Source organism: Enterococcus sp. 5H, from assembly GCF_028128615.1.
Lineage (GTDB): Bacteria > Bacillota > Bacilli > Lactobacillales > Enterococcaceae > Enterococcus_L.
The window spans coordinates 519,045-576,715 of record NZ_AMDP01000002.1; the positions used below are offsets into that span (position 1 = coordinate 519,045).

Below are 57,671 nucleotides of genomic sequence, written 5' to 3' on the forward strand. Positions count from 1 at the left end.
TATCGCAAAAAAGTCGGCGAGTGCTGTAGACTTATGATGATTGTAAGTTCTAGCTCCATTTGCTTGCTCTAATTATCAAAGGAGGAAATTTAGCATGACAGTAAAAGTAGGTATTAATGGTTTTGGACGAATTGGACGTTTAGCATTCCGTCGTATTAAAGAAGTTTCCGATGATATTGAAGTTGTAGCAATCAATGATTTGACAAGCCCAACAATGTTAGCACAATTACTTCAGTTTGACTCCACTCACGGAACCTATCCGGGAAAAATAACTGCAACAGAAGATGGGATTCTTGTAGACGGACAAGAAACAAAAGTATACGCAGAAGCTGATGCAAGTAAGTTGCCTTGGGTAGCAGATAATGGTGTGAACATCGTGTTAGAATGCACTGGTTTTTATACATCAGAAGCCAAAGCCCAAGCACATCTGGATGCAGGAGTTAAGCGTGTTGTTATTTCTGCTCCAGCAGGTGACATGAAAACAATCGTTTATAACGTAAATGACGACACGTTAACCCCAGAAGATAAAATTATTTCAGCTGGCTCTTGTACAACAAACTGTTTAGCTCCCATGGCTTATTTCTTAAATAATGAATTTGGCATCGAAGTTGGGACAATGACAACAGTTCACGCCTATACTTCCACTCAAATGCTCTTAGACGGTCCTGTCAAAGGTGGTAATTTACGTGCAGCTCGTTCAGCAGCAGATAATACAATTCCGCATTCAACTGGTGCAGCTAAAGCAATTGGCTTAGTTATTCCGGAATTAAATGGGAAACTACAAGGTCACGCTCAACGGGTTCCAGTAGTTGATGGCTCTCTAACAGAGCTTGTAGCTATTTTGAAAACAAAAGTGACAGCAGATCAAGTGAATGAAGCAATGAAAAAACATACAGTTGATAATCCTTCTTTTGGTTATGATGACCGTGAAATTGTTTCTGGGGATGTTATCGGCACTACTGAGGGTTCAATTTTTGATCCTACTCAAACAGAAATTACAACTTCTGGAGATTTTCAATTGGTCAAAACCGTTGCCTGGTACGATAACGAATATGGTTTTACTTGCCAAATGATTCGCTTACTAGAAAAATTTGCTAACTTATAGGATCTATACTGCTTAATAACTTGTAAAAAATAAAGTGTGAAGCAAAACTGTTATTTTAGTTTTGCTTCACACTTTAAGTTTAGATAAACAACAGATTTTTTACTAGCTATTTTCAGCAATATACTCAACTAATCTTTCAGTTTCTGTCCAGCCTAGGCAAGGATCTGTAATGGACTTCCCAAAAATCTTACCATCTGCTTCTTGACGACCATTTTCTAAGAAGCTTTCAATCATAAATCCTCGAACCCATTCTTTCATATCTTGATTCCAAGAACGATTAATCAGTGTTTCTTTAACAATTCTAACTTGTTCATTATATTGTTTCCCTGAATTATCGTGATTTGTATCTATCATAATAAATGGATTTTGATAATTTCCTGATTTATACAGATTAACCACTTTTAATAAATCTTCATAGTGATAATTTGGAATATTTTCACCATATTCGTTTAACCCACCTCTAAGTACAACATGGGCTAGTGGATTAGAACTGGATTCTACTTCCAGTCCATTAAAGATAAATTCTTGTTTTTGCTGAGCCGCATATAAAGAGTTAAACAGAACGTTTAAATTGCCGCTAGTAGGATTTTTCATACCCGTCGGCTGATCAATTCCACTTGCCACAAAACGATGCTGCTGATCCTCTACCGAACGTGCACCCACAGCAATGTAACTAACTAAATCTTGGACAAATTCCAAATTTTCAGGATATAACATTTCATCTGCTGTAGTTAAACCTGTTTCACAAATAACTCGATTATGCAGCTGACGAACTGCAGCAATCCCTTGAATTAAATTACTTTCTCCTTCAGGATTTTGCTGATGTAATAAACCTTTGTAGCCATCACCATTTGTTCGTGGTTTATTCGTGTAAACACGCGGAACCATAAAAATCTTATCTTGAACTTTTTCTTGCAATTTTGCTAATCGCGTGACGTATTCCATAACAGCATCTTCATTATGAGCAGAACAAGGTCCGATTACTAATAATATCTTTTGACTTTTTCCTTCAATAATATTTTTAAGTTCTTGATCGCGTACATTTTTCTTTTGAGCTTGTGCTTCATTTAACTTTGATAAAGATTTAACTTGTTCAAAATTAATCGGTTGACTTAATGCTTTAAAACTCATACGATAACTTCCCTTCATTTTTTCCTTATAATCAAACAATAAAATAAATCGTAAAACTAGTAAAATAAAAAAGCCCCGTCCTTTCATTTCTGAAAAGGACGAGACCGAAAAGATCCGTGTTACCACCTTTGTTTACAATAAGCTTTCACTTAATGACTTAACAGGTACAAAAACACTTATACCCTGGCACAATAACGGGTGCGCAAAACCGTCACAGCCTACTTCATTCGGTGTGAAGTTCAAAGAGGAATTCAGATACTTCGGGATTGTGCGCCTCTCAACAACCGGCTGCTTTCTGTAGACCTTCATTATCTTACTAGTTCTTGTCAATACTTTTATTGTTTATTGAAGCTATTGTATGAGATTCTACTCGGATTGTCAATCTCTTTTTAAAAATGATATAGAAATAAATCAACAATCGATTGAATCTACTTATTCAGCTGATTGTTTCTTTTTTTTCTGTTGGCATTCTTGACAAATACCGTGAAAAGTCAAACGGTGATCTTTCACCATAAAATGATAGCGTTGCTCAATGACTTGCTCCACATCTCCAAGTAAATCTTCTTCCACTTCTTCAATATTCCCACATTCCAAACATAAAAGATGATGGTGAAAATGTTTTGCGCCTTCTTTTCGTAAATCATAACGAGCTAATCCATCATTAAAACTTACCTTGTCTACAACTTTTAAGTCAGTTAAAATTTCTAATGTTCGATAAACAGTTGCTAAACCAATCTCTGGGCTTTTTTGTTTAACTAAGAAATAAATTTCTTCAGCCGACATATGGTCTTTCTCATTCTCTAGTAAGACTAAAACTGTTGCTTCACGTTGCGGCGTCAGTTTGAAACCAGATTCATGCAATTGTTGTTTCGTTTTCTTTAAAGCAGCAGTAGAATCCATAAATGCAGCCCCTTAATTATAATAATTTTAATCTGGAAAGTTTTTTCCAGCAACAAATTATAATAAGTATAAAATAATCAGTTATCTTTTGCAAGTGATTCTCAATTAGAAATATAAAACATCATTTTTGACTATCTTCATTTTTCTCTTCAATTAAAATTGTATAGCCATCTTCTTGCGTAATTCTCCCTTGTTTCAGTAAGTTGCCGATTGCCCGTTTAAATTGAGCTTTACTAATCCCAAAGGTTTGCTTAATTTCATCTGGATTTGATTTATCTGTAAAAGGAATTTTGTGGTCAGCTGCACGCTCCAAGAAAGTCAACAACATAGCTGCATCATCACTTATCACTTCATAGCCGCGTGGTTTTAAGGAAAGATTTAATGTTCCATCCGGGCGAACACCAATTACTCTCCCATCAACTTTTTCACCCAAATGAGGTTCTTGATAGCGTTCAGCTGGATGAATAAAACCGATATGAAAATCATCCGTTAAAATAAAGGTTCCCACCATTTTTAAACGATAAACAATACCACTAATATTTTTATTTTTCAATTCTTCAGTACCTGGTTGTGCCATGGCTTTAAAGATTTTTTCATCTGCCAATTCACCCCAAATACGATCTTTTTCATCTACTCTTAGGGAAACCATTAATTGATCGCCTTTTTTAGGCCACAATTCACGCATTAACGGTAATTCATCCAATGAAACAACAACATCCTTATCCTTAAGACCGATATCAACAAAGGCACCTAAATCTTTGCGAGTCCCTGTAACTGTTCCAAATGCATATTGACCTATTTTAGCAGTTGGGATTACTGTGGTCATTGCTGGTTCTTGTTTTTGATTAAGATAACCAAAACCTTCTACAGCCTCACCAATTTCGTGTTCCCCTTCTTCTTTAGACAATCTCAAAGTAATACCGTTCTTTTGTAAAAAGTAGTAATTTTCGTTTTCATCGATCACTAGTGCTGTAAATATTTTTGCTAATAACTCGTTCATTTTGTTCTCCTTCTGGCACTTAGCCTAAAAAAATACGTAAAATTGCAATCGTTACAATTCCTACTATGACCGTTTTCATTAAGTCTTTCGTACGAATAGCAACAAGCAACGTTGGAATACAACTAATCGCTTCTAATGTCTTTAACTCTGGAAAACCAGTCGTTTGAACTTCTAAAATACTTTGAAATAAAAGTGCAGTTAAAATACAAATCGGTATATAAGATAAAAAACGGGTAAACCATTCTGGAAAATCAATTTTTTTTGAAAGTAAAAATGGCATAATTCTTGGAATCCATGTTACTAATGAACAACCTAAAATTGTTAATAATACGTAATGACTAGTTACCATGATTCACCACCCCAACTGTACAACCTAATAAAGTAGCCAACATTACAGAAATCTCAGGCGTAAAAAAGCCCATAAATAAATATAGGGATAGACAAACTGTGCCAATCACAATTAATGTTTCTTTCGTTTTCTTCCTAAGTGGATAATCTACTTGCAGAATAAATAAACCTGCAAACATTGCAACTAATGCAAAGTCTAACCCTAACATATGCGGATCAGGTATCCAATTACCTAATAATCCACCAACTACTGTTGATAAAATCCAAGTTATATACGCCGTGATATTCAACCCATGTGTCCAGGCTGAGGTCACAGGACGCTCATTACTCAAAGCTGTCATAAGTACACCATATGACTCATCAGTTAAAAGGGTTCCGATACCAACACTTGTGATGAGGGGTTCTTTTTTAAAGTAAGGTGCAACAGACATACTCATCAAGAAATGTCGTAAATTAACTAAAAATGTTGTAAAAATAATTGCAGAAATTGGTGAGTGTAACGCCAGCATACCGCAAATAATAAATTGCGCACTGCCAGCATAAACTAAAATTGACATTAAAGCAATTTCTAATATAGAAAGTCCCACGCTTTTACCAACTACACCTGCCGCAATCCCGATTCCGACATAACCTAAAATAGTTGGCACACAAGCATTTACACCTTCTTTAAATGTTGCATAATTTTTTACTTCCATACTTTTCTCCTTGTAATTCAATCAATCGTCATTGATCTTTTTATGGACGTATCAAAATAAAACAAAAACAGAAGCAACTTCTTTGAGGATAAGCCGGAAGTTGCAAAAATAATTCTGCAAAATTCTCAATACTGGACTATACTCTCAAAAATCACAGTACTCGCTTGGTTCCTGAAGTTAATCGCTCCTGTTTCAGCCTCATTTAAAATGTAATATAACTATCTTTTATCTTCCAGCATTTCTTGAAGCATTTCCTTTAAACCAACCTGTTTTTGCATTAATAGTCACCAGATATTGACCATCTGACCCGTATAAATTATAGTAACCTTCGCCGTTAATAATTCTAGCTGGTTGTAAAGTATAGCCTCCTGCTACAATATAGCCACGTTCAATACATGTAGCAATAACTTTTTCTTGAACACCCGGTGCCCATGTCCAAGCTGGATTACTCATGTCAGCTACATCGCTTGGATTCACAGAATAAACAGGATCAGTATAAACGCCATCAGCATTCGCTGCAGAAAATGTATTCGCATCTGGTTGCTGACCATTAGTAGTAACTGCCTGAGCAGCACTTGTTGAATCATTAGCAGCTTGACTTGTTTCATTATTTTGCGCTGCCGCTTGAACGGCTGCTTGCTGTTGTGCAGCCGCTGTAGTTTCCGCATTTGTTAAAGCTGTATTGGCTTTTACTAAAACTTCATTTAAAGGATTACGTAATGTCTCACTTTTTACTTTATCAACTTCTGTTTTAGCGGCTGTATATGTGTCTCTTGTTAAAGCTGCTGTCAATTCATTGTTTTTATAGAAAACATCAATTGCAGCCTTCGCTTTTTGTAATTGATCGTATTGCTCTGTCGCTTGTGCAATCGCTTGATTGATTAACTTATCAAAATCATCTTTTTCTTCGCGTTTGACCATATCAATTTTTTTGTCAGCTTTAAGACTTGCATCAGCTAATTTGGCGCCATCAATAATAGGTTCAATGAATAAATCATTGACCTGAGTGATCGCCGCTTGTTTTTCTGTTACTTTTTTATAAAGTGCTTCTAACTCTTTATATTGAGCATCGTCTTTTAATTTGTCTAAATTTCCCTTGATCGAATCGGGACTGACACTGACCATTTCCGGTTTAATGAAAAGTTGCTTATCATCTGTAAAGTAACCATTTAGCTCTTTCTCAGTTTGTTCAGCTAATTTTTTTTGCGTTTCTGACACTTGAGTTTCAGCTGTATCTGTTTTTTGTGTTTGACTGTAAGCAAACCAAGTTCCGCCTGCTAAAACAACAACAGCAGCTAAAACAATTGACATTTTTTTGTAGTTTTTCTTCACTGGTTTATTCTCTTGATCTGGTGAAGTGCTTTTTTGCACAGTATTTTTTGAAGCTGGTTTGTCAAACTGACTTTTGTTTTTTTGAATTTTCGGATCTTCACCGTCTTTAAAGAAAATCGGGGCAGCGTCCATCTCAATTTCTTCTGGTTTTTTACTTTTAGAAGGAATCTCAGGTGATTTGGCTGGTAATGCTTTAGGACCCATCACTTGCTTGTTTTCAGATTTTTCAGTTGGCGGTGTAAATTTATCAATTGCATTCTTTTGCTTTGAGTCAGAGGACTGCTTGATTTCTTCTTTTTTAGTCGTAGCTTCTTGCTCATCCTTCTTAACTTCAACTTGTTTTTCTTCAGTTGTATCAAACGAGTCAGTTGAAATATTTGTTTGCTCTTCTGTGTCAGTCTCAAGTTCTGTTTCTGAAATTTTTTCTGAGTCATTATCACTTGTTTCTGACGTATGCTCTTGCTTTTCGTTTTTATGTTCGTTAATATACTGATCTAACATGATTTTATCAGCTTTTTCTTCAGTAATTTCACTATCTGATTCAGATTTTTTTTCAGCTTCAACAGCAGCAGAATCTAATTTACTTTCAGAAGCAGTTTCATTATCTACTTGTTCTTGCTCTTCTTTAGGTTTTTCAGGTTCTTGTTCATTAAACATCGTCATTACATGGCCAATACTCATATCTTTTAATTCAGACCATTCGATATTTTCATTTTGCTCTTTATTTAGGAAACTGGAAGTGTCTTCCTCTTTTTTTGGTTGATTATCATCATTATTTTTTTGCGAAGAAGTTTTATCTGCCTGCTTGTCGTTAAAAGTAAATCCACAATTTGGACAGACTTCTTCTTGCTTGTCTATTTCGGTTCCACAATTTGGACATTGTTTCGTCATTTATTCAGCCTCACATTCTACTCAATTCAGGTAAGTCTAATCTACCACAAAATCGCTTTTCTTCCAATATGTACTATCTAACTTTTTCATTACGATTGTTTAAAAGGGAGTGGAGCAAAACGTAAAATTAGTTTTGCCTCACTCCCTAGTAATAAGAAAACCGTAAACTAATCACATTTGATTAATTCAGTTTATACATTCTATTCTAGAAAATCTTTTAATTGTTTAGAACGAGATGGATGGCGCAATTTGCGTAAAGCTTTTGCTTCGATTTGACGAATCCGTTCCCGAGTAACACCAAATACTTTCCCAACTTCTTCCAAAGTACGTGTGCGTCCATCATCTAAACCAAAACGTAAACGCAGCACATTTTCTTCGCGGTCAGTCAATGTATCTAATACATCTTCTAATTGTTCTTTTAAAAGTTCATAAGCTGCATGTTCAGCTGGGCTGGTAGCGTCCTGATCTTCAATAAAATCGCCTAAGTGAGAATCATCTTCTTCACCAATTGGTGTTTCTAAAGAAACAGGCTCTTGAGCAATTTTTAGAATCTCACGAACTTTTTCGGTTGGCAAATCCATTTCAGCACCGATTTCTTCTGGTGTAGGTTCCCGACCTAAATCTTGTAATAATTGACGCTGAATACGGATTAATTTGTTAATTGTTTCCACCATATGCACTGGAATCCGAATCGTTCTAGCTTGGTCAGCAATGGCACGAGTAATCGCTTGACGAATCCACCAAGTTGCATAGGTTGAAAATTTAAATCCTTTACGGTAATCAAATTTTTCTACGGCTTTCATTAGCCCCATATTTCCTTCTTGGATCAGATCAAGAAATTGCATTCCACGACCAACATAACGTTTTGCAATCGATACAACTAAACGCAAGTTAGCTTCTGCTAAACGTTGTTTTGCTTCTTGATCGCCTTCTTCAATTTTTAAAGCTAATTCAACTTCTTCAGCCGCTGTTAATAATTGAACACGTCCAATTTCTTTTAAGTACATACGAACAGGATCATTAATCTTAACACCAGTTGGGGCAGATAAATCTTCCATTTGGGCTTTTTCAGCAACTTTTTCGTCTTTTTTAAGACTGTGTTCACTTGGGTCACCATTTTCGTCAACAACGCTTATTCCTGCATCTTCAACTTTTTGGATCAACTTTTCCATTTCGTCAGCATTCAACGTATATGGCGTTGCTAAAGTATTTGTTAAATCATCATAAAAAACATTACCTTTAGGCTTGTTTTCTTTGATAAAGGCTGCCACTGCAGCTGCATATTTTTTTTCTGTTTCTTTTTCCATGAAAGAAGGCCCCCTTCATTTTTCCATTCGGCTAAATCTATAAAATAGTCTAAGTACATCGTCTAAAAATTTCTAGAGTGCTGTACGACTTTTTTGCAATTGTTGTACTAAGCTGACGACTTCAATAGCTAACTCATCTACAAGTTGACGATTACCTAGCCGTTCTGCTTCTTTTTTCTGCAGTTGCTTTTGAGAAATTTGATCCTCTAAGCTTGAATTTTCAATCACTTTTAGAACATCGGCAATCTCACGATCAGAACTTTCCTCAGAGATTGTTTGATACGAGATATCAATCGCCAATTTTTTTGTTGACTCTTCTTTTATGAAATCTAAAAAGTCAGCTAACAAAAACTGATCATGAATACTCATATAACTATCCAACAATAAGTATAATTCTTGATAAGAATCGTGGGCAAAACTAAAATTCTCTTGTTGCTGCACCAAATTTCTCACACCTTGTTCGTTCATTAAGCGAAACAATAAAGTTCGTTCTGCCTTTTCGACTCGGGTAAGTGGTAGTTTGTTTTGTCCTGTGGCTTTTTCAGGATGCGCATGCTCCATCATATCTGGTGGTTCTTGCATGCCGTCCATTTCAAAATACTGAGGTGGCTCGGGTTCAGATTGTCGTTCCCGTCTTTTAGCTGAACGCTGTGCTGTTTCAAGCTGTTTCAGTTGATCTTCCAAACTTTGAAATGATAGTTGAAACTCTTGTGCAAGCTGATTTAAATACCGATCACGTTCTAATGGCGATTGAACAAGCATTAATTCTTGTAGCAATTCATTCACATAATCTAATTGTTCTTTTTCGTTATTCATGTTTTTATTTAAGCGATGATACTGCATTTTAAAACTGAAAACAGTCTCTCGACCATGAAGAGCAATTTCGCGAAATGATTCGCTTCCGTACTTTCTCAAGTATTCATCAGGGTCCAATTTTTCAGGGATACTGACGATACTTAATTGAAAACGGCTATGCTCACTTAACAATGAAATTGCACGATTTGTTGCTTCTACACCGGCAGAATCTCCATCATAACAAACAACTAATTCCTTGGCGACTCTCTCAAGCTTTCGGATTTGTTCATTGGTTAAACTCGTTCCCATCGAAGCAACTCCGCTTGAAATTCCAGCCTGCCAAGCTGCAATTACGTCCATAAATCCTTCGAATAAGAAAACCGTATTTTCTTTACGAATTTCTTTACGAGCCTTATCAAAATTAAATAAAGTGTCCCGCTTGTTAAAAAGTAACGTCTCCGGACTATTTAAATATTTCGGCATATCTTTACCTGAAAAATCATCAGTCTTAAGCAATCTACCAGAAAAGGCAATGACTTTACCGCGATCATCATTAATTGGGAACATTACCCGCTGATAAAAACGGTCTAAAAAATCCCCGCTATCTCTTTGAATAAATAATCCTGATTCCTTTAATAGTTCCTCAGCTACTTGATCGTTTTGAAATACTTGTGTCAAAAAATCACGTTTTTGAGGTGCAAAGCCAATTTTGAATGTTTCAATCAATTCCTTAGTCAAACCACGCTCCAACAAATAATTTAATGCTGGTTCACCGATTTCTGTATTCATCAATACATGATGGTACAGATCCGCAGCTTTTTGATGTAGTTCGATTAATTTTCGATTTTGCATGCTTTCAGCTGAATCAGAGTCAACAGAGTTAGCCCAATCAACATTCACAGGAATTTGTTCTAATTCAGCAACTCGGCGAACAGATTCAGGAAAACTAATTCCTTCTATTTCCTGCAGAAAATTAAAAACAGTTCCGCCTTTTCCGCAGCCAAAACAATGAAAAATTTGTTTATCTTCTGCTACTGAAAATGAAGGGGAACGTTCTTCGTGAAACGGACATAGACCCATATAATTCTTGCCGGATTTTTTTAGTTGAACATATTGTCCAACGACATCAACAATATTCGTACGTTGTCTTACTTCCTCGATCACTTCTTGAGGAATTCTTTGTGCCACTGTTCTCACCTCCAAAAAATAGCTATTCGCTAATTCATGTGATCAGTCAGTAAAAAAGCACTGAAAAGTTCAGCGCGAATTTAAAAAGACACAATTACACATGTTTTATTGTATCATAAACAACATAATTTTCAAGTAAATTGCATCAATCTTTTCATATTATTTTCTTTATATAAAAAGAGAATGATCTACTACTGTCACGCCCTTCAAATTGTTCATTTGAAAGAAGTAATGTGCGACCATTCTCTTTGTTTATTCTAAAGATCCTTAATTGTCTTACCAGTTTTTTTCAACTGAAGCAATCCTATAATTACACGAATAATAATGTTAATGACCATCATCACTGCAAAAATCGGTAAAGTTTGTGACGTTAAGAAACCAACTTCTAAAATGCGATGGAACAACATTGCAGCAACATATATCCCGCCAATTGTCGTTACAGATAGGAAAATTCGCAACGGGTTAAACGGCAAACATGCTCGAACAACTGCCATACAGCTAATCCCAATCAATAAATAATACATTAATGTTGTCGTGTCCATTTGAGAAAAGCCTCTATTTTGAGCAAGTAAATACACAGCAACAATATTAAACACAACTAAAACCGCATTGACTGAAGCATTTCTTAAGGCTGTAGGTAAAAACTTCCCAACGACTTTTCTTTTATCACCTTCAAATGACAAGAAGAATGCCGGATAACCTTCAATTGCTAAGTCAATTAAGGTAATTTGAATCGGAATAAACGGAAAAGCAACAGCCGTGAATATACAAATCATCGATAATATAAATGAATAGATTGTTTTAATAAAGAAAATACTTGCTACTTTAGTAACATTATTGACAACACGTCGCCCTTCAAATAAAACATCAGGCAACGTAGTAAAATCAGAATCCAATAAAACTAAATTTGAGATTTGTCTTGTAGCACCATCGCCTTCTGCCATCGCAATACTACAATCAGCTTCTCTTAAAGCAAGAACATCATTTACGCCGTCACCTGTCATAGCAACAACATGGTCATTATCTTTTAGTTCTCGCACAATCGTTCGTTTTTGCTGCGGCGTCACTCGACCGAAAACAGTGTACTCATGAACAGCTTGACGTACTTCAGCTTCTGTTTCCATCGTTGATAAATCAATATAAGATTCATAACCAAACAATCCAGCGCGACGAGCAATATTTGAAACAGTTACAGGATTATCACCTGAGATAACTTTTAAATCAATACCTTCTTCACGTAAATAGGCCAACGTTTCATTAGCATTTTCACGAATCGGATCATCGATTTCTATAACAGCTAATGGTTCCAAATAAGGCATCTTTTCTTCATCCAATGGTGTATTCTCGGCGATCCCTAACATCAGGACACGGAAACCATTTTCTTGTGCTTCTAATACTTCTTTAGGTAATCGATCTTCTGAAACTAATTTTTCAGGAGCTCCTAGAAAAACTGTACCTAACTCATTAAATTCAATTGCACCCCATTTTCGCTCAGAAGAAAATGGAGATGTTTTAACTGCACCATAACGATTGGATAATTCAAAATGATCCCGAATCGCTTGCATAGTAATATTGTTATCAGTACTCTCCGCTAGATAACTACCAATAATCTGCGGAAAATTTTCATGATAATTCGCATGAAGGACTTCGACTTTTTGAACCTTCATTTTACCTTCGGTGATTGTTCCTGTTTTATCTAGACATAAAGTATCAACATGAGCCAACGTTTCAATCGAATACATATCTTGAACTAAGATTCGTTTTTTGGCCAATTTAATAACACCAGTCGTCAATGCAATACTAATCAACAATACTAAGCCTTTTGGCAACATTCCTAATAATGCAGCCGCAGATGCAATTACTGAAGCTTTCATTCCAGAATCGCGAATCATTAAACCTTCTAAAAATAAGATAATCCCGATAGGAATAATTACTAAGCTAGTAAATTTTGATACTTTTCTAATTGAGTTAACTAATTCAGATTGAATTGGTTTGTGAACTTTGGCTTCAGCAGTTATTTTAACAGCATAGTTTTCAGCACCCACATGAATCACTTTCGCATAAACTTGCCCGCTTGCTAGAAAACTACCCGATAAAAGAACGGCTCCTTCAGTTTTCTCAATTAAATCAGATTCACCAGTTAACAATGCTTCATTAGCTTCGGCTTTCCCTGATAAAACTTCCATATCAGATGGAACTTGCTCGCCAGCAGCGATCACGACAACATCATCCATAACCAATTCTTTAGTGTCGATTTCCTGTTCTTGACCATCACGTATCACATGTACACTTTCTTTAGCAACAATAGATAGTTTTTGAACGAGGTTTCTTGCATGAATTTCTTGATAAATCCCCATTCCCATATTTACTAAAATTATTGCTAAAAAGGCTAAGTTGGAATACGCGCCAACAAATAATAAACAAAGCGCGATACCAAAATTCAAAAAATTAAATAGCGTCATTACGTTATCATAGATAATATCTTTATTTGACTTTGCTACATTTTCTTCATAATTATTTTGTAATCCTTGGCGCTTTCGCTCAGCCACTTCGGATTCAGTTAAACCCTTTTTTATGTCAAACCTATCGATCATAAATTCAATTCCCTACTTTCCCCTTGATAAAATACATCTTCCTTAGTTTACTTGTAAATCAATAGAACTTCAAGAAATTCCTTAAAATCTAACTTTTTTTTGCTGTTTTACCACAAAAAAATAATGAGACAGAAGCTTTCATGCTGAATATATCAGCGTTAGACTCCTGTCTCGATTTTCTTAAGGTTTTATGAAAAAATAACAATATCGTTAGCTTAACCATTTAATAAACTGTAAATTCATTTTCACTAAATCAGCATAAAACATATTGCCGCCATTGTTATAAAGATAGCCACCATTATACAGAACAGCTTGTGGGCGGTAATAACGATAGGTTTTTTCAGTATCATTTCCCAAAAGCGGTGATAATATCTCTTTTGAATATTCTTCAGCCAATTTTATAGAGTTTTTACCTCCACGATCTTGGACGAAATTGATATAATCCAGACCAAAATTATATGCTTGAACGGCTGTCCAAATATCAACATCTGCTTCTCGCGCTTTCGTAATCGCTTGTGCTAAAAAAGCTACACCGATCTCAATGCTTTCCTCTGGCGTATCAATCATTTGCTGTTTTCCATAGGCGCTTTCACTACTTTGCATCAAATCGTTTGAACGACCTTTTGATTCTGTATAAATAATTGCTAAAACTATATTTTTATAATCAGCAATATTATTACTGTCTACTGCTGCTTCTACTTGCGATTCATAGGTCATTACTTGTTGGACGTTTTCTCTAATTTTAAAAACAGAATATCCCAAACCAATCAATAGTAACAACAAAAAAAAGACTACGATTCTCTTTATGATTCTCATTCACTGACCATCCAAACTATTTATAAGTAGTTATCATCATACGTTATTATAGAAAAAAAAGCGAAAAAAAGAAATAGTCTTTACGATTATTTAATAAAAACAAAGATCAATTTTATACACATTTCAGTTTTAAATAAAACACAAAACAGCTATACTAACTATGATGGGTGGTAATCATAATGGACAAACAAAAAAAATTACTTTTAACCACAGATAATAGTTTAATTTATTATGAAATAACCGGTCAAGGATCACCGCTATTTTTACTTCATGGAAATGGTGGCAGCGGTAAATATTTTGAAAAACAGGTTCCTGAATTTAGCCGGTACTTTACGGTATATACAGTTGATAGTCGTGGACACGGACGCTCAACTAATCGAAGTGACTCACTTTACTTCGAGCAAATGGCAAATGATCTTTACGCGATTATGAAACAGGAAAACATTTCAAAAGCAGATATCCTTGGTTTTAGCGATGGAGCCAATTTGGCTATGGTTTTTACAAAGAAGTATCCTACCATGGTCCATCGTTTAGTTTTGAATGCTGGCAATACAAAAGTTGATGGTATTTTTTGGCCATTTCGCGTTTTAACAAAAATTGAACACACTTGTTTAAGTTTTGCAGCTTTTTTTAGTAAAAAAGTAAAAAAACGTCAATTAATTGTTCAATTAATGTTAAAAGATATTGGCGTATCTACTGTAGATTTAAGACAAATTTCTGCTAAAACACTAGTTATTGTCGGAAAATATGATCTGATTAAACGCTCTCATACACTTTACATTGCAAAAGAAATTCCTAATGCTTCTTTTGTTTCAGTACCTAAACAAGGACATTCATTTGCGAAAAAAGTTCCTAAATTATTTAATAAAGAAGTTTTAACATTTTTAAAAGAAAAGAAGGTGTATTAGATGAAAAGTATATTTCAATGGTTCAAAGATCGAGCAAGTTATTTCAAAATGATTTTTATTTTTTCTGTTGTGATTATCGTAATTCAAGAACTTATTTCTATTAGTAAAACTATTTCAGCTCAACAGCTTGGTGACATTTTTGGAGATATCTCTGCTTGGAAAATCGTTCTTATGTTTTTGATAGGCTTAATCGCTGTTCTACCGATGGTTGGCTACGACTTGATTCTGAATAACATTTTAAAGCAAAAACCTAATAAGCTTTATTTGTTAGAAACGAGTTGGATGATTAATACAATTAACAACATCGCTGGTTTCGGTGGTTTGATTAGTATTGGTTTACGCTCAGAGTTTTATGGCAAAGAAAAAAACGGTAAATTAGTTGTTAGAGCACTTTCAAAAATATTAATTTTTTTGATGTCGGGGCTTTCAATTTATAGCTTAATTTCCTTTTTCCTAGTAATGTTTGGACATCCTAATGATTATTTACAACAATATTGGATCTGGCTAATTGGTGGCGGTCTATATTTCCCCATTATTTTAATCGTTAGTTTAGTAAAAAAAGATGAATACATTGGTGATACAGATAATGCGACGCGGATTGGTCTGATACTAACATCATTTTTAGAATGGACAGGCGTTTTAGGTAGCTTCTTACTAATCGGTCTTTTAATGGATATCCAGTTTAATCCGCTTCAGATCATGCCTCTTTTCATTGCTGCTTCAGTTATCGGGATTGTTTCTATGATTCCTGGCGAACTTGGTAGTTTTGATATTATGATGATTATTGGTTTGTCTGCCTTAGGGATTGATCGGGAAACTGTAGTCGCCTGGATTTTATTGTATCGTTTATTTTATTACATTGTTCCCTTTATTATTGGCGCTACATTCTTTGTGAAAAACTTGAGCCATACCTTAAATAGCCGTTATTCCGGCATACCTAGAGAAATTTCTACGGCGTTAGCGCATAAATTTGTTGTTTTCTTAATGTACTTTTCCGGGATTATGATGGTCTTGTCTGCAACTATTCCGGAAGCATTCTCAAAATACACTTGGTTAAGCCATTTAAACCCGCTTTCGTTCCATCTTATAACACAATTGCCTGCTATTTTACTAGGTTTCTTGTTGTTAATTATGGGTCGGGGAATCGCAGCTAGAGTAAAACGAGCATATCTGCCGACAATCGGATTAATCGCTCTTACATTAGTCTATACCTTCGCTAAAGACTTTAATTGGGGAATTATTCTTTTTCTACTAATTTTATTAATCATTGTTATATTTTCTAAACAAGAATTATTTAGAGAACAGTTGGTATACTCTTGGGAAATGGTAACAATTGATGGAATTATTTTCTTAACATTAACCATTTTTTATATTGTTATTGGTGTCTATAATTTACCTACCTTTCCACATCATAGGCATCATTTTATTGAATTCTTTTTATTCCCATCAGAAAAAATTTGGTTTTCAGGCTTAATCGGGCTTTTATTAGTCGTCTTATTTAGTTACTTGTTTATCCGTTATCTAGAAGGCTCTCGTCGTAAAATGGGGGCACCATTAGATGAAGAGCGTGTATTAGGACTTTTAAATACGTATGGCGGTAATACTGACAGCCAGCTAATTTTTCTAGATGACAAAGATATGTATTTGTATGCTGATGCCGAAGGAAATGAAACAGTATTACTACAATTTAAAACTTTAAATAATAAATGCATAATCATGGGTGATCCTTCTGGTAAAAAAGAAGATTTTCCTGCTGCAATTGAACAATTTCTCAATGAAAGTGACACTTGGGGTTACTTACCTGTTTTTTACGAAGCCTCAGAAGACATCGTAATGTTTTTACATGAGTATGGTTACGACTTTATTAAAATGGGCGAAGAAGCACATGTTGATTTACCAAACTTTACATTATCTGGTAAAAAAATGAAAAGTGAGCGAGCTGTAATGAATCGCTTTGCAAAAGCAAACTATCAGTTCGAAGTTTTAAAACCACCTTTTTCACCAGAATTAATGCAAGAACTAAAATCTGTTTCAGATGAATGGCTAGGCAGTCGTAAGGAAAAAGGTTTTTCACTCGGTTTCTTCTCAGAAAATTACTTACAACGAAGTAAAATTGCTGTTGCTAAAAATGAAAACAATCAGATCGTTGCTTTTGCAAATATTATGCCAACCTATAATAGCGAAGAAGGAACTATCGATTTGATGCGATATAGTCACGAAGCGCCTTCTGGTGTTATGGATTTTCTATTTATTTCTTTATTTGGCTACATGAAAGATGAAGGTCTTAGTTACTTCAACCTTGGGATGGCCCCTTTATCTAATGTTGGAACATCTAAAAAGAGTTTCATTCAAGAACGGGCTGCTTATTTAGTTTATGAATTTGGTTCACGTTTTTATTCATTTAGAGGCTTACGAGACTACAAAGAAAAATACGCCGCGGAATGGATTCCACGCTATACATTGTATTCCAGAACAAGTTTTATTGTTTATGTAATGATTGCTTTACTAATTATTGACAATGCTCCTATTGAAAAACAAAAACAAGTACATGGTATTCGTCGAATTCTTAGAAATAGATATCAACGGTAAAAAATTGCTTTAGACCAAAATGTGTAACTTATAAAAATAATAAAAAATCACAAAAATTTGAAAAATAATTTTTGTGATTTTTTATTTCGAAAGCTTTGATTTAGTATGTGAATTTATTGTTTATCCGAATTTCTGTTGACTATTAGAATTAGATCCAAATCGCCCTATTCTCATATAATTTCAATATATTTATTAAAGCAAGCTTCACCAGAAATCTTAACTTCAAATTCGCCTCGAATATTTCTATTTACATGTACATTTACACAACCTTGGCTTTGAACGTGCTGACCTTGGAAAACTGTCAATTCTGCTCCATTAGCCTCTGGATATAATTGATTAAGCATGTACGCTCCCATAACACCCGAGGCTGTTCCAGTAACAGAATCTTCAATAGTCCCAGAATAAGGTGATGAAAAATGACGAGCTGTAAACTCTCCTTTTGACTCAGATAATACTGCAAAAGGATGGATCGACGCACGAGGAATTTCTTTTAAAATATCAGGGAATGTCTCAGTGCTGGGATCCATCTTAGCTAAAATACTTTTGTTAGTTACAGGAACTAGCATTGTCCATGAACCAGTATTTCCATATTGAATTGGCAGCTTCGGATGAAGATCTTCAAGGTTAATTCCTAGACTTTTACAAAGAGCTGATTTATCACCATTAAAATCAACAAATTGTGGTGTCGCTTGCCTCATGGTAATGCGCTTCAGCTGATCGTTATAATTAACTGGTAAGATCCCTGCTCCTGTTTCGATTAACAACTCTTGGTCACCTTTTCCATCATACAAAGCAAAAACAGCACCGATAGTAGCATGTCCGCAAAGCGGTGTTTCATACCCCGGTGTAAAATATCTGAGTTGAATATCTGCTTTTTCACTTGTACAAACAAAAACAGTTTCGTTAAATCCAACTTTTTTAGCAATTTCTTGCATCAATTCAGTATTAAAATCATCACCATTCAAAACAACTCCTGCTGGATTACCTTTGCCAGAAACCCGTGTAAAGGCATCTATCCTTAAAACGTTACAAACCATTATTATTCCCTCCCACATTTTTATTAGTATAACAGATCCGTTATAGAGAGACTAACTATCTTCTTGTTTTATTCTGAAAATCCTTCTTGAACTATTCTTCCAACCAATAGTATAATCAGACTTGTCAGAATTTTTGAACTGAATTTTAATTGGGAAGGACTATTCTATGAAAATACAAATAATTGGTGCAGCTGGAACGGGAAAAAGTACTTTGGGTGAGTTTATCGCCAAAAAGGAGCAAATAAAGTGGATTGATACAGATTCATACATTTGGAAAGATAACCGATTCACTGAAAGTTACGCAATAGATGAGCGTTTAACTATGTATCAATATGACCGTAAGACAAACAAAGATTTCGTTGCTTCTGGTTCTGTTTTCGCATGGAACCCAAATGGATTCACGGATCGAGATCTGCTAATTTTCCTTTATTTAGACGAAGAATTACGGTTTAAAAGATTGGAAAAAAGAGAAATTGAGCGAGGCGGTAAATCTGCATTAAATCTAGATGAACAAGGAAATCAGACCAATGATTTTTTAGAATGGTGCAAAACCTACCATACAGCGAAAAATCCTTCCGACATTGGAACTTATGCGGAACATAGTTATCAACTGGAACATTCTATTAGTCCTATTTTAAAATTAAATAGCAACCAATCGCTAGCTTCACTGTATCACACAATTATCTCCACATTAAAAAAAGAACAGAACAATCATTAGTATTAAATCTAGTAATTGTCCTGTATCTTTTTTATTCTTCTATCGTTGTCACAATTCCTGAACCAACAGTTCTTCCACCTTCACGAATAGAAAAAGTTGTTCCTTGTTCTACTGCAATTGGATGGATTAATTCAACATCTATTGTTACATTATCACCTGGCATAACCATTTCAATACCATCTGGTAGTTCCACAATACCCGTTACATCAGTTGTACGGAAATAAAATTGTGGACGATAGTTTGTAAAGAATGGCGTGTGACGACCGCCTTCTTCTTTGGTTAGAACATAAACTTCTGCAATGAATTTTGTATGTGGCGTAATTGAACCTGGTTTGGCAATAACTTGTCCACGCTCGATTTCGTCCCGAGTCACACCTCTTAACAAAATACCGACATTATCGCCAGCCTCACCATAATCCAACGTTTTACGGAACATTTCGATTCCAGTAACAACAGCTTTTTGTGTTTCAGGCTTAATGCCGACAATTTCAATTTCATCACCAACGCTAACCTTTCCACGATCAATCCGCCCAGAAGCTACTGTTCCTCGACCAGTAATTGAAAAAACATCCTCTACTGGCAACAACAAAGGTTTATCTGTATCTCTTTCTGGTGTAGGAATATAAGAATCGACCGTATCCATCAACTCTATAATAGCAGCTTCCGACACTTCATCTCCTTGCAAAGCTTTCAAGGCAGAACCTTTGATAATTGGTGTATCATCACCAGGAAAGTTATACTCGTTTAATAACTCACGAACTTCCATTTCTACCAAATCAATTAATTCTTCGTCATCAACTAAGTCAGTTTTATTTAAGAAAACCACTAGATGTTTCACACCAACTTGACGAGATAACAAAATATGTTCTCTTGTTTGAGGCATAGGTCCATCTGTAGCTGATACTACTAAAATTGCACCATCCATTTGAGCCGCACCTGTAATCATATTTTTAACATAATCTGCGTGTCCAGGTGCATCAATATGAGCATAATGTCTTGTGTCTGTTTCATATTCAACGTGTGCAGTATTAATAGTAATACCACGTTCCCGTTCTTCTGGTGCTGCATCAATACTAGCATAGTCCTGCGGGTTTGCTAGGCCTTTTTTTCCTAATACTGTAGTGATTGCAGCGGTTAATGTTGTTTTCCCATGATCGACATGTCCAATCGTACCGATATTTACATGGGGTTTACTTCTGTCATAATGTTGTTTTGCCATAATTTACAAACCTCCTATTTTGGTTTAAAGATAAAAGATGTTTTATTGACCATCTCTGACCTTTATGTTTTTATTATAACCACTTTTTTTAAAAGCACAACTTTTATGCTTACTTTTTATAAGTAAATTATTTATCTCGGCTTCTTTCTATTCTAACTTTCAGACTTTTTATTTATCGTTAATACAAAAAAACCGTCCAAAAATTGAACGGTTTACATCGTACTATTTACCATCTATGATATTCAAACGAACTTTTTTAGGTCCATCCACACGTACACTATAAACAATTGTCCGAATTGCTTTTGCAACTCGTCCTTGTTTACCGATAATACGGCCAATATCTTCTGGTGATACAGTCAAATTATATTCTAGAAAAGTATCAGACTCTTCTATCTCTAACTTGATCTGTTCAGGTTGACTGACTAATGGACGAACGATAGTTAAGACTAACTCTTTCACATCTGTCATAATCGGTCACCTTATTTCTTATTAAGCTTAGCTTCGTGGTGTTTTTTCATAACGCCTTCTTTTGAAAGGATGTTACGAACTGTATCTGAAGGTTGAGCACCTTTAGACAACCAGTCTAAAACTAAATCTTCTTTTAAAACTACTTCTGCAGGATCTTTTAAAGGATTGTAAGTTCCAACAGTTTCGATGAAACGTCCATCACGAGGAGAACGTGAATCTGCTACTACAATACGGTAAAAAGGACTCTTTTTAGAACCCATGCGTTTTAAACGAATTTTTACTGACATTTATCTATTACACCTCCATTAACTTAATCACAAATGTTAGTTTAACAGATTTCCGGCAAGCTGTAAAGAGTTTTTTCTTGACACCCTGTATTTTAAGTAAAAATAGTTGATTATAACTAATTTATGCTATACTATCTTTACCTTGGCAGGGGCAATCATCATTGCTTAACAATAGACTGAGAATTTAGAAGTTCTACTTCTTGGTTCCCAGTCTATTGTTCTGTTATTTAGTTTCACCTTCGCACAGATAGTAATCAAATAAGCTTTTTTCTTCAAAACCAATGGCTTGATATAAATGAAGAGCTGCCGCATTCGTCGACTCTACTTCTAAATAAATTTCTTTTGCTTGTTTTTCTAGCAATTGCTCGATCACTTGACTGAGAATTTTTCTACCTATCCCCTGACCTCTATAATCCGCCCTTATCACAAATCCATAAATACCATATCTGTCTTGATCACAATCGATTCTAATTGATGCAATGATTTCTTTGTTTTGCTTATAAACTAGTGTATTTTTCAGATCTTCCGGGTCAATTGGATTCTGTTCTTCAACAATTTGGGAATTCTCTAAACTTGCAATAATGCTACCATCATTCATTCCGGCTGGTTCTATGTAAAGTTCTGGCGGAATGAATTTAAATTTTTGAGCAGATAGAAACATGCCATATTCAGAAAAGCAATATTCAAAATGGTTTGTTTCGATTACATAGGATTTAGTAAAACGATCATTTCGGTCAATAATCAGCAATATTCTTTTTATTTTACGTTCTTTTGCAAAAGTAAGACATGCTTCAATTATTGATTGAATGATTGCTCGATCAGGTTCAGTTACAAGTGTAATTTCTAATTCTGTCGGCTCAAAATTGCATAACGCCCCATATCCTACCAGCTCATTGTCTTCCCAACAAAGTAAGTGATTGACTTTTCCAGTTGCTACTTTGAATAAACTCAGATCTAATTTATAAGTTATTCCTTGTTGCTCTCGTTTTTCCTTTAATGCCATGATTGCTGAAATATCCAGTTGGATTAATTGTGTTTGAATTAATAATTCCCCTGTCATTTACTCTCCTAATTCGTTTTCATTTTTATCATTATAGTATAGTTTCCCCCTCGAAACAATTGAAATTGCCTGCTTCTTGCTTGCAAAAGTAAAATGTTCGATTTATGATAAATATGTAGTGTTATTTAAGAATGGAGGAACGTTTTATGAAGAAAAAAATTGGTTTTTTTGTCGGAAGTTTAAGAAAAGGTTCTTATAGTAAAACGGTAGCAGTTGCACTTTCCAGTTTATTTCCTGAAGATTATGAACCTGTCTTTATTAATTTGCACGATTTGGCTATGTATAATCAGGATTTAGATGACGAAGGAACACCTCCTGCTTCTTGGACAACTTTTAGAGAAGAAGTGAAACCTCTAGATGGCGTCGTATTTGTTACTCCAGAATATAATCGTTCTGTTCCAGCCGTTTTAAAAAATGCGTTAGACGTTGGTTCACGTCCGTATGGACAAAGCGTTTGGGATGGTAAACCAGGTCTAGTTGTAAGTGTTTCGCCTGGTGCTATTAGTGCATTCGGTGCCAACCATCATTTACGTCAATCACTTGTCTTTTTAAATGTCCCTACATTACAACAACCAGAAGCATACATTGGCAATGTGGTTAGTTTAATCAATGAAGATGGTACAATTGCTGAAAGTACTATGGGATTCTTTAAAACAATTGTTGATTCTTATATTACTTTTTTAGAAAAAAATAGCTAATTTAATCAGTGGTCTTCTCTAAAACAAATTTTGTCTTAGAGAAGATTTTTTAGTTTACTTCATTATGACGAAAACAAGAGACGATATGATCATTGATTATTCCAACGGCTTCTAAAAATGCATAGATAATGGTGCTTCCAATAAACTTAAATCCTCTTTTCTTTAAATCAGCACTAATTCTGTCTGAAAGTTCATTGGTTGTAGGAATTTCCTCTTGGTATTGATAGTTATTGTTCATTACCTCATATTGATTGAATCCCCACAAATACTTAGAAAATGAGCCAAACTCTTGTTGGATTTCCATTACTTTTCCAGCATTATGAATAGCTGCTTCTATTTTTCTTCGATTTCGGATAATTCCCGAATTATTTACTAACTCATCTATTTTTATTTCATCATACATTGCTACTTTCTGAATATCAAAGGAATCATATGCTTCGTCAAACTGCTGTTCCTTATTTAAGATTGTCTGCCAGCTTAATCCAGCCTGATTAATATCTAAAACTAACTTTCTAAATAAACGCTGATCTTCATAGACTGGAACTCCCCACACCTTATCATGGTACTCACTCATATTCGGACTGCTTTTAGCCCAAGTACATCTTTGTTTCATCCCTTCCACCTTCCTAAATTCTGTCTCTGTTCATTCATTGTAACAAAAAAAGCAAAAAGATATTTACAAAGCAAACTGTACCATGTATACTAGTACACAACAATCACTTTACAAAAAGGAGATTCGCATGGTTTCAATTAATAAAAATAGCAGCAAACCATACTATGAACAGCTAATGTTAAGCATCAAAGAAGATATCTTAAATGGATTGCTGCAGCCCGGAGATCGTTTACCTTCTGTAAGAGAAATGGCCCGGTTGCTCTTGATGAACCCAAATACTGTAAGTAAAGCTTATAAACTTTTGGAATCGCAAGAAGTAATCGTGACTGTTAAAGGCAAAGGAACGTATGTGAAAAAAATTGACACTGAATTACGAGATGAGTTTCAGATACAAAAGATCAAAAAAGAATTCAATGATTTAGTCATTGAAGCGAATTATCTAAATTTGTCAATTGAAGAAATGTCTCAATGGTTAAATGACAGTTATCGACATCTGAAAGGGGAATAAGAATGCGTATTGAAGGATTAGTAAAAACAATTGATCAAAAAGATATTTTAAATGATCTTACTTTAACATTAAGAAAAGGTGAAATTACTGGCCTGATTGGTACCAACGGCTCAGGCAAAACAACTTTTTTTCGTTCAATTGCTGGACATTACGAACTAGATCAAGGGAAAATATTTATTGACGATGTAGATATTCAAGCTGATAAACTGCTTAAACAGCAAATTTTCTACATTGATGAGCAATATAATTTTCTTTCTAGTTATTCGCTAAATAAGCTACTCCTATTTTATCAAAATGCCTATGCTGGTTTTAATAAGGAAAAATATCTATCCTTACTTAAGAAAAATAATCTAAATCCCAATACTAAGTATCGTTCGATGTCTAAAGGAATGCAAGGATTATACAAAATGATTTTAGCTATCTGTTCGAATGCAGATTATCTCTTATTAGATGAACCTTTAGACGGTTTGGACCTGATTGTCAAAAAAAATGTTCTAGGGTTGCTTTTAGATGATGTTAGCGAAAATCAACGTGCAATCGTTATCTCTTCACATAATTTAAGTGAACTTGAAAGCATTATTGATCGCGCGCTAATATTAAAAAATCAACACATTCAACTGGATTATCATTTAGAAGATTTAAGAGAGAATGCCCGCAAAATTCAAATGGTTTTTAAAACAAAAAAAGTTCCACAGATCGTTAAACAAAATAGCCAACTACTTCATTTTCAAGGTCGGGTTGTCACTTCTATTTTTGAAAACTATACAGAAGAACTAAAACAAGCTATTGAAGCAGAACAACCTGTGTTATTCGAAGAGCTTCCTCTAACACTTGAAGATGTATTTGAAGCTAATTTTGCACATGGGAAAACTGATTATTCATTACAAGGAGAAATTCTATGAACAAACAATTGCTAACTATTTTAAAAAAACGTTATGGTCTTTTTATACTGATTGCTAGCATCGCTATTGTAGGTTTTTATGTTTTTTTAGGTATAAGTGATGTGAATCGTTGGAAAGAAATGGAACTATATTACAGTTCTGATGATTTTATCACAGAATTAAAACAAAATCCTGAAGAGATAAATCCTAGTTACAAAAATTTATCATTAAAAGAACGACAAGAAAAACATAAAAAAGACAGCTTAATGCTATTTTTCCAAACAGACACTTTTGATGATCAAGGAAATATGGACACTTCCGAAAATCGACCCTATTTTACAATGTATTTCAATGAAAATCCATGGCTATTAATTTCCCTTATTTCGCTAATCGGCTTCTCTCTATTTTTTGTTGACTTAAAAACTTCTTTCAACGAGTTCTTATTTTCGTTAGGTGTGTCTAAGCGTAAAATATATTTCACAAAGTATTTATTAATTGCACTACCACTTCTTTTTAGTGTATTAATTGCTAAAATATTATTTATTGGCATCGTAACTTTAGGAATTCCTAGTGAATATGTCAACTTAAACATGCATCAAATAGTCATGAATATCCTAGCACTTTGGTCACCGATTGTCTTTTATTTTTCTGTGTCTACATTTATTGGTTTGGTTACTGGACATATGATTCTTGGACCATTAACATTATTTGGCTTTTGTTTTTCATTTGAGTTTTTTATGACTTCACTTACAAATGCACTATACTTTTTTACAGATCATACAAAAGAAGTTTATATGGGTGATTTTTTCCAATACATTATAACTAAAAATCCTACTCCGTTGTTTCCTATTATTTTTGCGTTAGTTGTGTCAATTTTGCTAACTGTGTCAGGTTTCTTTTTATTCCCCGCTTTAACGTTAGAGAAAAAAGGAAACTATTTATTATTCGATAAACTTAAAATTCCTGTGATTATCGCAACTACAATTTATGTACCTATTGTTATGGTGTTTTCACAAGGCTTTTCTCATGATGAAAGTCTCCAATCTTCTATCGTTAGTCTACTGATTTATGCAATAATTACTGCGCTGATTGTAAGCTACATTGTCTTTAAAAAAGAAATTGATAGATGGATTCATCAAAAGAAACAAATCAAAGAAAAGATTTCTGTCAGGCAATAAAGAAAAGCAATTTGTCAGTTTGTTCTACTGGCAAATTGCTTTTTTATTTATTTTTTCTTCTTTTTCTTCTTCTTATTTTTCTTAACCATGCGATTCATCGCCATTTTACCAAGTTTACCTTTGATGCCGCCGCCGAGCATTTGATCCATTCCCGGAATGTCCATATTGCCTTTTGACATTTGCTGCATCATTTTTTTCGACTCTTTAAATTGTTTAATCATACGATTAACTTCTACTACATTATTTCCAGAACCAGCAGCGATTCTACGACGTCTGCTAGGATTTAGCAAATCTGGGTTTTCTCTTTCAGCCGGTGTCATCGAAAGAATCATGGCACGCTTTCTCTCAACATCTTTCGGATCAACTTTAACATTTTCAAGCCCTGGCATATTATTCATACCCGGAATCATTTTTAACAAATCTTCAATCGGTCCCATGCCCATAACTTGATCTAATTGTTCAATAAAATCATTGAAGTCAAAGCTGTTTTCTTTCATTTTCTTCGCAAGTTCTTCAGCTTTTTGCTCATCGTAGTCTTGTTGCGCTTTTTCTATTAAGGTCAGCATATCGCCCATACCCAAAATACGGCTAGACATACGATCCGGATGGAAAATTTCTAGATCTGTTAATTTTTCACCAGAACCGATAAATTTAATCGGTGCTCCAGTAACCGCACGAATCGAAAGCGCTGCTCCGCCACGCGTGTCACCGTCTAATTTGGTAATCACAACCCCAGTAATCCCAAGTTGTTGATTAAAGCTATCAGCAACATTGACTGCATCTTGCCCAGTCATTGCATCAACTACAAGTAAAATATCGTCAGGTTGAGCAACTTCTTTGATCTGCTTTAGTTCATCCATCAAAGTTTCATCGATATGCAAACGACCTGCCGTATCAATTAACACATAGTCATTTTTCTTTTCTTTGGCTAACGCCATCCCTTGACGAACAATCTCAACTGGATTAGTATCCGTACCCATATCAAAAACAGGAACTTCTAATTGTTGTCCCAAAACTTTTAACTGGTCAATCGCAGCTGGACGATATACATCGGCTGCAATCATTAGTGGACGAGCATTTTCAGTTTTAATTAAATGGTTGGCTAATTTTCCGCCAAAGGTTGTTTTACCTGCCCCTTGTAAACCAACCATCATAATGACTGTTGGAATACGGTCAGATTTATTTAACCCTACTGTCTCAGAACCTAACGTTGCCGTTAATTCTTCGTCAACAATTTTAACAATCTGCTGAGCTGGTGACAAGCTTTCTAATACTTCCACACCAACAGCACGTTCCCGAACGCGTTTCGTGAAATCTTTTACTACTTGTAAATTTACATCGGCCTCTAATAAGGCTAAACGGATTTCCCGCATCATTTCTTTTACGTCAGCTTCAGATACTTTTCCTTTACGACGTAATTTACTCATCGCCTGTTGCAGGCGGTCTGTTAAACTTTCAAAAGCCATAATCTCATTCCTCTACTTCTTGTATTTGTTCTATATAATTTATCATTGTCTCATCTTTAGGATATGTTTCTTTCACGTAAATTCTTAGCTTATCCAATAATTCTCCCCGAACAACATAATCAGAAAACAGATGCAATTTTTTTTCATATTCTTCTAAAATTTTTTCTGTTCGCTTGATATTGTCATAGACTGCTTGTCTGCTAACTTCGTATTCTTCAGCGATTTCACCTAATGAGAAATCATCTGCATAATACATCTCCATATAGTTCATTTGCTTTTCTGTCAGCAATGTGGAGTAAAATTCAAACAACGCATTCATTCGATTGGTTTTCTCAATTTCCATACTTGCTGCTCCTATCTTCAATCCCTTTTAGGTTACCGATTTCAGGTCGATTAGTCAATAGTTCTTGTGCGATTTTCAAGGATTTTTTTGGATTCATTTATCTGGTTGTATAAAGTAGCTGCTCTTGCTAGATAATGGTTTCCAAAACTTTTAACTATTCATATAATACTATTTAAAATCTTGCTCAAGAGTAGTCTTCCAGTTGTTTTCTGAAATAACCTGAAGTCCTTTTGATAAAAAATAAGCTGTTGCTACCCCAACACCATTTTTTCGGCTACCTGAAAAATTTCCATCATAAACCTGATCATGACCGCAGGATGGACTGTTTTCTTTTAAAATAATCGTTGAAATATTTGCCTCTATTAACTTTTGATAGGCAATGATTGCTCCCAGTTTAAATTGTTCTGTCACATCTTCGCCTTTGTCAGTAATAACCATTGATTGGTTTTTCCAAACATCAAATCCATCCCCGCCCTGAATTTCAGCAGGATCTCTGGGAATTGGCATACCACCTAAAACTTCAGGACAAACAAGAATTGCCTGACCATTATCAACTAGTTTTCTTAGTGCATCGACTTCTTTCGCTTGACCATCATAACGACAACAAATTCCTCCAAGACATGAACTGATTCCAATCATTTGCTTCCCTCATTTCAATCTTTTATATTATACCATTTCTTTTGCTTTGAAAGTAGTTTTAGAAACATTCCATAAAGTTTTGGCTGTTTGGAAATCTGTGATAAAATATCTTTGTATTTATTTTGCAATCTAAAAGGAGCCAAATAGATGAAAAAAGTGCTAGTTGTCGATGATGAGCCGTCAATCGTGACATTGTTGACATTTAATTTAGAAAAAGATGGCTATCAAGTTGTCTCAGCCGAAGATGGCGCTGAAGGATTTGAGTTAGCGTTATCTAATCAATTTGATTTTATCATTTTGGACGTCATGCTGCCAAATATGGACGGTCTAGAAATTACAAAATCGTTGCGTAGGGAAAAAATTGACACCCCTATTCTAATTTTAACTGCTAAAGATGATCAAGTTGACAAAATTATTGGTCTTGAAATTGGTGCAGATGACTATTTAACAAAACCTTTTAGTCCAAGAGAAGTTTTAGCTCGAATGAAAGCTATTTTCCGTCGCCTAAAGCCCGCTTCTACTCCATCAGAGGAAATCAATGAACCTGTTTCTAAACCGTTAATTTTAGGTGAGATCGCAGTTGATGAACAGAATTATGAAGTCTCTGTACGAGGTAAAAAGATTGAATTAACACCGAAAGAATTTGAACTATTGGTTTATTTCATGAAGCGTAAAGATCGTGTCATCGATCGTGACACTTTATTAGACCGTATTTGGAACTATGATTTTGCAGGTCAAAGTCGAATTGTTGATGTTCATGTCAGCCATTTGCGGGATAAAATCGAATTAGATCCTAAACGTCCAATTTATTTAGTAACGGTTCGAGGATTTGGCTATCGCTTTCAGGAACCGAAAAAATGAAAAAAAGACAACGGTTTGAGTATATTTTAGTCGGTTTAATGATGGCTACTTTATTTATTGGCAGTATTTTTTTAACAAATTACTTCTTTAAAAAAGAATTATTAATACAACAAGAATCCTATTTACAAAAAAAAGCTCAATTATTAAAGGAACAACTTTCTTCGGTTTGGTTTGAACAAAATGAACTTCCGCCAGATCAAAAAAATTTGGTCGCTCATTTTGCAACCGAAGAAAATGAACGCCTGACTTTAATGAATAATCATGGAGATATTTTTTATGACACTAGTGATGCTGACCTTCATGGTTCAAGAAGCAATCGTCCTGAAATAAAAGCAATTTTGTCAGGAGCGGATTTTGGTTCTGCGTTAAGAGAAAGTGCGACTTTACATAAGGAACTACTCTACCTAGCGCTTCCTGTTTATCAAAATAACGAACTTGTCGGAATTATCCGAATTTCAGAAGAAACAACACAGTTTTCTAACAGTATTCAAAGTTTTAGACGGTATATTTTGTTCACTTTAGGGATTTTATTTTTGATTATCACTGCATTTGTTTTCTTACTACTTCATCAGAAAAATGAGCCTCTGGTTACCGTTTTACCTGTATTGAAAAAAATTGTAAAGTATCCAGATGAAGCTCGATCTATTATTCAAGATTCTCCTGAATGGAATGAATTATATCAAACTGTCAATCTTTTAAGTCAGCAAATGAGCCAAACTTACCTAGCCTATACTTCTACGGATGAACAATTTCATGCATTATTAGATGAATTAATGATCGGTGTCTTTATTATCGATATTGACGGCAAATTAGAACTAATTAATCCAAAAATGCTGGAAATTTTATCCATTCAAGCAGAAGATGCTGGTAAAGACTATTTTGAGGTGATCCAAGAACCTGCATTGATTCATTTAATTCATCAAGTAGTCACAGAAAAAAGTGCTCTCCATCAAGAAATAAAATTGACTACTGCTCCAAATGAAGTCATTTTAGATGTTTCTTTACGTTTTATAGAAGAAGCTGGCAACCATTATCAAGTGTTAGGGATTGCTTATGATTTAACCCGAGTTCGCCAGTTGGAAAAAATGCAAAAAGATTTCGTTAGTAATGTCTCGCATGAATTAAAGACACCGGTCACCTCTTTATTAGGCTTTACCGAAACACTACTAGATGGTGCCAAAGATGATCCTGAAACACTTACTCAATTTTTAGAAATCATGCAGCAAGATGCCACTCGTCTCCAACAATTGATTCAAGAAATTTTGCAACTTTCACGTGACGGTAAAAACATCGCTTATGACAATCAAGAAATAGAATTGTATGCTTTTACTGAAGAAATCTTACGTTCTTATCGTAAATTAATTAAAGAAAAAAATCTCACAATCAACATTCTTGGGGACAAAAATGATGTTTACTTAACTAAGTATGAGTTATTTTATCCAATTATTAAAAATCTGATCGAAAATGCCATTCAGTACTCGCCAAATGAAGGTGAAATTACCATAGACTTTAGTAGTCACGATACGCTAATTTATACAGTTAAAGATAATGGTATTGGGATTAGTTTAGAAGACCAAGAGCGCATTTTCGAGCGTTTTTATCGTGTTGATAAAGCACGAAGCCGCCATTCAGGCGGAACTGGTTTAGGTTTGTCAATTGTTCATAATTACACTGAACTATTAGGTGGTACGGTCTTGATTGACAGTCATCTTGGACTAGGTTCTACCTTTACTATTAAATTACCAAAAAGTAAGTAAACTAAAAAGCGTCGAGAAACTTCATTAAGAAATTTTCTCGGCGCTTTTTAGCATTTAGGGGAAGGTTTTATTTATTGGTAATAGTGCCTGAAACGTCTCGATCGACTTTCATTTCAGTAATTGGCAAGTAGCCTAATTCTTTTACGACACCATTTTGAACATCATCTTCAAGCATGTAATCAAGAAATGCTTTTACATCTGCATCTGGTTCTCCTTTAGTATACATATGTTCGTAAGACCAGATTTTCCAAGAATTATCTGCTACATTTTCTTCAGTCGGTTTCACGTCATCAACACTTAAAGCAGTCGTTGAATCATCCATGTATGAAAAAGCAAGATAACTAATTGCTCCAGGTGTTTGTGAAACAATCTGACGGACGGTTCCTGATGAGTCCTGTTCCTGTGATTGAACAGCAGTTGCTCCATCCAGACCCCATTTTTCAAACGTCGCTCTTGTTCCACTTCCACTTGGTCGGTTGATTACAGCGATTTCCTGATCTTTACCGCCTAAATCTTTCCAATTTGTTGTTTTACCCGTGAAAATATCTATTAATTCCTGTTTACTTATATTTTTAACACCAACGTCTTTATTTACAACAGGACCCATGCCGACAACTGCTACACGATGGTCAACAAGTTTTGAAGCATCAATTCCTGATTTTTCTTCAGCAAATACATCTGAGTTCCCGATTGTTACCGCCCCATCAGCGACTTGAGAAAGTCCTGTTCCACTACCGCCGCCTTGGACTGAGATAGTATAGTTGGTATGCTCTGCCACAAATTGATCTTTTGCAGCGTCTACTAATGGTTGTAAAGCAGTTGAACCTACTGCTACGATTTTAACTGGTTGAGTTGAAATACTCTCTTTTGATGTACTACTTGAATCAGTTGCTGCTCCTTGATTACCGCATCCTGCCATAACAAGTCCTAGACTTAAAATAATTCCTGTAAACAAACGTTTCTTCATCCTTACACGTCCTTTTCAATTAGTTACAAGCTTAGTTTAACAATGCTGTGTTAATTAATTTGCAGATTTATGTAAATAAAAGGTAAAGGAATGTAAAGCTTTTGTTGAGATAAATGAAACTTAGACAAAATAAAAAATCCACGAAAGTTTATTACACAATTCGCGAATTTCCTATAGGTTTGATTTTATTATTTCATGTATTTGCCAATGCGCTCCATAGCCGCTTCCAGTGTTTTCATATCCGCGGCATAACTAATGCGTACATATCCTTCTGCTTCTTGACCAAAAGCAATTCCTGGTATAATCGCAACAGCTTGCTTCTGAGCTAGATCAACACAAAATTTCATTGAATCTTGCTCAAAGTTCGCAGGTATTTTTGCAAAAATGTAAAAGGCACCGTTTGGTCTAGCGACCTCAAAGCCAAAAGATGTCATTTGTTCGTAAACAAAATCACGTCTTTTACGATATTCTTCTTTCATCACAGCGGCATCGTTAATTCCCTCTACTAATGCACGTACTGCTGCCTTTTGTGAGATCGTTGAAGCAGCTGTCACTAAATATTGGTGAACCTTGATAATCTCAGAAACTAAATACTGCGGTCCGAAAATAAAGCCAATCCGCCAGCCTGTCATCGCATGTGATTTTGATAATCCATTGATTAAAATTGTTTGTTCTGGAATAAATTCAGCAATTGAAACGTGCTCATCATCATAAGTTAGCTCACTGTAAATTTCATCACTAATTACAAAAATAGAATAGTTTTTCAAAACATCCGCAATTGCTTTGACTTCTTCACGATTGTAAGTGACTCCTGTCGGGTTGCTCGGATAGTTTAATATAATTGCTTTGACTTGATCGCCATGTTCAGACATCGCATCTTCAATCATTTCTGGTGTTAAAACGAAATTATTTGGGCGTGTATCAATATAGACAGGTTCTGCTTGAGCTAAAGTAATAATTGGTTCATAGCCTGGATAAATTGGCGCTGGCATCAATACTTTATCACCCGGTTCTAAAATTGCTAATAGGCTAGCTGAAATTGCCTCAGTCGCACCGACAGTCACTAGAACTTCCGAATTTGACTCATAGCTAACTCCATATTTTTCTTTCAAAAAAAATGTTGCCGCTTCACGTACATCAGTCAAACCAGCCATACCAGAATAATGGGAAAAATTATCGTTGATGGCATCATGAGCAGCAGACTTTACATGTTCAGGTGTGTTAAAATCTGGTTCACCTAGTGTTAGTTTAATAATCCCTTCTATTCCTGAAACTTGTTCATCAAATTGACGAATTGTTGAAACAGCAATTTTATAAACTTGTTTATTAAATCTGTTCGATAAATCCATGAAACACACTCCTCTAGTCAATTAATCACTTTTTCTTAATGGACTTATGATATCATAGTACGCCTTAAAATGAAATTTGTATTTCAAAAAATATATTTTTTCTCTTTAAATTCACAGATTACACTTGCTAAACTTGTTTCGCTTCTTTATAGTTAAAGGAAAATATAGGAGGTTAGCACTTAATGAAAGGCATTCGAAAGATTTCACCTTATATTCCTGGCGAACAACCATCTGATCCTACTATGATTAAATTAAATACTAATGAAAATCCGTACCCGCCTTCTAAAAATGTTGAACGTGCGCTTAAAGCATTTGAAACCGATCAACTAAAGAGATATAGTTCTGTTGATAATGTTGCTTTAAAACAGGCTTTAGCAGCAAAACATAATCTTACACCAGAAAATTTTCTAATCGGCAATGGTTCCGATGAAGTTTTAGCTTTTTGCTTTTTAGCTTTTTTTAACAGTTCCGACCCTATTTTATTTCCTGATATTACGTATGGTTTTTATAAAGTTTGGGCTGATTTATTTAAGATCCCTTTTAAAGAAATAGTTTTGGGTAAAGATTTTGACATTAATCTGAATGATTACTTACAGTCCAATGGCGGGATTTTATTCGCTAATCCTAATGCGCCCACAGGTATTGTTAAGCCTTTAATTGAAATTAAACAGTTGTTGAAACAAAATCAAGATGTCATCGTGATTGTCGACGAAGCTTATATTGATTTTGGTGGTGAATCAGCTGTCATGTTATTGGCTGAATTTCCTAATCTAATTATTATTCGAACATTTTCAAAATCTAGTTCTTTAGCAGGATTACGTGTGGGTTATGCAATAGGAAACCCTAAATATATCAGGATAGCGGAAAGTATTAAAGCCTCTTTTAATCCCTATTCTGTTGATTCAATAGCTGAGACATTGGCAATCGCTTCTGTTGACGATACAGAGTATTATGAAAGTGTTACACAAAAAATTTGCGCTACTAGAGATTGGTTCTCCGAGCAATTAAAAACATTGGGTTTCCAATTTTTACCATCTAAAACAAATTTTTTATTGGTTTCACATCCAAACTTGGCGATTGAAGAGCTATATAATTATTTAGTTTCACATAACGTTTATGTTCGCTATTTCCCAACGGTCGAGCGATTAAAAAATTATTTACGTATTTCAATTGGGACCCAAGCAGAAATGGAAACAGTCGTTAATTTATTTAAAGAGTTCACGGATTATATTTAAATTTAAAACAGGAACGAAAAGACTTTTACGTCTTTACATTCCTGTTTTATTAATTTGACACATCTTTGATTGAATCAAGTATTTCTTCTAAAAGTTCACCATTTGCATTCTTTTTACTTCTTGTCGTCCAAGCAATTTTTTGTGCAAAATGACCTGCGCTTGATTCAACGATATCATAAACATAATACAAATTAATTCCTTCAGTTTTTGCTGTAATAAAATAGCGAGTTCCATTCCAACCATTTTGATTGATTACTTGTTCAGATTCATCTGTTACGTCTAGCCAGTCATGGAAATCAACAGCATTTTTAAAAGTATTAAAATCCTCATAATCCTCACTTGACTCACTTAAAATCACAGCATACATCGTTTTCCTGCCATTTTCCAAGCTTATATCAGCTTCTTCATTTAAAGCTGCAGGATCAATTTCCCGCCAACCTTCTGACAAAAAAACTGTAAAAGTGCCATTTTCAGTCTCCAGCGTTACTTCTTCATTCCCCATATTTTCTTGATTTAGCGTTTCTGCCAGCTCGTCCATTTTAACATTATTAAACGGAGTGCATCCTGTCATTAGTACACTTAACCCCAACACAACAATACTCTTCCCCAATACTTTCATTTGTTCCTCCATGTAAGTTATTCTCTAAAATAATTGCTTCAATTCTTTGATAAAATATTGACCGATCGGACTGATTGCTTTGTTTTTATGATAAAGTACACAAATTTTATTCGTCGTACTTTCCGCTAGCGGAATTAATCGAATTTCTTTTTTAGTAAATCCGGTAACAACACCTGATCCAGACGCATAAGCATCTGTTTCAACTAATAGATTCATTAATGTCCCACGATCATTTGTATGAATCACGGTTTCTTGTTCTTGATTCTCGATCAGATCTTCTGAAAAATAAGCGAAATTACTACCTTCTTGTGTAAACCGAACTTGAGGATAACAGCATAATTGTTCCAGATGAATCTCTTTTTGTTGAGCTAACGGATGATCTTTTCCAAGAAAAATATGCGTTTTAAAACTCCCAACCACATCATAAGTTAAATTAGCTTGCTCTAAGTATCGCTTAATCCCTGATTGATTCTGGGTATTCAAATATATGACGCCTAATTCACTATGAAAACTTTTTACATCTTCAATGACTTTTAATGTTGTTGTTTCAAACACTCGGAAATTTTTATATTGATCTTTAAATTGCTGAATAACTTTGCCCATGACTTCACCAAGAAAATCATAGTGTTGAGAAGAAATTGAAAAGTGTTCACTAGTTGTTGTTTCCTGATAGCGATTTTCAATTATCTCCATTTGTGTCAAAATTTTTTCTGCATGCTCTAAAAAAGTTAATCCTTCATCTGTCAAAGACGCGCCCTTATTTGTCCGGGTAAAAAGCAAGACACCAATTTCTTCCTCTAGCTCACGAATGCCATTAGATAAACTTGGTTGAGTAATAAAAAGTTTTTTTGCTGCTTCCCGAAAACTACCGTTATTTGCTACAGCCACTACATATTTCATTTGTTGAATATTCATAAGACCGCCTCCAGCTTATTCGGAAAAATAGATTTTACGCCCGTTCATTGCTTGTGTTGGACGATTATTAAAAGGTAACATACCTTCATGAATTCGTTCATAAAAAGCTTGATCCATTTCTTGAACCGTATCAAAAACAAACCAATGTACTGGCCCCTTCGTTGGTGGAGTCGTTAACGAACCTAAATAGTGAAAGTGAGATTTTTTTTCAGGTAAGAAAACACTAGGATCAAACCATTGCTGATGTGTCTCTGTTTTCCAAATAAATGCGCCTTGATTTTCTGAAAACTTATTCTCTTTTTGGGTAAATGTAAACAAACAGCCCACCACTAAGTTTTCCCCTGTATTATTCATATGAACTAAATGAAATTCTACAGGAGTATGCTCACCGTCAAATGTATGTTCACTTGGTGTGTGAAAATGAATATCCGTTAAATAGTATTTTTCTTCATCAAATATCACATAACTTTCCGTATTCGGCGGAACAAAGTGAAATGTATTTTTAAATTCTTTTTCAGTGAATTCTTCTGTTTTATAACAAAAAGTGATTGCTCGACTTTCAGGTTCACTCATTGTTGCTTCCTTTGATAAATTTACAGGTGATTGATACGGATATTTTGCTCCTTGAGAAAACCAGTCACACAATGTGTGCCAATGCTCAGGACCACGATCCCCAGTGTATCCCCATTCTACATCCATATTTCGAATATTTTTCATCAAACCACACCTTCTAATTTTTTCATTTTAAATAAATGTATCCTATTTATAATTTTCAGTCAATTTTAAAAAACCGACTCTTAGCTAGTTAAAATTACAGTTATGAAATAATTAACTAATTTTTAAGAATAGATAAAGTATAGCATATTCTTTATTCGCTAGATAAAAAAAGCATAGTTTTTGATTATTCGTTCAAAAACTACACTTACATCTAAACTATACAAATTATTTATTCAACCAATTTTCAGGATCCTTTTTCCAATTTTGCAATAAAGTAACATCTGATTCTTCGATGTAGTTAGACTCTAATGCTGCTTCTAATAAAGTCGAATAGTTGGTTAAGGTCACTAACTCCCGATTTTTTTCAGCAAATCGAGCTTTTCCTTTTAGTAATTCATAAGTGAAAATTGCAGCTACACCCAGGACATCCGCCCCCTCACGTTCAGCCGCATCAGCAGCTTCCAGAACACTACCGCCAGTAGAAATTAAGTCTTCAATAATGACCATCTTTTGGCCTTTAAAAATTCGACCTTCGATTTGCTTCCCTTTTCCATGATCTTTTGCTTTACCACGAATATACACCATTGGTAAGTTTAATAAATCTGCTACCCACGCTGCATGTGGAATTCCTGCTGTGGCTGTACCTGCGATTACTTGAACGTCAGGGTAAGTTTCTTTAATTTTTTCAGCTAAACCTTTAGCAATATCCGCTCTGACAACAGGATAACTCATCGTAATCCGATTATCACAATATATTGGACTCTTTAGCCCACTTGCCCAAGTAAATGGTTCATTCGGACTTAAAAAAACGGCTTCGATTTGTAATAGATCCTTGGCAATATTTTTCGCTAATTCTGTCATTTACTTGCTCCATTCCATTCATTTTTTATCGTTTGATAAGCTTCGTACGGTAATATTGCTTGCGTGATCGGGCGTCCGACTACAATATAAGTAGAACCAATTGTTCTAGCCTCACTGGGTGTTACAACACGCTTTTGATCGCCAACTTCACTACCACTTGGACGAATTCCCGGAGTTAAACAAACAAATTTTTCGTTTGTTGCTTGATGGATCATTTCTGCTTCATGGGCAGAACAAACTACTCCGTCTAGTCCCGCTTTTTCCGCATTTTTTGCATAATGCAGCACACTTTCGGTCAAAGGAACCTCAATTAATTGGTCCTCGTGCATTTCATTTTCACTTGTCGATGTTAATTGAGTCACTGCAATCAAAACGGGGACTTGCTTATTTGACTCTGTTCCTCTAATCAAACCATTTTTAGCAGCTTCCATCATTTTTAGCCCGCCAGCAGCGTGAACATTAGTAATATCCACACCTAACTTGGCTAATCCAGTCATTGATTTTTCGACTGTGTTTGGAATATCGTGTAATTTTAAATCAAGAAAAACTGAATGTCCTAGGCTTTTTAACCAACGAACAATTTCTGGACCTTCTTGATAAAATAATTCCATTCCGACTTTAACAAATAACGATTCATTTTGGGGAAATTTAGCTAAAAAATCGGCAACTTGATTTTTAGAAGAAAAATCTAAGGCAATAATTGGTCTTTGGCTCATTGATTTTTTTCCTCTCTAACTTCTTTGATTAATTGTTCTAATGATTCGATGCCTAATTCGCCCATTCTTTGTGGTAGCGCATCAATTAGTTTTGGACAAATATAAGGATCAGAAAAATTAGCTGTACCTACTCCAACTGCACTCGCACCTGCCATAAACATTTCTAGTACATCGTCAACGGTCTGTACGCCTCCCATCCCAATGATTGGTAATTGAGAAATTTGAGAGACTTGATGGATTAAACGAATTGCGACAGGTTTAATCGCTGGACCTGATAAACCACCTGTCTGATTAGCTAAAATCGGGCGACGTGTTTTCAGATCAATTCGCATCCCTAACAACGTATTAATCATAGTAAATCCGTCTGCTCCGCCTGCTTCAATTGCTTGGGCGATAGGGATGATGTCGGTAACATTTGGTGACAGTTTTACATAGACAGGAACTTTTGAAACTTTTTTTACTTCTTGCGTTAATTGAAAAGCAACATCTGGATCTGTCCCGAAAGCAATTCCGCCATGTTTGACATTTGGACACGAGATATTTAGCTCAATTGCTTTAACGTTTTTAGCTTCACTAATTTTTGCGCACACTTCAACATAATCTTCTTCACAAGCACCTGCAACATTAGCTATAATTGGCAGATCGTATTTTTCCAATGAAGGTAGTTTCGTTTCCATCACAACATCTAAACCTGGATTTTGCAGACCTATCGCATTTAGCATGCCACTTGGTGTTTCAGCAACTCTTGGCGTAGGATTACCAAAACGTGCTTTCGGCGTTGTTGCTTTAACCATAATTGAACCAAGCTTACTTAAATCATAATACTTTGCATATTCTTCACCAAAACCGAAACAACCACTTGCCGGAATAATTGGATTTTTTAAATTTAAACCGGGAATTGAAACAGCTAAAGGATTCTTACTCACAAGACCACCTCACTCGCTCTGAAAATTGGTCCTTCATCACAGACCTTGACACTTTTTGTACCAGTTTCATCATCAGGTACATGGCAAACACAAGCATAACAAGCACCCATTCCACATGCCATTCTTTGTTCAAGCGAAAGAAATACATTCGGATTATCAGAAAATACTTGTGCAATCATTTTTAACATACCGTTTGCTCCGCAAGCGTACACAGCATCTGGCTGTTCTTTTTTTATTGCCTCTAATAATAGATTACCCACATTTCCCTCGACACCAAATGAACCATCATCTGTGGCAAAACGAGTATCACCTAAAGCAATAAATTCGTCTTGAAAATAAGCAACTTCTTTTGATGCATAGCCCAGAAAATGAACGACCTTAATGCCTTTTTGTTTTAATTGTTTAGACAATTCATACATCGGCGGAATTCCAATTCCTCCACCGATAACAAACGCTTTTTCTCCACTATTTAAACAGTCTACATCAAAACCATTGCCTAAAGGTCCCATAACATCCAGTTGCTCTCCAGCGGTCATTTTTGAGAAAACTTGAGTCCCATCACCTTCTGTCCGATAAATAATCGTACAAGTTTGTTGCATGCGATCAATTTGATTAATGCTAATTGGTCTTCTTAATAATAAGTCTTCTCTGGGTACTTTTATATGGATAAACTGCCCGGGTTTTCCCATTTCATTGACTAATTTTCCAGTTAATGTCATTCGGAAAATTCGTGGTGCCAGTTGATGTTGAGAGACAATCGTCATCATTTCCTGTTTCATTTACTTTCTCCTTTGCATCGTTTTGTAGAATAGTACAGAGTGACTTATTAAATTGGTTCTGTAGAAAAAGCACGCGATTCTAATACTTTTAAAATAGCTTCAGCAGTATCTAATGAGGTAAACAGCGGCACTCCATGTTCTACTGCCTCACGTCTAATTAGAAATCCATCTTCATTTAAATCCGAACGATTTTTATCCATCGTATTTATTACTACCTGGGCCTCACCTTTACGAATTAAGTCTAAAACAGTGTCACCGCCTGTATGGTTAAGCTTATGAATCGTTTGAACAACTAAACCATGTTCTTTGAAAAACTTAGCCGTTCCGTCTGTAGCAATTAAACTGTAGCCGATGGCGTTGAACCGACTTGCTAATGCTAACGATTCTTCTTTGGTTTCATCCGCAATCGTGAACAAGACTGCTCCAAAGCTAGGTAAATGTAACCCAGAAGCTTCAAAAGCTTTATATAAGGCCTTTTCTAAGCTATAGTCTGAGCCCATAACTTCTCCAGTCGACTTCATTTCCGGACCTAGGTACGTGTCGACTTTTTGTAGTTTTGTAAATGAGAAGACTGGTGCTTTTACATGAACTTGTTTACTTTCAGGATATAAACCAGATTCAAAGCCTAACTCACTTAATGTTTCTCCTAAAATAGCTTTGGTGGCAACTTGGGCCATTGGGATTCCAGTAATTTTACTTAAGAATGGTACTGTTCTACTTGCTCTAGGATTCACTTCGATCACATAAACTTTCTCCTCATGAATGACAAACTGAATATTCATCATCCCGATACAATTTAAACCGAGGGCCAATTTTTTTGTATACTCAGCAATCGTTTGCTGAATTTCTTTTGATAAAGTTTGTGGCGGATAAACTGCCATCGAATCACCTGAGTGAACACCTGCCCGCTCAATATGTTCCATTATTCCGGGAATCAAAACTGTCTCACCATCACAAATGGCATCAACTTCACATTCTTTTCCTAGTAAATAACTGTCGACTAAAACAGGGTGCTCAGGAGAAGCTTTCACTGCATTTCGCATATAATCTTCTAAATCTTTTTGATTCTCAACAATTTCCATTGCTCGTCCGCCAAGTACATAGCTTGGTCTGACCAATACCGGATAACCAATTAGGTTTGCTACTGCTACAGCTTCAACCGTACTAGTCGCTGTTGCTCCAGGTGGTTGAGGAATATCTAATTCTTGTAAGGCTTGTTCAAATAGATCGCGATTTTCTGCACGGTCTAAATCTTCAATAGTTGTTCCTAAAATGTTGACTCCTTGCTTCACTAATGGTTCAGCTAAATTAATGGCTGTTTGTCCGCCAAATTGTACAATTACACCAATTGGCTGCTCTAATTCAATCACATTCATAACATCTTCAAGTGTCAATGGTTCAAAATAAAGTTTATCTGAAATCGAGAAATCAGTTGAAACAGTTTCCGGATTACTATTCATAATAATTGCTTCATAACCAGCTGCTTGAATGGCTTTTACCGAATGAACCGTAGCGTAGTCAAACTCAACACCTTGCCCAATCCTAATTGGACCTGATCCTAAAACTAAGACAGAAGATTTTTCAGAGCGTAGGCTTTCATTTTCTAACTCATAGGTACTATAAAAATACGGTGTTTGAGATTCAAATTCCGCTGCGCAAGTATCAACCATTTTATAAACTGGTAAAATCTTTTGCGCGTGTCGAAAAGCTGTGACGGTTTGTTCATTTTGCTGCCATAGTTCTGCGATTTTCCGATCAGTAAAACCATTTTGCTTCGCTTCTTTTAATGTAGAACTATCATTGATATTCTCTTGTAAGCTTTCTTCTATTTCAAAAATATGCAGAAGTTTGTCTAAGAAGAATAGATCTATTTTCGTTAAACTTGCTAGCTCTTCTATTGCATATCCCCTGCGAATCGCTTCCGATAGGTAAAATAAACGATCATCTTGCGCTTTAACCATTTTTTCAGTTAATTCTTCGTCACTAACTTCTGCTAATTCTTTTAGTTCGTTATGATACGCTCCAATTTCAAGCGAACGTACCGCTTTCAAGAGAGATTCTTCGATATTACGGCCAATCGCCATGACTTCGCCAGTTGCTTTCATTTGAGTTCCTAAACGACGTTCACCTTTTTCGAATTTATCAAATGGCCAACGAGGAATTTTAGCAACTACGTAATCCAGCGCAGGTTCAAATTCAGCATAGGTTGTTTCCGTAACAGGATTTTTCATCTCATCTAAGGTTAAACCAACAGCGATTTTAGCTGCCAATTTAGCAATCGGATAACCAGTTGCTTTACTTGCTAGTGCTGATGAGCGGGAAACTCGTGGATTGACTTCAATCACATAATAATTAAAACTGTGAGGATCTAATGCCAACTGAACATTACAGCCACCCTCGATTTTTAATGCTCGAATAATTTTTAAAGATGCATCTCGCAATAGTTGATATTCGTAATCAGACAACGTTTGACTAGGTGCAAAAACAATTGAATCACCAGTATGAATTCCAACCGGATCAAAATTTTCCATGTTACAAACTACAATGGCATTATCAGCCGAATCCCGCATCACTTCATACTCAATTTCTTTAAAACCAGCAATACTTTTTTCAATCAGACATTGAGTGGCCGGAGATAATTTCAAACCATTTTCTGCAACAATTCGTAATTCAGTTTCATTGTCGCACATGCCGCCGCCTGTTCCACCTAGAGTAAAAGCTGGTCGCACAATGATTGGGTAGCCAATTTTATTAGCAAATTCAACGGCTTGTTCCACGGTGGTAACTATATCGCTTTCAGGAATCGGCTGATCCAATTCTTCCATTAACTGTTTAAATAAGTCACGATCTTCTGCTTGGTCAATGGCACTTAATTTTGTTCCTAGTAACTCAACGTTTAATTCATCTAAAATTCCGGAAGCCGCAAGCTCCATCGCCATATTTAAACCTGTTTGACCGCCTAAAGTTGGTAAAAGTGCATCCGGACGTTCTTTTCTTAAAATCCGCGACACAAATTCTAAGGTAATCGGTTCGATATAAACTTGATCCGCAATTTCCTTATCTGTCATAATTGTAGCTGGATTGGAATTAACTAAGACAACTTCATAACCTTCTTCTTTTAAAGCAAGACAAGCCTGTGTACCTGCATAATCAAATTCGGCAGCTTGACCAATAATGATCGGTCCTGAACCAATAACCATAATTTTTTTGATATCTGTTCTTTTTGGCATTATCTTTGCTCCTTCCATGCATCCATTAATTCCATAAACTCATCAAATAAGTGGAGTCCATCATGAGGTCCTGGCGCCGCATCTGGGTGATACTGAACCGTAAATGCAGGAAAATGGCGATGCTTGACACCTTCAACCGTTTCATCATTGACTTCTACATGCGTTATCATTAATTTTTCAGGATCAATAGTCGATTCGTCTACTGCGAAACCATGATTTTGAGAGGTAAAATCAATTCTTCCAGTCGCAACTTCACGGACAGGATGATTCAAACCGCGATGCCCAAATTTCATTTTATAGGTGTCTGCACCATTCGCTAAAGCAAACAACTGATGGCCTAAACAAATACCGAAAATCGGCACTTTTCCTTGAATTTTTTGAATCATTTCAATTGCTTCGGGTACATCTTTTGGATCACCGGGTCCATTTGTCAACATAACTCCATCTGGTGAAAGTTCTAATATCGTTTCTGCCGTTGTATTATAAGGAAGAACAGTTAAATTACAATGACGCTTGGATAGTTCTCTTAATATGCTGTGTTTCAATCCGAAATCAACTACAACTACATTCTTGCCAATTCCGGGACTTGGATAAGCTTTTGTTGTTGAAACTTGAGCTACTTGATTTTTTGGTAAGACTGTTGCTTTCAATTGATCAAATTCATGAGTTAAATCATCTTCAGCATCAACAATTGCTGCTTTCATTGTTCCAACAGAACGAAGTTTTCTTGTCAATGCCCGCGTATCAATTCCAGAAATTCCGGGAATACCTTTTCTTTTTAAGAATTCATCAAGCGTCATTTGGTTCCGCCAATTTGATGCTAAGCGCGCATGTTCTTTAACAATAACACCTTTGCAGGTTGGGGTAATTGATTCATAATCATCCCGATTGACTCCGTAATTTCCTACCATTGGATACGTAAAAGTAATAATTTGACCGTTAAAACTTTGATCAGTGATCGTTTCTTGATAGCCAGTCATGCTAGTCGTAAAAACAATTTCTCCAACGACATCAGGTTCAGCACCAAAGGCTTTTCCTTCAAAAATAGTCCCATCTTCAAGTAACAATAATCGTTTCAAGTCTATGCATCCCCTTTAGACCATGCTAATGTTCCATCAACAAAAGTCATTAATGTATTTCCTTTAACTTTCCAACCTACAAATGGTGTATTAATTGCCATTGACTCAAAATCTTTATCATCAATTTTTTCTTCTGTTTTTAGATCAAACACTGCAATATCCGCTGGGCTTCCTATTGTAAGTGTTCCAGCCTCAAGTCCAAAAATTGCTGCTGGCTTGACTGCCATCCAATCAATGACTTGTTCAAGTGTGAATTGACCTGTCTCAACAAAATGTGTATAGATTAATTGGAATGCTGTTTCACTTCCCACGATTCCAAATGGTGCTTTTAAGAATGTTTGTTTCTTTTCTTCTAATCCATGTGGTGCATGATCTGTTGCGATGCAATCAATTGTCCCGTCAATCAATCCTTCAATTAACGCATCTCGGTCAGCATTTCCGCGTAGGGGTGGATTCATTTTCCAAAAACCGTTATCTTCCGGAATATTTTCATCAATAAGAATCAAATGATGTGGTGAAACTTCTGCTGTTACATGGATTCCAGCATGTTTGGCATCACGAATTACCCGAACACTTTCTTTAGTTGACACATGGCAGACATGATAATGTGCACCAGTTTCACCAGCTAAGACAACATCTCTAGCAATTTGAGAAGCTTCCGTTGAGCTTAAAATCCCCGGTAATCCAAGTTTTTTAGAAATTTCACCTTCATGCATTACGCCTCCAAACAGCAGCGATTCATCTTCAGTATGAGCAACTAGCGCCATATCATTTGCGGCTGCCTCTTTCATTGCTAGATACATTGTTCCTGCTGTTTGAACACCAACACCATCGTTTGTAAAAGCAAAGGCGCCAGCTTCTTTTAACGCTTTTTGATCCGTTAAAGTTTCGCTGCGTAATTCTTCTGTAATCGGAGCATACTGTAAAACCTTTACGACTGCATCTTTTTTGATAATATCGTAAATTTCTTTCAATTTTTCAGCAGTATCTGGAACTGGATTTAAGTTAGGCATAGCGCAAACTGTTGTAAAGCCACCTCTTGCAGCTGATTTACTTCCTGATGCGATCGTTTCTTTATACGTAAAACCTGGCTCTCTTAAATGAACATGAACATCTACTAATCCAGGTGTAATCAATTGTCCTTTAGCATCAAAAACTTGATCAAAAGCCTCTTCTTCAAATGATTCACCAATTGCATGAATTTTACCTTTTTCAATCCAAATTGCTGCTGGAATTAATTGATTATCTTTTTTTACGATCTTTCCATTTTTGATAAGTGTTTTCATTTGGTTCACCTATGCCTTTCCTTGTAATACAGCTTCTAAAATTGCCATTCTCATATAAACACCGTTACTCATTTGTTGAATAATTCGTGATTGAATACTCTCTACCAACGAATCTGCTAACTCTACATCACGATTAACCGGAGCAGGATGCATGATAATCGCGTGTTTCTGCATTTTTTTTGCACGTTCAATCGTTAGACCATAACCTTGGTGATACTCTTCTTTAGAAAAAAGTTCAGAACCATCATGACGTTCGTGCTGTACTCGCAACATCATCATTACATCCACTGTTTCAACGACTTCATCCAGTGGCATATAATGTCCATAGGCTTCAAATTGCTTGTCATACCACTCTTCGGGTCCTGAGAAATAGATGGTTGCCCCAAGTCGTTTTAACATTTGCATATTTGATTTTGCCACACGGGAATGGGTAATATCCCCAACGATCGCAACTTTTAAACCTTCGAAGCGGCCAAACTCCTCATAAATAGTCATTAAATCGAGCAAACATTGGGTTGGATGCTGCCCGCTGCCATCTCCACCATTAATAATTGCGCACTGAATTGTTTTACTTTGAATTAGTTCATCATAATAATTCTCTTCACCATGACGAATGACTGCCACATCTACTCCGATTGCCGACATTGTCAGCACCGTATCATAAAGTGTTTCACCTTTTTTTACTGAGCTCATACTTTCTTCAAACTCAATAACTTCAATTCCTAATTTTTTCTCCGCAACATCAAAACTTTTATGTGTGCGGGTACTGTTTTCAAAAAATAGATTCGTCGCAAAATATTGCGGTTTTTCCGGCTGCCATGTTGCTCCTTGTTTAAACTCTTGTGCTCGATGAATCAACCCCATTACTTCTTGATCACTAAGGACTTCAACTGTTAAAAGATGTTTCAAGCTGATACGTTCAGATGTGATAATCATACGTCCATTCCTCCTACTTTTCTTCGCTGCGTGCTGTATCAGGTAAAATTAAGTTCAAAATAATGCCTAAAACTGTCGCTAATGCCATTGATGACAATTCGAATGTGTCTAGTTTGAAAACTAATCCACCGATTCCGATTACTAAAATCACAGAAGCAATCAAAAGATTTTTTTTCTTATCAAAATCAATTTTATTATCAATTAGAATCTTCAACCCACTCGCTGCAATAACACCGAATAAGACAAAACTAATTCCGGAAATAACAGGACCTGGAATACTTAAGATCACTGCACTTAATTTTCCTACAAAGCCTAACCCGACTGCGAAAACTGCTGCTCCGCCAATAACGAACACACTGTGCACACGGGTAATAGCTAAAACTCCAATGTTTTCGCCATAACTTGTCACAGGTGGTCCACCTACTAAGCCGGCGACAATTTGCGCAGCACCGTCACCCATTAATGTTTTAGAAAGTCCGGGATCTTGGAAGAAGTTGCGTTTAGTCAATTTGTTTAATACCATTAAATGTCCAATGTGCTCTGTCATTGTCACAAAGGCAATTGGCGCCATTGTAGTGATTGCATTTAGATAAAGTTTAGGTTGATATTGCACAAATGGTATTTCGAAGTTTGGCATGGCAAACCAAGCCGCTGCTTTAATTGGTTCTACGTCTACAATCCCAAACAGCAATGCTACTAGATATCCGCTAACAATCCCCAAAAGAATCGGTATCAAGCCAAGAAATCCTTTGAAAAACATGTTATAAAAAATGGTTAAACCCAAAGTGATAAGTGCTACTGCAATAAATTTAAAATCATATTCTCCATCGTTAAACATCGCATTATTTGAGGCATTCGCCGCTAAACCTAATCCGATAACCATAACGACTGGTCCAACGACAATCGGCGGTAAAATTTTATCTAACCAAGCCGAACCGATTTTACTAATAATGAACGAAACAATTAGATAAACCAGACCTGTCGTAACAGCACCTTGAGCAATTGCTGGGTAGCCGTCACTTTTCATTAACATCTGCATTGCTGCAATAAACGCAAAACTACTACCTAGATAAGCAGGTATTTTTCCTTTCGTTACAAATAGATAAACAATCGTACCCAAACCTGAACTAACCAAAGCAATTCCCGGATCAATTCCGACCAAAATCGGTACTAAAACGGTTGCGCCAAACATGGTAAATAAATGCTGTAAACTTAAACCAATCCAATGACCTGTTTTCGGTCTATCATGTATATCTAAAACTGCCTCTGTATTGCGAAATTCTTTTTCTGTCATGTCAACCTGTCCAATCTCTTCTATTCTTTAATAGTTATCCTTGCGTACTTGCGATCAAAATACGGTCAGCACCATCTTTTTCTTCTACTTCAACAATAATTTCTTCTGCCATCGATGTTGGAATATTTTTCCCCACATAATCCGCACGAATCGGTAATTCTCTATGTCCTCTGTCTACTAAAACAGCTAATGAAATTTTTCTTGGTCTGCCAAGATCCATTACCGCGTCCATTGCAGCTCGAATGGTTCTGCCAGTAAAGAGTACATCATCGATCAAAATAACTTCTTTACCTTCAATTGATACTGGGATATTAGAAGAATGAAGTTCCGGTTCTTCTAGAGAACGTTCTTTCATTGATTTCCCTTTCTCATCATCGCGGTACAGAGTAATATCTAACTCACCAACTGGCACATCAACTTGTTCCAATTGTTTTAAACGCTCTGCAATTCTTTGAGCAATGTAAATCCCTCTTGTTTTGATCCCTACTAAAACGATATCTTGGATTCCTTTGTTTCTTTCAATGATTTCATACGTAATTCTGGTTAGTGCTCTTTTCATTGTTACAGCATCAACGACTTCTTTTCCTGACATTTTATTTCCTCCTATAATTATAGTTAATGATAAAGAATTTCCTTTAAGAGTTTTGCCTGTTGAGCTTCCTGTTTCAACGTATCAGGCTTGTACGTTTGCTCTTTGTGATAGCTAAGGCTAAATTTATAGTTGGTGATTCAGTATTTCAGTGACTTTGCTCAAGTTGTTCATCATCTATTCTGTCAGCTTTGCTGCCAATCGTAGTACTTCAATTCTAAGAGCCTCAGCTCTTAGAGATTGATGATATCGTAACGAAGTGTAGTGATCCACAACAAAAAACTCCTACCCGTATTTAGGTAGGAGGATTGATTACATATACAAAGATACCATGCATCTCACACAGTCCATTCACTAAGCGCACTTAGTAGGTTCTGCATGTTTCCTTCTTAGCCTCACGGGACTACTCTTAAAGGATTACTTTATTCAATTTTCTTTCTCAAAATAGTGTACCTTTTCTTTTAAAATAAATCAATCATTATTTCTTAAATCGTCTAAAGTTTTTTCAAAAAGCTCTGGTAATGGTGCTTCGAAGGTCATCATCTGACCTGTTGTCGGATGCTTGAATCCTAACATTTCAGCATGTAAAAATTGTCCATTGCCCTTTAATGTTTTTCTTGGTCCGTAAAGTGGATCGCCAGCAACTGGAAATCCGATATATTTCATATGAACACGAATCTGATGTGTACGACCTGTTTCTAATTGAAGTTGAACTAATGTGAAATCATCAAAACGCTCCAACACTTCAAAATGAGTAACGGCTGGTTTGCCACCTTCAATTACGGCTTGCATTTTGCGATCATTTTTTGAACGGCCGATAGGTGCATTGATTTCACCTTTATCATGAGAAATTTCACCATGAACTAAAGCTATATATTTTCTAAGTGATGTTTTATCTTTCAATTGCTCCGCCAAAGCTATATGTGCTTTATCATTTTTAGCAACCATTAATAAACCTGATGTATCTTTATCAATTCGATGAACAATTCCAGGTCTGATTACACCATTAATTGAAGATAAATCCTTAATATGATACAACAATGCATTTACTAGCGTACCACTTGAGTGTCCGGCCGATGGATGCACGACCATTCCTTGAGGTTTATTAACAACTAGAACATCATCGTCTTCATAAACAATATCTAGAGGGATATTTTCCGGTAAAACATCTAAAACTTCAGGTTCAGGAATCGTTATCTGAATTTCATCATGCTCTTTGACTTTATAGTTTGAACGTGTGACTTCGCCGTTAACTGTGACGTTTCTATCTTTTAACCATTGTTGGACTTGAGAACGTGAATGATCTTTTAACAGTTCACTTAAGACTTTGTCAATTCGCCCTTTTTCTTGCTTTATTTCTAGCTTAATTTGCTCCATTTTTTCCGTCCTTCGCTGCTTTTTCGTCTAAAATTAAATAAATAAATATACATGCAACACCGATAACTAAAGCAGTATCAGCAACATTAAAAATTGGAAAGTTGATAAAATCTGTTTGGAACATGTCGACAACATAGCCAAAGCGCAGGCGATCAATAAAATTCCCCAGTGCACCAGCTAAAACTAAACTCAATCCAATCGTAAACCACTTATTACCATGAACATTTTTAACTAACATATACAAGATAACAACAACTACTACTACTGTAATAATGTAAAAGAACCACATTTTCCCTTCAAGTAAGCTCCAAGCGGCACCTGTATTACGAATATTCGTAAATGATAAAAAGCCTGGGATAAAATCTTTTGTTTCTCCTAAATCAATATTTGTGACAGTTAAATATTTGACCCATTGATCCAATCCAACTACCAAAGCACTAATAATTAAATAAATGATTAACAACTGCGTCATTCCTTCTCTAAATTATTGTATAAATCTCTCGGCCGAATAATCCCCACTAAATTCCCATTAGGGTTGCCGTCCTTTGTTATTAATATCGCTTCTAATCTAACTTGATTTCTAAACATTCTTTCGACTTGATAAACGGTTGTTTCACCGCTAACAAATTGATAATTACTTTGTTTGTAGTTGGTTTCAAGTAGTTCTGATGCTGTTCGCCCTTCTAAATGAATATCTCCTTTAGAACTTTCAATTGCCAGCCAGATTCCCAAACCACGGACCGTAATTAGCCCCTTAAATTTTCCGTTATCATAAATAGGAAATTGAGAATATTGTTTACGTGCTACAATGTTTAAAATATCTTTTACCGAAATATCAATGTCAAAACCTGTTACTTTTTTAGCAAAACGCGGCAAGACTTTTTCTGGACTAATCAGTGCTCCTTCTATTTCAGATAAACGCTTGACTGCCCATTCATTGGGTTCCGCGATTACAAAATCTGCTGAAATTCGTTCGTGAACAATTGCATTTCTTAACTGAGCCATTTGTATTAAGTCATCTTGAAATGAATAGATTTGGCTGTCTTTTTTTCGACTTAAGCGACGAACCATTTCACTAAATCCCATATTCGTAGGATTATTTAATTGTTCTTTTAACCATTTTTCAATCCGATTAAAACTATTAAGAAACTCCTCAGCTCTTACTCCCATTATGTTTTCTCCTTAATCAGATAAGCTTTGCTTAGCATCGAAACTAAAAAAACTGCATAAATAATTAGAAGAAACAAAATCCCTACAATTGATAAACGTAAAATCGGAATTAAAAACATACCAATAAAAAGTATAACATAAATCCATATCAGCATCGGATTCATTGTAATTTCCAAATCAATTTGCTGTCCCTTGTCACTTACGGAAATAGGCGGACTTTTCAAAAGAAAAAAATTGACTTGAAGTATACAGCTTGCTTCATCTGTTTCAACTTGCTTTGTTTCATTTTGGCTTAAATAGAACCATTTTTTGTTATCTTTTTTAATCTCGATCGGACTGCCCATTCCATAAAAACCCGTATTCCGTGTACATCGAATTTGCATGTTTCCCCCTCCTCGAGCTTTATAATAAAGTATATAACAAAAATGAATAGACTGGAAGAAAGAAGTTGTTATCGAACAAAGAAAAAGAACAAAAATCTCCAGCTAAGAAGACTTTTGTCCTTATTTATTGATTGTGCTCTAAAATAATCCTATCGCATTACCGTCTTTATCAACATCCATATTCAATGCAGCAGGTTTTTTGGGTAATCCTGGCATTGTCATAACATCTCCTGTAAGAGCGACAATAAAACCTGCACCAATTTTCGGAACTAATTCACGAATAGTCACCGTAAAATCGTCTGGACGACCTAATTGTTGTGGGTCATCAGAAAGAGAATACTGGGTTTTAGCCATACAAACTGGTAAGCGATCCCAGCCATATTTTTCAAATGTTGCTAATTGTGTTTTAGCTTTTTTTGAAAATATGACATCTTTTCCACCATAAATTTTTGTTACAATAGTCTTGATTTTTTCTTCCAAATCCATTCCCACTTGATAAATTGTTCGGAAATCGGCACTTTGTTCTTCTATAACTTGGCTCACTCGTTTAGCTAATGATTCGCCGCCTTCTGCACCTTTTTCCCAAACGCTAGTCAACTCGACTGGAACTTGAATTGATTCACATAATTCACGTAAAGCTGTAATTTCGGCTTGCGTGTCGCTCACAAACTCATTGATTGCAACGACTACAGGTAAGCCGTAGCTTTTCATGTTTTCAATATGTTTTTGAAGGTTAGCAAATCCTTTAACTAATGCTGAAATATTCTCAGTGTTCAATTCTGTTTTATCTAGACCGCCATGCATTTTTAATGCGCGAATTGTAGCCACAATAACAACTGCATCAGGTGCTTTTTTCAAGTTCGGTACTTTGATATCTAAAAATTTTTCTCCGCCTAAATCTGCACCAAAGCCAGCCTCTGTTACAACAAAATCACCTAATTTCAAAGCCGTTTTTGTCGCTAAAATACTATTACAACCATGAGCAATATTCGCAAACGGACCGCCGTGAACAAAGGCTGCAGTTCCATATATAGTCTGAACTAAATTCGGCTTAATCGCTTCTTTTAAGAGTAAAGTCAAAGCACCTTCTACACCTAAATCACTAACGGTTACCGGCTCACGTTCAAATGTATAGGCAACTACTATATTTCCCAAACGGAATTTCAAATCTTCCAGATCAGAGGCTAGACATAATATTGCCATAATTTCACTTGCAACGGTAATATCAAAACCATCTTCCCGGGGTACACCTTGAATAGGTCCACCTAATCCGACAACAATTTGGCGCAACTCACGATCATTTAAATCGACTACACGCTTCCAAATTATACGTCTGGCATCTATTCCTAATTCGTTTCCTTGTTGAATGTGATTGTCTAATAGTGCTGACAACGCATTGTTTGCAGTTGTAATAGCATGCATATCTCCTGTAAAATGCAGGTTAATATCTTCCATTGGCAATACTTGAGCGTAGCCGCCGCCAGTTGCACCACCTTTAATCCCCATTACAGGCCCTAACGAAGGTTCACGCAATGCGATGACTGTTTTTTTGCCAATTCGGTTTAGAGCATCCCCTAATCCGATAGTCACTGTTGATTTCCCTTCCCCTGCTGGAGTTGGGTTAATCGAAGTTACTAGAATTAATTTTCCTTCTTCTTTTTTTTCTAGATTTTGAATAGTAGAAAAATTGATTTTAGCCTTGTATTTCCCAAATAGCTCTAGATCATTTTCTGATAATCCAATTGATTCCGCCACATTTTTTATTGGCAAAATATCAACATTTTGTGCAATTTCAATATCTGATTTCATTAATACCCTCTTTTCCCGAACTTTTTTCACTTTTACAATTTCTATGTTAAGATATTTTCTATTATAACGCTTATTTTTATGCTTTTCCATTAAAAATAGCGCTTTTTTCCAAAAGTTTGACGGCTTGATATTTTCACTTTATAATGATGCTAGACTTTAGAATATAAAGGAGCGTGATTTGAATGTCAAAAGGGTTCGTCAAGTGGTTTGATAATAGAAAAGGTTATGGTTTTATTATATACAATGAAGACGAGGAAATCTTCGTTCATTTCACCGCGATTGAAGAAGACGGTTTTAAAACGTTAGAAGAAAATCAAGCTGTAGAATTTGAAGTAATGGAAGGTACGCGAGGCTTACAAGCCGCACACGTGAAAAAAATATAATAAAAAAGAGGTCGCTGCAAGCTTAAATCCTATCTTGCGTTGACCTCTTTTATTTACTAATTTTAAGCGTATCATCTTTAATAATTTTTGCTGTAAAGTTACTTTGATCGGCTATCTTTCCAATGAAGGCCATCTTACTCTTTTGAGGCATCATAAAAAGCTGGGATCCTTCTTTAAATTCTCGGGAAGAAATTTCAATGGATTTACGTCCTACACGAATCGTTTCAATAGATGTCAGTGTTATTTTTTTACGTCTTATTGGTAACAATGCATGAATAATTAAAGTGTCTGGTTCGACTATAAAATAACGATTACAACCCAATAATACAAATAAGAAAAAAATAGCCAAAACGATATTACTTGTCCGATAAGGCCGCGTATATTCTAAAGATAGAATCAAACTTAAAAATAAAATCCCAAACGTACAGGACCAATAAATGATTGTAGTTGATAATTCTGGTTGCCAAAGATAGATCTTTTTCTTCATGTAGCGACCCCTTAATAAAGATTTGATATGTTATAATAGTAACACACTTCAACTTTTAACAAAAAGACAATAAGGAGATATTTATGTTACGAATATATGTCGATGCTGCAACAAAAGGAAATCCCGGACCAAGCGGCGGCGGTATTGTAATTGTTGGTGATACCATGCACGAACAAATCCACGTTCAACTTGGCGAATGTTCCAATCATGAAGCTGAGTTCAGAGTATTGATTCAAGCACTTCAATTATTAGTCGAAAAAAAACTAAACGATCAAACAATCATTCTCCATTCAGACAGCAAGATTGTCGTTCAGACAATTGAAAAAAAACATGCAAAGAATCCATTATTTAAACCCTATTTTCTTAATTTTCAACATATTGAAAAACAATTTCCGTTATTATTAGTCAAATGGATTCCCGAAAGTCAAAACAAAGGTGCTGATAATCTTGCTAAGCAAGCACTCCATAAATATCAATAAAAATTAAACGGTATTTTATTTTTTAAACAGTTAAATCAGCAAACGTACCTTTTGTAATCTCTAAAATTGCATTTGCAGGTAATTCAAGCTGCATGCCGCGTTTTCCTGCCGACACAATGACTGTTTCTAGTTCTTCTGCTTCAATAGCTAGATATGTTGGGAAAAGTTTTTTCATGCCTATTGGTGAACAGCCGCCGCGAATATAACCAGTGGTTTCTTCCAAATCTTTTAAGTGCAGCATTTCTATTTTTTTATTCCCGCTGGCTTGTGCCAGTTTTTTTAAATCTAGTTCTCGATTCCCTGGAATTACTGCTACTATTGGACCTGTTTTATTCCCCACTGTTACCAATGTTTTAAAAATTTTTGACTCATCAATTTCAAGCTTTTCAGCAACGCTGTCTGCGCTTAGATGATCTTCACTCCATTGAAATTCATATTCTGTGTATGGAATTTTATGCTGCTCAATTATCCTCATAGCATTGGTTTTATGTATTTTCTTTTTTTTGGCCATTACGACTCACCTCGTTATTAAGTTTAGCAAATAAATTCATGGATGCAAGAAAAGAGGTTGGGACAGAAGTGTTTAACTCCGAGAAATAAGAAGGAATTCACGAAAATTGCTTTTCAAATTTTTGTGAATTTCAGCTTATTTCCGAAGGAGTTGCTTCTGCTCCCACCGTTTATTCGGAAACTAAGAGCTTGAAACATAACTTTTTGAGTTATGTCCCAAGCTCTTATTATAACGATAGTGTATTTAGAATATCACGTAATTCTGATACTGGTACTTGTCCAGGTGCTGATGCTTTTTTAGCTGCGCCAAAGGTCATCGCTGAGCCAAAGACTTCTCCGCTCATCCGGCTAACCATTCCTAATTGTCCCATTGACATTGTCACAATTGGTCGATCAGCATACTTTGTTTTCATTTCATTCGTTGCTTCTAGAAGAGTGAGAACATCGTCAGATGATTGTGGCATTACTGCTATTTTGCAGATGTCTGCATTTTTTTCTTGCATACTGCACAATCTGCTAATAATTTCTTCTTTAGCAGGTGTTTGATTGAAATCATGGTTGCACATAACGATTTTGATTCCTTTTTTATTAGCAAGTTCGATTGTTTCTTGAACTCGTTTGTCATCCATAAAAAGTTCAACGTCCACTAAATCAATTGTTCCCTCATTTATCACTGTTTCATACAATTCAAAATACTGGTTATCTGAAAAAGCAAGTTCTCCACCTTCTTTTTTTGTGCGGAAAGTTAAAAGTAATGGTTTTTCATTTAAGACTTCGGCGATTTTTTGAGACATTTTAGCTGTTGCTTTAAAATCAGCTACTTGCTCAAAAAAATCAACTCGCCATTCTACTAAATCACAATCGATTGTTAATAAATGTTTTGCTTCTTCAAGCAACTCAGTTTCTGTTTTACCAACAAGCGGTACGATAATTTTAGGACTGCCTGTCCCTAAAGTAATATTTTTAATAGTGACTGTTTTCATTGGTATAAGCCCCTTAGTTTAATTTTATTTAGATGTATCAATTGTTTGGCGATAGCGAATAAAAATAATTACGGCTAAAACAAAACCGATACCAGCAATCACAGTATCCAGCAACATAATGCCATGAGGATTACTACTTGCAATTTTACCAGAAACAACAGGAATAACAAAGGATGCAATGCTTCCAAAAGTATAGAAAATTCCAGTAATCGTACCTTTACCTGCAGGGAACATTTCTCCCATCACAGTTAATCCTAACTGCATAACACCACCAGCTGCAAAGAATCCAACTAATACAGAACCCACGACCAAAACTGTTGGAGTCGGGAATAACCACATTGCTGTAATAGATAAGAATGAAGCAAATGTATATGGTAAAACTAAGTTAACCGGTCTAATTTTCGCAGCAACAACCGCTGTAACCCCCACACAAACAAGTGAACCAGTTGAATAATAAGAAACAAGTAATTTCGCAGAATTTTCTGTCATTCCAGCTACTTCTTGACCGTACACAGCAATATACTGACTAATTAGATAAAACGTAGCTTGAGAAATAAATCCGTAGATAACAAATGCCACACCTTCAATATGCATCTTAGGTTTGCTTTTAAATTTCGTTACTGGAGCTGCTTCTAATTCAGTACCTTCTTTTTCAGCAGCTTTACTATCTGAATCAGGAAAAGGCAATTTGAACAAAAACAATGCGTTGGCTAATAGTAAGACTAAACAGACGATAAATGACCAACCGAACCATAATCCACTGCTACCTAAAAAGGCAATAATAAACGGTAAAGCAAATTGACCGATTTGAACAGCAGCTTTAATTAAAACACTGGCCGTTCCAGCCGTTTTCGGAAATGATTCCATTAAAGCTGGATATGTTCCAGAATCCAAACAAGAATTGGCAATTCCCGCAACAACTCCGAAAAACATCGCGACTGGTACACTTGGGCTAAATAAAATCCCAGCAAAGAATAATGCATAAATCAGCATTCCTAAATAAACAAAAGGTTTACGTCCAAATTTATCAGATAGCCAACCAGAAATTAAAATTGCGATCAAACGACCAATTCCTAACATCGCAACAACACCTGAAACGCCTTGAATATTGGTGTTCCATTGTGCAGCTAGTGCATCTTTATTTTGCATAATGATTAAAACGCCCATTCCATGAACGATATAGTTAATATACAGCCCTAACGCTGTAGGTACATACTTGTTTTTCATTACTCTCTCCTTATTTAAACATTTTTAGTCTTT

57 protein-coding genes and 1 other annotated feature (1 of these 58 only partly in view) are annotated in these 57,671 nt (G+C 35.6%); of the genes, 13 read left to right on the forward strand and 44 right to left on the reverse strand.

Going from position 1 to position 57,671, the window contains the following annotated elements:
• Window positions 1–94: 94 nt before the first annotated feature.
• Complete coding sequence (gap, locus tag C240_RS02600; RefSeq protein ID WP_271490639.1) at window positions 95–1,105, forward strand: type I glyceraldehyde-3-phosphate dehydrogenase; 1,011 nt, start codon at window positions 95–97, stop codon at window positions 1,103–1,105.
• Between the two features lie 102 nt (window positions 1,106–1,207).
• On the opposite strand, the gene C240_RS02605 is transcribed toward gap, so the two are convergent.
• From C240_RS02605 to C240_RS02650, 10 genes are all read right to left on the reverse strand, one after another.
• Window positions 1,208–2,236 carry a 3-deoxy-7-phosphoheptulonate synthase gene (locus tag C240_RS02605; protein WP_271490640.1) on the reverse strand — a complete coding sequence of 343 codons (1,029 nt, stop codon included), beginning with the start codon at window positions 2,234–2,236 and terminating at the stop codon, window positions 1,208–1,210.
• Window positions 2,237–2,327: 91 nt separating this feature from the next.
• Window positions 2,328–2,575 (reverse strand) — a binding site (T-box leader).
• A 93-nt stretch (window positions 2,576–2,668) separates the two neighbouring features.
• Window positions 2,669–3,136 carry a ferric iron uptake transcriptional regulator gene (gene fur, locus C240_RS02610; RefSeq protein WP_271490641.1) on the reverse strand — a complete coding sequence of 156 codons (468 nt, stop codon included), beginning with the start codon at window positions 3,134–3,136 and terminating at the stop codon, window positions 2,669–2,671.
• Between the two features lie 121 nt (window positions 3,137–3,257).
• Window positions 3,258–4,136 (reverse strand): CvfB family protein, encoded by an 879-nt coding sequence (locus C240_RS02615; protein ID WP_271490642.1) that lies wholly within the window; start codon window positions 4,134–4,136, stop codon window positions 3,258–3,260.
• Window positions 4,137–4,155: 19 nt separating this feature from the next.
• Window positions 4,156–4,485 (reverse strand): AzlD domain-containing protein, encoded by a 330-nt coding sequence (locus C240_RS02620; RefSeq protein ID WP_271490643.1) that lies wholly within the window; start codon window positions 4,483–4,485, stop codon window positions 4,156–4,158.
• Entirely contained in the window at window positions 4,475–5,179 is a 705-nt protein-coding gene (locus C240_RS02625) for an AzlC family ABC transporter permease (RefSeq protein WP_271490644.1), read from the reverse strand. Before C240_RS02625 ends, C240_RS02620 begins: the two co-directional genes overlap by 11 nt.
• Window positions 5,180–5,404: 225 nt before the next feature.
• Entirely contained in the window at window positions 5,405–7,402 is a 1,998-nt protein-coding gene (locus C240_RS02630; RefSeq protein WP_271490645.1) for a cell division site-positioning protein MapZ family protein, read from the reverse strand.
• Window positions 7,403–7,602: 200 nt separating this feature from the next.
• On the reverse strand, window positions 7,603–8,709 hold the full coding sequence (gene rpoD, locus C240_RS02635) for an RNA polymerase sigma factor RpoD (protein ID WP_271490646.1): 1,107 nt from the start codon (window positions 8,707–8,709) through the stop codon (window positions 7,603–7,605).
• Window positions 8,710–8,781: 72 nt separating this feature from the next.
• On the reverse strand, window positions 8,782–10,692 hold the full coding sequence (dnaG, locus tag C240_RS02640; RefSeq protein WP_271490647.1) for a DNA primase: 1,911 nt from the start codon (window positions 10,690–10,692) through the stop codon (window positions 8,782–8,784).
• Window positions 10,693–10,949: 257 nt separating this feature from the next.
• Window positions 10,950–13,286 (reverse strand): cation-translocating P-type ATPase, encoded by a 2,337-nt coding sequence (locus C240_RS02645; RefSeq protein WP_271490648.1) that lies wholly within the window; start codon window positions 13,284–13,286, stop codon window positions 10,950–10,952.
• A 210-nt stretch (window positions 13,287–13,496) separates the two neighbouring features.
• Window positions 13,497–14,102 (reverse strand): lysozyme family protein, encoded by a 606-nt coding sequence (locus C240_RS02650; protein WP_271490649.1) that lies wholly within the window; start codon window positions 14,100–14,102, stop codon window positions 13,497–13,499.
• A 179-nt stretch (window positions 14,103–14,281) separates the two neighbouring features.
• Between C240_RS02650 and C240_RS02655 the strand changes: the two genes are divergently transcribed.
• Both C240_RS02655 and mprF read left to right on the forward strand, forming a co-directional pair.
• Window positions 14,282–15,010 carry an alpha/beta fold hydrolase gene (locus C240_RS02655; protein WP_271490650.1) on the forward strand — a complete coding sequence of 243 codons (729 nt, stop codon included), beginning with the start codon at window positions 14,282–14,284 and terminating at the stop codon, window positions 15,008–15,010.
• The gene (gene mprF, locus C240_RS02660) at window positions 15,011–17,599 is read left to right on the forward strand and encodes a bifunctional lysylphosphatidylglycerol flippase/synthetase MprF (RefSeq protein WP_271490651.1); all 2,589 of its coding nucleotides are present in this window, start codon (window positions 15,011–15,013) and stop codon (window positions 17,597–17,599) included. It abuts the gene before it with no gap.
• Window positions 17,600–17,769: 170 nt separating this feature from the next.
• On the opposite strand, the gene C240_RS02665 is transcribed toward mprF, so the two are convergent.
• On the reverse strand, window positions 17,770–18,636 hold the full coding sequence (locus C240_RS02665) for a PhzF family phenazine biosynthesis protein (RefSeq protein ID WP_271490652.1): 867 nt from the start codon (window positions 18,634–18,636) through the stop codon (window positions 17,770–17,772).
• A gap of 166 nt (window positions 18,637–18,802) precedes the next feature.
• Here C240_RS02665 and C240_RS02670 point away from each other — a divergent pair, with 166 nt between their 5' ends.
• Window positions 18,803–19,354 carry an AAA family ATPase gene (locus C240_RS02670; protein ID WP_271490653.1) on the forward strand — a complete coding sequence of 184 codons (552 nt, stop codon included), beginning with the start codon at window positions 18,803–18,805 and terminating at the stop codon, window positions 19,352–19,354.
• A 31-nt stretch (window positions 19,355–19,385) separates the two neighbouring features.
• Here the strand turns inward: C240_RS02670 and tuf are convergent, their stop codons facing one another.
• The 4 genes from tuf to C240_RS02690 form a co-directional block, all read right to left on the reverse strand.
• A complete protein-coding gene (gene tuf, locus C240_RS02675) occupies window positions 19,386–20,573 on the reverse strand; it encodes an elongation factor Tu (protein WP_271490654.1) in 1,188 nt (395 codons plus the stop codon).
• A 222-nt stretch (window positions 20,574–20,795) separates the two neighbouring features.
• Window positions 20,796–21,041: a KH domain-containing protein gene (locus C240_RS02680; protein ID WP_271490655.1), complete on the reverse strand. Its 246-nt coding sequence runs from the start codon at window positions 21,039–21,041 to the stop codon at window positions 20,796–20,798.
• Between the two features lie 11 nt (window positions 21,042–21,052).
• Window positions 21,053–21,328: a 30S ribosomal protein S16 gene (gene rpsP, locus C240_RS02685; RefSeq protein ID WP_271490656.1), complete on the reverse strand. Its 276-nt coding sequence runs from the start codon at window positions 21,326–21,328 to the stop codon at window positions 21,053–21,055.
• A gap of 223 nt (window positions 21,329–21,551) precedes the next feature.
• On the reverse strand, window positions 21,552–22,388 hold the full coding sequence (locus C240_RS02690; RefSeq protein ID WP_271490657.1) for a GNAT family N-acetyltransferase: 837 nt from the start codon (window positions 22,386–22,388) through the stop codon (window positions 21,552–21,554).
• A 146-nt stretch (window positions 22,389–22,534) separates the two neighbouring features.
• On the opposite strand from C240_RS02690, the gene C240_RS02695 reads away from it, so the two are divergent.
• Window positions 22,535–23,086: an NADPH-dependent FMN reductase gene (locus C240_RS02695; RefSeq protein WP_271490658.1), complete on the forward strand. Its 552-nt coding sequence runs from the start codon at window positions 22,535–22,537 to the stop codon at window positions 23,084–23,086.
• Between the two features lie 49 nt (window positions 23,087–23,135).
• Here the strand turns inward: C240_RS02695 and C240_RS02700 are convergent, their stop codons facing one another.
• Window positions 23,136–23,699: a DNA-3-methyladenine glycosylase I gene (locus C240_RS02700; protein ID WP_271490659.1), complete on the reverse strand. Its 564-nt coding sequence runs from the start codon at window positions 23,697–23,699 to the stop codon at window positions 23,136–23,138.
• 127 nt (window positions 23,700–23,826) lie between these two features.
• On the opposite strand from C240_RS02700, the gene C240_RS02705 reads away from it, so the two are divergent.
• The 3 genes from C240_RS02705 to C240_RS02715 are packed head-to-tail and all read left to right on the forward strand — an operon-like array spanning window position 23,827 to window position 26,266.
• Window positions 23,827–24,207: a GntR family transcriptional regulator gene (locus C240_RS02705; RefSeq protein ID WP_271490660.1), complete on the forward strand. Its 381-nt coding sequence runs from the start codon at window positions 23,827–23,829 to the stop codon at window positions 24,205–24,207.
• 2 nt (window positions 24,208–24,209) lie between these two features.
• The gene (locus tag C240_RS02710; protein ID WP_271490661.1) at window positions 24,210–25,109 is read left to right on the forward strand and encodes an ATP-binding cassette domain-containing protein; all 900 of its coding nucleotides are present in this window, start codon (window positions 24,210–24,212) and stop codon (window positions 25,107–25,109) included.
• Complete coding sequence (locus tag C240_RS02715; RefSeq protein WP_271490662.1) at window positions 25,106–26,266, forward strand: ABC transporter permease; 1,161 nt, start codon at window positions 25,106–25,108, stop codon at window positions 26,264–26,266. The genes C240_RS02710 and C240_RS02715 overlap by 4 nt, the downstream gene beginning before the upstream one ends.
• Before the next feature lie 47 nt (window positions 26,267–26,313).
• Here C240_RS02715 and ffh read toward each other — a convergent pair whose 3' ends face one another.
• The 3 genes from ffh to C240_RS02730 all read right to left on the reverse strand — a co-directional run bounded on the left by ffh (window position 26,314) and on the right by C240_RS02730 (window position 28,714).
• Window positions 26,314–27,732, reverse strand: coding sequence for a signal recognition particle protein (gene ffh, locus C240_RS02720; protein WP_271490663.1), 1,419 nt, complete (start codon window positions 27,730–27,732; stop codon window positions 26,314–26,316).
• A gap of 4 nt (window positions 27,733–27,736) precedes the next feature.
• Entirely contained in the window at window positions 27,737–28,075 is a 339-nt protein-coding gene (locus C240_RS02725) for a putative DNA-binding protein (RefSeq protein ID WP_271490664.1), read from the reverse strand.
• Between the two features lie 168 nt (window positions 28,076–28,243).
• Entirely contained in the window at window positions 28,244–28,714 is a 471-nt protein-coding gene (locus C240_RS02730; RefSeq protein ID WP_271490665.1) for a DUF523 domain-containing protein, read from the reverse strand.
• Window positions 28,715–28,861: 147 nt separating this feature from the next.
• Here C240_RS02730 and C240_RS02735 point away from each other — a divergent pair, with 147 nt between their 5' ends.
• Complete coding sequence (locus C240_RS02735) at window positions 28,862–29,575, forward strand: response regulator transcription factor (RefSeq protein WP_271490666.1); 714 nt, start codon at window positions 28,862–28,864, stop codon at window positions 29,573–29,575.
• Window positions 29,572–31,332 carry a sensor histidine kinase gene (locus C240_RS02740; RefSeq protein WP_271490667.1) on the forward strand — a complete coding sequence of 587 codons (1,761 nt, stop codon included), beginning with the start codon at window positions 29,572–29,574 and terminating at the stop codon, window positions 31,330–31,332. Before C240_RS02735 ends, C240_RS02740 begins: the two co-directional genes overlap by 4 nt.
• Before the next feature lie 67 nt (window positions 31,333–31,399).
• Here the strand turns inward: C240_RS02740 and C240_RS02745 are convergent, their stop codons facing one another.
• Window positions 31,400–32,299, reverse strand: a complete 900-nt coding sequence (locus C240_RS02745) for a phosphate ABC transporter substrate-binding protein PstS family protein (protein ID WP_271490668.1) — start codon at window positions 32,297–32,299, stop codon at window positions 31,400–31,402.
• 188 nt (window positions 32,300–32,487) lie between these two features.
• Window positions 32,488–33,648 carry a pyridoxal phosphate-dependent aminotransferase gene (locus C240_RS02750; RefSeq protein ID WP_271490669.1) on the reverse strand — a complete coding sequence of 387 codons (1,161 nt, stop codon included), beginning with the start codon at window positions 33,646–33,648 and terminating at the stop codon, window positions 32,488–32,490.
• Window positions 33,649–33,830: 182 nt separating this feature from the next.
• Between C240_RS02750 and hisC the strand changes: the two genes are divergently transcribed.
• Window positions 33,831–34,883, forward strand: a complete 1,053-nt coding sequence (gene hisC, locus C240_RS02755) for a histidinol-phosphate transaminase (protein WP_271490670.1) — start codon at window positions 33,831–33,833, stop codon at window positions 34,881–34,883.
• A 49-nt stretch (window positions 34,884–34,932) separates the two neighbouring features.
• Here the strand turns inward: hisC and C240_RS02760 are convergent, their stop codons facing one another.
• The 18 genes from C240_RS02760 to C240_RS02845 all read right to left on the reverse strand — a co-directional run bounded on the left by C240_RS02760 (window position 34,933) and on the right by C240_RS02845 (window position 53,569).
• A complete protein-coding gene (locus C240_RS02760) occupies window positions 34,933–35,502 on the reverse strand; it encodes a hypothetical protein (protein ID WP_271490671.1) in 570 nt (189 codons plus the stop codon).
• Window positions 35,503–35,526: 24 nt separating this feature from the next.
• Complete coding sequence (locus tag C240_RS02765; protein WP_271490672.1) at window positions 35,527–36,417, reverse strand: LysR family transcriptional regulator; 891 nt, start codon at window positions 36,415–36,417, stop codon at window positions 35,527–35,529.
• 15 nt (window positions 36,418–36,432) lie between these two features.
• The gene (locus C240_RS02770; protein WP_271490673.1) at window positions 36,433–37,134 is read right to left on the reverse strand and encodes a carbonic anhydrase family protein; all 702 of its coding nucleotides are present in this window, start codon (window positions 37,132–37,134) and stop codon (window positions 36,433–36,435) included.
• Window positions 37,135–37,359: 225 nt separating this feature from the next.
• The gene (gene pyrE, locus C240_RS02775; protein ID WP_271490674.1) at window positions 37,360–37,995 is read right to left on the reverse strand and encodes an orotate phosphoribosyltransferase; all 636 of its coding nucleotides are present in this window, start codon (window positions 37,993–37,995) and stop codon (window positions 37,360–37,362) included.
• Window positions 37,992–38,711 carry an orotidine-5'-phosphate decarboxylase gene (pyrF, locus tag C240_RS02780; protein WP_271490675.1) on the reverse strand — a complete coding sequence of 240 codons (720 nt, stop codon included), beginning with the start codon at window positions 38,709–38,711 and terminating at the stop codon, window positions 37,992–37,994. The genes pyrE and pyrF overlap by 4 nt, the downstream gene beginning before the upstream one ends.
• Window positions 38,708–39,637: a dihydroorotate dehydrogenase gene (locus C240_RS02785; protein ID WP_271490676.1), complete on the reverse strand. Its 930-nt coding sequence runs from the start codon at window positions 39,635–39,637 to the stop codon at window positions 38,708–38,710. Before C240_RS02785 ends, pyrF begins: the two co-directional genes overlap by 4 nt.
• A complete protein-coding gene (locus C240_RS02790) occupies window positions 39,634–40,416 on the reverse strand; it encodes a dihydroorotate dehydrogenase electron transfer subunit (protein WP_271490677.1) in 783 nt (260 codons plus the stop codon). The genes C240_RS02785 and C240_RS02790 overlap by 4 nt, the downstream gene beginning before the upstream one ends.
• A 47-nt stretch (window positions 40,417–40,463) precedes the next feature.
• Complete coding sequence (gene carB / locus C240_RS02795) at window positions 40,464–43,646, reverse strand: carbamoyl-phosphate synthase large subunit (protein ID WP_271490678.1); 3,183 nt, start codon at window positions 43,644–43,646, stop codon at window positions 40,464–40,466.
• A complete protein-coding gene (locus C240_RS02800; protein WP_271490679.1) occupies window positions 43,646–44,725 on the reverse strand; it encodes a carbamoyl phosphate synthase small subunit in 1,080 nt (359 codons plus the stop codon). Before C240_RS02800 ends, carB begins: the two co-directional genes overlap by 1 nt.
• 2 nt (window positions 44,726–44,727) lie before the next feature.
• A complete protein-coding gene (locus tag C240_RS02805; protein ID WP_271490743.1) occupies window positions 44,728–46,011 on the reverse strand; it encodes a dihydroorotase in 1,284 nt (427 codons plus the stop codon).
• A 9-nt stretch (window positions 46,012–46,020) separates the two neighbouring features.
• Complete coding sequence (locus tag C240_RS02810; RefSeq protein WP_271490680.1) at window positions 46,021–46,947, reverse strand: aspartate carbamoyltransferase catalytic subunit; 927 nt, start codon at window positions 46,945–46,947, stop codon at window positions 46,021–46,023.
• A 13-nt stretch (window positions 46,948–46,960) separates the two neighbouring features.
• The gene (locus C240_RS02815) at window positions 46,961–48,241 is read right to left on the reverse strand and encodes a solute carrier family 23 protein (protein ID WP_271490681.1); all 1,281 of its coding nucleotides are present in this window, start codon (window positions 48,239–48,241) and stop codon (window positions 46,961–46,963) included.
• A gap of 34 nt (window positions 48,242–48,275) precedes the next feature.
• A complete protein-coding gene (gene pyrR / locus C240_RS02820) occupies window positions 48,276–48,833 on the reverse strand; it encodes a bifunctional pyr operon transcriptional regulator/uracil phosphoribosyltransferase PyrR (RefSeq protein WP_271490682.1) in 558 nt (185 codons plus the stop codon).
• 468 nt (window positions 48,834–49,301) lie between these two features.
• Complete coding sequence (locus C240_RS02825; protein WP_271490683.1) at window positions 49,302–50,207, reverse strand: RluA family pseudouridine synthase; 906 nt, start codon at window positions 50,205–50,207, stop codon at window positions 49,302–49,304.
• Entirely contained in the window at window positions 50,194–50,670 is a 477-nt protein-coding gene (lspA, locus tag C240_RS02830) for a signal peptidase II (protein ID WP_271490744.1), read from the reverse strand. The genes C240_RS02825 and lspA overlap by 14 nt, the downstream gene beginning before the upstream one ends.
• Window positions 50,671–50,675: 5 nt before the next feature.
• The gene (locus C240_RS02835) at window positions 50,676–51,377 is read right to left on the reverse strand and encodes a CBS domain-containing protein (protein WP_271490684.1); all 702 of its coding nucleotides are present in this window, start codon (window positions 51,375–51,377) and stop codon (window positions 50,676–50,678) included.
• Complete coding sequence (locus C240_RS02840; RefSeq protein WP_271490685.1) at window positions 51,377–51,760, reverse strand: hypothetical protein; 384 nt, start codon at window positions 51,758–51,760, stop codon at window positions 51,377–51,379. Before C240_RS02840 ends, C240_RS02835 begins: the two co-directional genes overlap by 1 nt.
• Before the next feature lie 138 nt (window positions 51,761–51,898).
• A complete protein-coding gene (locus tag C240_RS02845) occupies window positions 51,899–53,569 on the reverse strand; it encodes a formate--tetrahydrofolate ligase (protein ID WP_271490686.1) in 1,671 nt (556 codons plus the stop codon).
• A gap of 182 nt (window positions 53,570–53,751) precedes the next feature.
• On the opposite strand from C240_RS02845, the gene C240_RS02850 reads away from it, so the two are divergent.
• Window positions 53,752–53,952: a cold-shock protein gene (locus C240_RS02850; protein WP_271490687.1), complete on the forward strand. Its 201-nt coding sequence runs from the start codon at window positions 53,752–53,754 to the stop codon at window positions 53,950–53,952.
• Between the two features lie 49 nt (window positions 53,953–54,001).
• Here C240_RS02850 and C240_RS02855 read toward each other — a convergent pair whose 3' ends face one another.
• Window positions 54,002–54,439, reverse strand: coding sequence for an EbsA family protein (locus C240_RS02855; RefSeq protein ID WP_271490688.1), 438 nt, complete (start codon window positions 54,437–54,439; stop codon window positions 54,002–54,004).
• Window positions 54,440–54,522: 83 nt separating this feature from the next.
• Here C240_RS02855 and C240_RS02860 point away from each other — a divergent pair, with 83 nt between their 5' ends.
• A complete protein-coding gene (locus C240_RS02860) occupies window positions 54,523–54,918 on the forward strand; it encodes a ribonuclease HI family protein (RefSeq protein WP_271490689.1) in 396 nt (131 codons plus the stop codon).
• A 22-nt stretch (window positions 54,919–54,940) separates the two neighbouring features.
• Here C240_RS02860 and ybaK read toward each other — a convergent pair whose 3' ends face one another.
• The 4 genes from ybaK to C240_RS02880 form a co-directional block, all read right to left on the reverse strand.
• Window positions 54,941–55,429 carry a Cys-tRNA(Pro) deacylase gene (gene ybaK, locus C240_RS02865; RefSeq protein WP_271490690.1) on the reverse strand — a complete coding sequence of 163 codons (489 nt, stop codon included), beginning with the start codon at window positions 55,427–55,429 and terminating at the stop codon, window positions 54,941–54,943.
• Between the two features lie 226 nt (window positions 55,430–55,655).
• The gene (aroD, locus tag C240_RS02870; RefSeq protein WP_271490691.1) at window positions 55,656–56,411 is read right to left on the reverse strand and encodes a type I 3-dehydroquinate dehydratase; all 756 of its coding nucleotides are present in this window, start codon (window positions 56,409–56,411) and stop codon (window positions 55,656–55,658) included.
• 24 nt (window positions 56,412–56,435) lie between these two features.
• Window positions 56,436–57,638 carry an MFS transporter gene (locus C240_RS02875; protein WP_271490692.1) on the reverse strand — a complete coding sequence of 401 codons (1,203 nt, stop codon included), beginning with the start codon at window positions 57,636–57,638 and terminating at the stop codon, window positions 56,436–56,438.
• Between the two features lie 24 nt (window positions 57,639–57,662).
• Window positions 57,663–57,671 carry the 3' portion of a shikimate dehydrogenase gene (locus C240_RS02880; protein ID WP_271490693.1) on the reverse strand. It continues 870 nt past the right edge of the window, so only the last 9 of its 879 coding nucleotides appear in the window; the start codon falls outside the window, past its right edge; the stop codon is at window positions 57,663–57,665.

Excerpts from the sequence above, each read along its gene's own strand:
- ybaK (WP_271490690.1), bottom strand. The coding sequence starts at position 55,429 with ATGGCCAAAAAAAAGAAAATACATAAAACCAATGCTATGAGGATAATT.
- C240_RS02840 (WP_271490685.1), bottom strand. The coding sequence starts at position 51,760 with ATGCAAATTCGATGTACACGGAATACGGGTTTTTATGGAATGGGCAGT.
- C240_RS02845 (WP_271490686.1), bottom strand. The coding sequence starts at position 53,569 with ATGAAATCAGATATTGAAATTGCACAAAATGTTGATATTTTGCCAATA.
- C240_RS02655 (WP_271490650.1), top strand. The coding sequence starts at position 14,282 with ATGGACAAACAAAAAAAATTACTTTTAACCACAGATAATAGTTTAATT.
- C240_RS02740 (WP_271490667.1), top strand. The coding sequence starts at position 29,572 with ATGAAAAAAAGACAACGGTTTGAGTATATTTTAGTCGGTTTAATGATG.
- C240_RS02645 (WP_271490648.1), bottom strand. The coding sequence starts at position 13,286 with ATGATCGATAGGTTTGACATAAAAAAGGGTTTAACTGAATCCGAAGTG.
- C240_RS02715 (WP_271490662.1), top strand. The coding sequence starts at position 25,106 with ATGAACAAACAATTGCTAACTATTTTAAAAAAACGTTATGGTCTTTTT.
- C240_RS02860 (WP_271490689.1), top strand. The coding sequence starts at position 54,523 with ATGTTACGAATATATGTCGATGCTGCAACAAAAGGAAATCCCGGACCA.
- carB (WP_271490678.1), bottom strand. The coding sequence starts at position 43,646 with ATGCCAAAAAGAACAGATATCAAAAAAATTATGGTTATTGGTTCAGGA.
- hisC (WP_271490670.1), top strand. The coding sequence starts at position 33,831 with ATGAAAGGCATTCGAAAGATTTCACCTTATATTCCTGGCGAACAACCA.
- C240_RS02620 (WP_271490643.1), bottom strand. The coding sequence starts at position 4,485 with ATGGTAACTAGTCATTACGTATTATTAACAATTTTAGGTTGTTCATTA.
- C240_RS02760 (WP_271490671.1), bottom strand. The coding sequence starts at position 35,502 with ATGAAAGTATTGGGGAAGAGTATTGTTGTGTTGGGGTTAAGTGTACTA.
- C240_RS02815 (WP_271490681.1), bottom strand. The coding sequence starts at position 48,241 with ATGACAGAAAAAGAATTTCGCAATACAGAGGCAGTTTTAGATATACAT.
- C240_RS02875 (WP_271490692.1), bottom strand. The coding sequence starts at position 57,638 with ATGAAAAACAAGTATGTACCTACAGCGTTAGGGCTGTATATTAACTAT.
- C240_RS02695 (WP_271490658.1), top strand. The coding sequence starts at position 22,535 with ATGAAGAAAAAAATTGGTTTTTTTGTCGGAAGTTTAAGAAAAGGTTCT.
- C240_RS02705 (WP_271490660.1), top strand. The coding sequence starts at position 23,827 with ATGGTTTCAATTAATAAAAATAGCAGCAAACCATACTATGAACAGCTA.
- C240_RS02680 (WP_271490655.1), bottom strand. The coding sequence starts at position 21,041 with ATGACAGATGTGAAAGAGTTAGTCTTAACTATCGTTCGTCCATTAGTC.
- pyrR (WP_271490682.1), bottom strand. The coding sequence starts at position 48,833 with ATGTCAGGAAAAGAAGTCGTTGATGCTGTAACAATGAAAAGAGCACTA.
- tuf (WP_271490654.1), bottom strand. The coding sequence starts at position 20,573 with ATGGCAAAACAACATTATGACAGAAGTAAACCCCATGTAAATATCGGT.
- C240_RS02750 (WP_271490669.1), bottom strand. The coding sequence starts at position 33,648 with ATGGATTTATCGAACAGATTTAATAAACAAGTTTATAAAATTGCTGTT.
- rpoD (WP_271490646.1), bottom strand. The coding sequence starts at position 8,709 with ATGGAAAAAGAAACAGAAAAAAAATATGCAGCTGCAGTGGCAGCCTTT.
- mprF (WP_271490651.1), top strand. The coding sequence starts at position 15,011 with ATGAAAAGTATATTTCAATGGTTCAAAGATCGAGCAAGTTATTTCAAA.
- C240_RS02630 (WP_271490645.1), bottom strand. The coding sequence starts at position 7,402 with ATGACGAAACAATGTCCAAATTGTGGAACCGAAATAGACAAGCAAGAA.
- ffh (WP_271490663.1), bottom strand. The coding sequence starts at position 27,732 with ATGGCTTTTGAAAGTTTAACAGACCGCCTGCAACAGGCGATGAGTAAA.
- C240_RS02730 (WP_271490665.1), bottom strand. The coding sequence starts at position 28,714 with ATGATTGGAATCAGTTCATGTCTTGGAGGAATTTGTTGTCGTTATGAT.
- C240_RS02805 (WP_271490743.1), bottom strand. The coding sequence starts at position 46,011 with ATGAAAACACTTATCAAAAATGGAAAGATCGTAAAAAAAGATAATCAA.
- C240_RS02690 (WP_271490657.1), bottom strand. The coding sequence starts at position 22,388 with ATGACAGGGGAATTATTAATTCAAACACAATTAATCCAACTGGATATT.
- C240_RS02850 (WP_271490687.1), top strand. The coding sequence starts at position 53,752 with ATGTCAAAAGGGTTCGTCAAGTGGTTTGATAATAGAAAAGGTTATGGT.
- C240_RS02615 (WP_271490642.1), bottom strand. The coding sequence starts at position 4,136 with ATGAACGAGTTATTAGCAAAAATATTTACAGCACTAGTGATCGATGAA.
- C240_RS02700 (WP_271490659.1), bottom strand. The coding sequence starts at position 23,699 with ATGAAACAAAGATGTACTTGGGCTAAAAGCAGTCCGAATATGAGTGAG.
- C240_RS02790 (WP_271490677.1), bottom strand. The coding sequence starts at position 40,416 with ATGAAACAGGAAATGATGACGATTGTCTCTCAACATCAACTGGCACCA.
- C240_RS02765 (WP_271490672.1), bottom strand. The coding sequence starts at position 36,417 with ATGAATATTCAACAAATGAAATATGTAGTGGCTGTAGCAAATAACGGT.
- C240_RS02665 (WP_271490652.1), bottom strand. The coding sequence starts at position 18,636 with ATGGTTTGTAACGTTTTAAGGATAGATGCCTTTACACGGGTTTCTGGC.
- rpsP (WP_271490656.1), bottom strand. The coding sequence starts at position 21,328 with ATGTCAGTAAAAATTCGTTTAAAACGCATGGGTTCTAAAAAGAGTCCT.
- C240_RS02605 (WP_271490640.1), bottom strand. The coding sequence starts at position 2,236 with ATGAGTTTTAAAGCATTAAGTCAACCGATTAATTTTGAACAAGTTAAA.
- fur (WP_271490641.1), bottom strand. The coding sequence starts at position 3,136 with ATGGATTCTACTGCTGCTTTAAAGAAAACGAAACAACAATTGCATGAA.
- C240_RS02670 (WP_271490653.1), top strand. The coding sequence starts at position 18,803 with ATGAAAATACAAATAATTGGTGCAGCTGGAACGGGAAAAAGTACTTTG.
- C240_RS02735 (WP_271490666.1), top strand. The coding sequence starts at position 28,862 with ATGAAAAAAGTGCTAGTTGTCGATGATGAGCCGTCAATCGTGACATTG.
- C240_RS02745 (WP_271490668.1), bottom strand. The coding sequence starts at position 32,299 with ATGAAGAAACGTTTGTTTACAGGAATTATTTTAAGTCTAGGACTTGTT.
- C240_RS02725 (WP_271490664.1), bottom strand. The coding sequence starts at position 28,075 with ATGGAAATTGAGAAAACCAATCGAATGAATGCGTTGTTTGAATTTTAC.
- pyrE (WP_271490674.1), bottom strand. The coding sequence starts at position 37,995 with ATGACAGAATTAGCGAAAAATATTGCCAAGGATCTATTACAAATCGAA.
- C240_RS02625 (WP_271490644.1), bottom strand. The coding sequence starts at position 5,179 with ATGGAAGTAAAAAATTATGCAACATTTAAAGAAGGTGTAAATGCTTGT.
- C240_RS02825 (WP_271490683.1), bottom strand. The coding sequence starts at position 50,207 with ATGGAGCAAATTAAGCTAGAAATAAAGCAAGAAAAAGGGCGAATTGAC.
- C240_RS02710 (WP_271490661.1), top strand. The coding sequence starts at position 24,210 with ATGCGTATTGAAGGATTAGTAAAAACAATTGATCAAAAAGATATTTTA.
- C240_RS02810 (WP_271490680.1), bottom strand. The coding sequence starts at position 46,947 with ATGATTATCACATCTGAACGTATCAGCTTGAAACATCTTTTAACAGTT.
- aroD (WP_271490691.1), bottom strand. The coding sequence starts at position 56,411 with ATGAAAACAGTCACTATTAAAAATATTACTTTAGGGACAGGCAGTCCT.
- pyrF (WP_271490675.1), bottom strand. The coding sequence starts at position 38,711 with ATGAGCCAAAGACCAATTATTGCCTTAGATTTTTCTTCTAAAAATCAA.
- C240_RS02650 (WP_271490649.1), bottom strand. The coding sequence starts at position 14,102 with ATGAGAATCATAAAGAGAATCGTAGTCTTTTTTTTGTTGTTACTATTG.
- C240_RS02770 (WP_271490673.1), bottom strand. The coding sequence starts at position 37,134 with ATGAAAAATATTCGAAATATGGATGTAGAATGGGGATACACTGGGGAT.
- C240_RS02855 (WP_271490688.1), bottom strand. The coding sequence starts at position 54,439 with ATGAAGAAAAAGATCTATCTTTGGCAACCAGAATTATCAACTACAATC.
- gap (WP_271490639.1), top strand. The coding sequence starts at position 95 with ATGACAGTAAAAGTAGGTATTAATGGTTTTGGACGAATTGGACGTTTA.
- C240_RS02835 (WP_271490684.1), bottom strand. The coding sequence starts at position 51,377 with ATGGGAGTAAGAGCTGAGGAGTTTCTTAATAGTTTTAATCGGATTGAA.